Below are 57,671 nucleotides of genomic sequence, written 5' to 3' on the forward strand. Positions count from 1 at the left end.
CCACGCCGTCCGACCCCACCGTGACCGTGACCACGTCCGGCACCTCGTCCAGCGAGGACAGATCACCGACCAGCTCAACCACACTCACACCGGCCCGCGCACCCGGGGCTTCCGGCAGCGCAACCCAATCCAGACCGAACAGCGACTCCCGCTCCGCGCTACCACCGGCGAGCTGATCGAACGAGACCGGACGCAGGATCAGCGAGCGCGCCGACAACACCGGCGCTCCCTCCCGATCGACCGCCGTCAATGACACCGCATCGTCGCCCGACCGGGCCAGCCGAACCCGGAGCAGAGCAGCGCCACCCGCATGCAGGCACACGTCCTGCCAGGAGAACGGCAACCGCGTACCCGCCGCAACATCCAGCCCGACGAACGCCGACGCATGCAACGCCGCATCCAGCAACGCCGGATGCACCCCAAAGGAACCCGCACCCGCCTGCTCCGGCAGCACGACCTCAGCGAACACCTCGCCATCTCGCTGCCAGACCGCCCGCAACCCCTGAAACACCGGGCCATAGCCCAGCCCTCCGACGGCCAGCTCCTCATACAGCCCGTCCAACTCGATCGCGATCGAACCGACGGGAGGCCACACTGCCGTGTCGAACGGCGCGGCGGCCTGGCTGTCCGGGGCAAGGGTGCCGGTGGCGTGTTGCACCCACGGCACGTCGTCACCCGCCTGCGCGGGGCGCGAATAGATGCTCAAGGTTCGGCGGCCGGTCTCCTCCGGCGCGCCCACCACGACCTGCACCACAACCGACTCGCCCTCGCCCAGCACCAGCGGCGCGGCCAACGTCAACTCCTCGACAAGGGCGCAGCCGACCTGGTCGCCGGCCCGTACCGCCAGCTCAAGGAACCCGGTGCCGGGGAAGAGCACCATCCCCGCCACCGTGTGGTCGGCCAGCCATGGATGCGATCGCGACGACAGCTGACCGGTCAGCAGAGCGCCGTCCGAGTCGGCCAGGCTCACGGCGGCATCCAGCAGAGGATGCCCCGCCGCAGCCTGGCCCAGGTTGCGGACGTCGCCCATCCGCTGCGCGCTGGGCCAGTACCACTCGTGCTGGAACGCGTAGGTGGGCAGGTCGATCCGGCACCCGCGCGGGAGCACCGCCTGCCAATCCACCGGCACCCCGTGCACATGCAGCTCGGCCAGCGCCGTCATCGCCGTCAACTGCTCGTCGCGGTCCTTGCGCAACACCGGCACCAGAACGGCGTCCGAGTCTGCGAGCGTGTCGGCGACCATGGCGGTCAAGATGCCGTCGGGGCCCAGCTCCAGATACGTTCCCATGCCCCGCGCATGCAAGGCACGAACACCATCGGCGAACCGGACCGCGCCCCGAACCTGCTCCACCCAGTACTCCGGCGAGCACAACCGCTCGGTTGCCTCCCCGATCAGGGTGGACACGATCGGGATCTCCGGCGAACTGTAAGTCAGCGTCTCGGCGACCGCACGGAAGTCCTCCAGCATCGGGTCCATCAACGGCGAATGGAACGCATGCGACACCCGCAACCGCCGCGTCTTAACCCCACGCGACTCCAGCACAGCCGCCACCGCAAGAACAGCCCGCTCATTCCCGGAAATCACCGTGGATGCCGGACCATTCACCGCCGCCACCGACACCTCACCCCGACACCCGGCCGACAGACCGACGCCCCCATCGGCCAGCAGAGCGGCGACATCCTCCTCGACCGCCTGCACCGCCACCATCGCCCCACCCGCAGGCAACGCATGCATCAACCGCGCCCGCGCCGCCACCAAAACGCACGCGTCCTGAAGAGACAGCACCCCGGCCACATGCGCCGCCGTGATCTCCCCGACCGAGTGCCCGGCCAGCACGTCCGGACGCACACCCCAAGAAGACACCAGCCGGAACAGCGCCGTCTCCAACGCGAACAACGCCGGCTGCGCCCACCCCGTCTGATCCAACGCCTCCGAATCGGAGAACAACACCTCCTGCAGCGACCCCTCCAACAACGGATCCAGCTCCGCAATCACCTCGTCCAGAGCCTCGGCGAACACCGGGAACCGCTCATACAGCTCCCGGCCCATCCCCGCCCGCTGACTGCCCTGACCGGTGAACAACATGGCCAGCTTCGGCTCAGCCCCGGCCACCCCGCGCACCACACCCGGCAGATCCTCGGCCACCGCGCCCAGACCAGCGAGCGCACTCTCGCGATCCCCAGCGATGACCACCGCACGATGCTCAAACGCCGACCGCGTCGTGGCCAGCGAGAACGCAACGTCAGCCAACCCCGGCCCGTCGCTCAGGTGAGACGCCAGCCGCCCGGCCTGCGCCCGCAACGCCTCCTCCGTCCTCGCGGAAACCAGCAACGGCACCACACCACCGACCGGCTCCCGCTCCTCCACGGCGACCTGCGGCCCCTGCTCGATGATCACGTGCGCATTCGTGCCACTGATCCCGAACGACGACACACCCACCCGACGCGGCCGGCCAGCCTCCGGCCATTCGGTTGGTGCGGTCAGCAACTCGACCGCCCCCACCGACCAATCCACGTGCGACGACGGCGCATCCACGTGCAACGTCCGAGGCAGCACCCCATGCCGCATCGCCATGACCATCTTGATCAGACCCGCGACACCGGCGGCAGCCTGAGTGTGACCGAGATTCGACTTGATCGACCCCAGCAACAACGGCCAATCACGATCCTGGCCGTAGGTGGCCAGCAGCGCCTGCGCCTCGATCGGATCACCCAGCGTCGTACCGGTGCCGTGTCCCTCGACCGCATCCACGTCGGACGGCGTAAGTCCTGCCATGGCCAGGGCATGGCGGATCACCCGCTGCTGCGAAGGACCATTGGGCGCGGTCAACCCGTTCGACGCGCCGTCCTGGTTCACCGCCGAACCCCGCACCACCGCGAGCACCTGGTGACCGTTGCGCTGGGCGTCCGACAGCCGCTCCAGCACCAGCACGCCCACACCTTCGGACCAGATGACCCCATCGGCGGCATCGGCGTAAGACTTGCAGCGGCTGTCACCCGCCAAACCGCCCTGAGCGCTGAAGTCGATGAACGCCCCCGGGTTCGCCATCACCGTCACACCACCGGCCAACGCCAGCGAACAGTCACCACCACGCAGCGCCTGCGCCGCCAGATGCAACGCCACCAGCGACGACGAACACGCCGTGTCCACCGTCACCGCCGGGCCCTCCAGACCCAGCGCATAGGACAGACGACCAGTCACGACACTGCTCGCAGTGCCGGTGCCCACGAAACTCAGCGCCTCCGGCGGGAAAGACACACTGCTGGCGTAGTCGTGGTACATCACCCCGGCGAACACGCCCGTCTGACTGCCGCGCAACGACACCGGGTCGATCCCGGACCGCTCGACAGCCTCCCAGGTCACCTCAAGAAGCAGCCGCTGCTGCGGATCCATCGCCAACGCCTCACGCGGCGAAATCCCAAAGAACCCCGGATCGAACTCCCCCGCCTCATACAAGAAACCGCCCTCACGCACATAACTGGTCCCCCGGCTCTCCCGATCCGGACTGTAAAAAGCCCCCAGATCCCAGCCCCGCGTAGTCGGAAACTCCGAGATCGCATCCCCGCCCTCGGACACCAACCGCCACAGATCCTCCGGCGAGGCAACCCCACCCGGATAACGGCACGCCATACCCACGATCACGATCGGATCGTCCGCCACCGGCACAACAGGCCCGGGAATGACCACACCGGCGTCCTCACCGAGCAACTCCGCCAGCAAGAACTCCGCCAGCACCGAAGGCGTCGGATAGTCGAACACCAGCGTGGACGGCAACCGCAACCCCGTCACCGAGTTCAGCCGGTTACGCAACTCCACCGCAGTAAGCGAGTCGAAGCCCAGCTCACGAAACTCCCGCCGCACCTCCACCGTCCCCGGCGAAGCGTGTCCCAACACCATCGCCACCTCGGTGCGAACCAGATCCACCAGCACCTCGGCACGCTCGGCCGCCCCCAGCGGAGCCAACCGCTGCAACAACGTCGCCGCCACCACAGAACCCGACGCCGCCGACCGCCGACCACCCCGCACCAACCCACGCAACAACCCCGGAACCTCACCATGAGCCCGCAACACCGACAGCTCAAGCCGAACCGGAACCAGCAGCGCATCCTCCCGCGCGATAGCCGCCTCGAACAGCGCCAAACCCTGTTCCACCGTCAGTGGCGGCACCCCGGCCCGCGTCATCCGCCGCATGTCGGTGTCGTCCAGCGTGCTGGTCATCCCGGTGTCCTGAGCCCACGCCCCCCAGGCCAGCGACAGCCCGGGCAGACCGGCCGCCCGCCGCTGCTGGGCCAGCGCGTCCAGGAACGCGTTCGCCGCGGAGTAGTTGCCCTGACCGGCGTTGCCCATTACCCCGGCCAAGGAGGAGAACACCACGAACCCGGCCAGATCCAGATCGCGGGTCAGCTCATGCAGATGCCAGGCCGCGTCCACCTTCGGCCGCAGCACCGCCTCCAGCCGCTCCTCGGTCATCGCCGCGATCGTGCCGTCCGCCAGCACACCCGCCGCGTGAATCACCGCGGTCAGCCGATCGACACCGGCCAGCAGCGTCGCCACCTGATCACGATCCGCCACGTCACAGGCGACGATCTCCACCTCGGCACCATGCGCGATCAGCTCGGCCCGCAACTCCACCGCGCCCGGAGCGTCCAAACCCCTCCGGCTGGTCAGCAGCAGACGCCGCACACCCCGCTCGGTCACCACATGCCGTGCGAACACCGCGCCCAGACCGCCGGTGCCACCCGTGATCAGTACTGTGCCCTCGGGGTCCCATGCCGGGTCCAGATCTCCGCCGAGCGGAACCCGGGCCAGTCGCGGTACGCGCAACGCACCCTCACGTACCGCCACCTGCGGCTCACCCAACGCCGACGCGGTCGCCAGCACTTCCGCCGGCAACGAAGGCCCGTCCACATCGACCAGTGCGAACCGGCCCGGCTCCTCCCACTGCGCCGACCGCACCAAACCCCACACCGCAGCGGCCGCCAGGTCCGACACCGTCTCGCCCTCGCCCACCGCGACGGCACCCGAGGTCACGAACACCAGCCGGGAACGCGCGCAACGCTCATCGGCCAGCCACGCCCGCACCAGACCCAGCACCTCAGCGGTCACCCCATGCACCGAGGCGACCACCTCATCGGACCCGGCGGAGCCGATCGCGACGGTCACCACGTCCGGCACCGTCTCCAGGGCCGCCAACGCCGCCGCCGACGTCGAGGCCAGCTCCACCGAATCGAAGTCGATGGCGGACACTGCCGCTCCATCGGGCAACGCCGTCCAAGCGAGCTGAAACAGCGAGTCCCGGCGCAGGTCACGGCCGCCGCCCGCGGCCAGCTGGTCGGCCACGACGGGCCTGAGCACCAGTGACCGCGCCGACAGCACCGGCTCCCCGGCCGGGTCCACCGCGAGCACGGAGACGGAGTCACCGCCGACCCTGTCCAGCCGGACCCGCAGTACGGACGCGCCACCGGCGTGCAGGCACACCTCACCCCACGAGAACGGCATCCGGCCGCTCCCGACGTCGTCCAGCTCGGCGAAGCTCACCGCGTGCAGCACCGCATCCAGCAGAGCCGGATGCACGCCGTACGAACCCGCGCTCGACACCGCCTGTTCCGGCAGGCCAACCTCGGCGAACACCTCACCCCCCGCACCGCGCCAGGCCGCCCGCAGCCCTTGGAACACCGGCCCATAGCGGAACCCGCCCTCGGCCAGCCGGTCGTACAAACCCTCCAGCTCGATGGGCGCGACATCCCGTGGCGGCCACACCGTCGTGTCGAAGCCATCACCGACCCGCGACCCGGAAGCCAGCACACCAGAGGCATGCCGCACCCACGGCTCATCCTCGGCGGCCTCGGCAGGGCGAGCGTAAATACTCAAATTACGGCGACCCGACTCGGCCGCCGACCCCACCCACACCTGCACCGCAACGGCATCCCGCTCACCGAGCACGAGAGGCGCGGTCAGGGTCAGCTCCTCCACCAGGTCACACCCGACCTGGTCGCCGGCCCGTACCGCCAGCTCAAGGAACCCCGTACCCGGGAAGATCACCGCGCCCCCGACCGCATGATCGGCCAACCACGGATGCGACGCGAGGGACAAGCGTCCGGTCAGCAGTACGCCGTCCGAGTCGGCCAGACTCACGGCGGCGCCCAGCAGGGGGTGCCTGGTCGCGGACAGGCCCAGGACGCGGGCGTCACCGCTGTGCCTGGCGTTCGGCCAGAACCGCTGATGCTGGAAGGCGTAGGTCGGCAGGTCCACCCGGCGCCCGCCGGTGAACAGGGCCTGCCAGTCCACCGCCACCCCGTGCACGTGCAACCGGGCAAGTGCCTCGGTGACGGCGCCCGGCTCATCCCGGTTATTGCGCAACACCGGCACCACCACCGCATCGACGGTGTCGGCGGCCATGGCGGTCAGCACCCCGTCAGGGCCCAACTCCAGGTACACCCCCACGCCCTGACCTTGGAGGGTACGGATGCCATCGGCGAAGCGGACGGCCCCACGCACCTGGTCCACCCAGTAGTCCGGCGAGCACAACTGCTCGGCCGTGACCGTTTCTCCGGTCAGGGTGGAGACGATCGGGATCCGCGGCGGGGCGTAGGTCAGCCTCCCGGCCACGGCACGGAAGGCCGCCAGCATCGGGTCCATCAACGGCGAATGGAACGCATGCGACACCCGCAACCGCCGCGTCTTCACCCCCAAGGCGTCGGCCACCTCAAGAACGGCCTGCTCAACCCCGGAAATCACCACCGAGGCCGGACCGTTCACCGCCGCGATCGACACCTCACCCTCACGCCCGACCAGCAGAGCGGCGACGTCCTCCTCGGCGGCCTGCACCGCCACCATCGCCCCACCCTCAGGAAGCGCCTGCATCAACCGAGCCCGCGCCGCCACCAGCACACAGGCATCCTCAAGCGACAGCACCCCAGCGACGTGCGCCGCCGTAATCTCCCCGATCGAGTGACCCGCCAGCGCGGCCGGCCGCACACCCCACGACTCCACCAACCGGAACAGCGCCGTCTCCAACGCGAACAACGCCGGCTGCGCCCAACCGGTCTGATCCAACGCCTCCGAGTCGGAGAACAGCACCTCCCGCAGCGAACCGTTCAGCAACGGGTCGAGCGCGGCGATCACCTCGTCGAACGCCGCCGCGAACACCGGGAACCGGTCATACAGCTCCCGGCCCATCCCGGCCCGCTGACTGCCCTGGCCGCTGAACAGCATGGCCAGCTTCGGCTCCGCCTCGGCCACCCCGCACACGGCACCCGGCAGATCCTCGGCCACCGCACCCAAACCGGCCAGCGCACTCTCACGATCGCTCGCCAGCACCACCGCCCGGTGCTCGAACACCGACCGCGTCGTGGCCAGCGAGAACGCGACGTCCGCCAGCCCAGGCCCGTCACTCAGGTGAGACGCCAACCGCCCGGCCTGCGCCCGCAACGCCTCATCCGTCCTCGCGGACACCAGCAACGGAACCACGCCCAGCTCCTGCCACTGCGGAGCCTCCTCTGCCGCCGGTCCTTGTTCCAAGATCACGTGCGCATTGGTGCCACTGATCCCGAACGACGACACACCCGCCCGGCGCGGTCGGCCGACCTCCGGCCACTCCACCGCCTCGGTCAGCAGCTCCACCGCACCAGCCGACCAGTCCACGTGCGAGGATGGCTCGTCCACGTGCAGCGTCTTCGGCAACACCCCGTGCCGCATGGCCATGACCATCTTGATCACACCTGCCACACCGGCAGCCGCCTGCGTGTGACCGATGTTCGACTTGATCGAGCCCACCAGCAGCGGCCGATCGCGATCCTGACCATAGGTCGCCAGCAGCGCCTGCGCCTCGATCGGGTCGCCCAGCGTCGTACCCGTACCGTGTGCTTCTACCGCGTCCACCTCGGCAGGCGAGAACCCGGCACCGACCAGCGCCTGCCGGATCACCCGCTGCTGTGAAGGGCCGTTCGGCGCGGTCAGACCGTTGGAAGCGCCGTCCTGATTGACCGCAGAACCCCGCATCACCGCCAGAACCTGATGCCCGTTGCGGCGTGCGTCCGACAACCGCTCCAGCACCAGTACGCCGACGCCCTCGCCCCAGCTCGTGCCGTCGGCGCTGTCGGCGAACGCCTTGCACCGGCCATCAGGCGCCATTCCGCCCTGCGCGCTGAACCCGACGAACACCATCGGCGACGCCATCACCGTGATCCCGCCGGCCAGCGCCAGTGAGCACTCACCCGACCGCAGCGCCTGCGCCGCCAAGTGCAGCGCCACCAGCGACGACGAGCACGCCGTGTCCAGCGTCACCGCTGGGCCTTCCAACCCCAGCGTGTACGAAAGGCGACCCGACAACACGCTGGCCGCCAGACCCGTGACGCCGTGAGCGCCCGTGTCCGCCTGCAGGCTCGTGAGCAGGCTCATGTAGTCCTGGCCGTTGGTGCCCACGAACACACCGGTCGAGCTGCCCTTCAGCGAGACCGGATCGATCCCGGCCCGCTCAACCGCCTCCCAGGAGGTCTCCAGCAACAACCGCTGCTGCGGATCCATCGCCAGCGCCTCACGCGGCGAAATCCCGAAGAAACCCGCGTCGAACCCCACCGCGTCCGCCAGGAACCCACCCTGAACGGCCGCGATCCCGCCCTGCCCGTCGGGTGACTGCGGCACCTGGAGTTCTTCCCAGCCCCGATCGGCCGGGAATGACGAGATCGCGTCCCCACCCTCGGCCAACAACCGCCACAAGTCCTCAGGAGAGGCGACTCCACCAGGAAAGCGGCACGCCATCGACACGATCGCGATCGGATCGCGCTTGCCCGACTCGACCTCTTCGAGCCGTCGTCGGGTCTCGTGCAAATCGGTGGCGACCGACCTGAGGTAGTCAATGAACTCCTGGTCTTCTGACATGGGAGAAGCCCTCCAGAGTACGCGCTCCTGGGGCCGGGGTCAGATGTCCTTCAGGCGGCCCAGTTCGCTTTCGATGAAGCCGAGGATGTCCTTGGTACTCGCCGATTTGAGCACGTCGGTTACCGCGATTTCACTAGTTTCCGTGGCGCCCTCGCCCACCTTCGCCAGCACCTGCCGCAGCCGGGTGACGATCGCGTTCCTGGCCGGCTCGTCGAGCTCGTCGTCGGACAGAGCGGTCTCGACGCGGTTGAGATCGGCCAGCAACGACAGCTCCGTGGCCTTGGTCTTTCCGGGGGCGATCTCCGCCAGGAGGTGTTCGGCGAGGCTTGCCGGGGTGGGGTAGTCGAAGATGAGCGTGGCCGTCAGCCGCAGTCCTGTCGCGGCGTTCAGCCGGTTGCGCAGTTCGACCGTGGTGAGTGAGTCGAAGCCCAGCTCGCGGAACTCCCGGCCGGGCTGGATCGCGTCCGCCGAGTCGTGTCCCAGGACCGCCGCCGCCTGGGCGCGTACCAGCTCCAGTACCAGCTGGACCTGTTCGGCCTGCTCCAGCCCCGCCAGCCGGTCGGTCAGGTGAGCGCCCGTCGGGGCGGCGGCCGCCGACCGGCGGCCCGCCCGCACCAGGCCCCGCAGCAGATGCGGCACCTCGGGAAGACCGCGCAGCGGCGCCACGTCCAGCGGTACCGCCACCATCATCGGCCGGTCCGACGCGGAGGCCGCCTCGAACGCGGCCAGTCCCAGCTCGGCCGACAGCGGGGGCATCCCCGTCCGGGCGATCCGGCGCATTTCGATCTCGCCCAAGGTGCCGGTCATGCCGTGGTCCTGTGACCAGGCTCCCCAGGCCATGGACAATGCCGGCAGCCCCTGTGCCCGCCGGTGCTCGGCCAGCGCGTCCAGGAACGTGTTCGCCGCCGCGTAGTTGCCCTGACCGGGAGCACCCACAACACCGGCCATCGATGAGAACATCACGAACCCGGCCAGGTCCAGGTCCTGGGTCAGTTCGTGCAGATGCCAGGCGGCGTCCACCTTCGGCCGCAACACCGACCCCAACCCTTCGGCCGTCAGCGATGGGATCGTGCCGTCGGCCAGCACGCCGGCGGTGTGGATCACCGCCGTCAACGGGTGGTCCGGGTCTATCCCGGCCAGCAGAGACGCCACCTGATCCCGATCGGACATGTCACAGGCGACGATCTCGACCTCCGCGCCGTGCGCGATCAGCTCGGCCTGCAACTCCACCGCGCCCGGAGCCTCCGGGCCCCGCCGGCTGGTCAGCAGCAGACGGCGTACCCCACGCTCGGCCGGCACATGCCGCGCGAACAACGCGCCCAGACCACCGGTACCCCCGGTGATCAGCACCGTTCCTTCCGGATCCCACGCCTCGGCGGGCTCGGCATCCGGCCGCACCCGCACCAACCGAGGAACCCTCACCTCGTCGCCCCGCACCGCCACCTGTGGCTCGCCGGAGGCCAGCACCCCGCCCAGCAGCTCAGCTGAGATCAAACCCTCATCGAGGTCCACCAGCACGAACCGGCCCGGATTCTCCGACTGCGCCGACCGCACCAGACCCCACACCGCCGCACCCGCGAGATCACCCGACCCCACCGCGCCTCGGGTGGCCACCACCAGGCGCGAATCGGCGTACTGGTCATCGGCCAGCCACCCCTGCAACACGGCGAGCACGCGAGCGGTCAACGCATGCGCCGACTCCACCGGCTCATCCACCGGATCCGAGACGACCTCCACCAACGCCACGGAGACATGCTTTCTGCCATTCCTCGGAGCGGACTCCATGCCCAGCGCGTCCGCACCAAGCACCGCGAACGGCACCGGGTCGGCCACCGGCAGGCCAGCCGCCACCCACTCCACCCCGAACAACGCATCCCAACCCGCACCGCGACCGCCGGACACCGCCGGCTCATCAGCCGAGACCGGCCGCAACGTCACCGAGCGAGCCGAGACCACCGGCGTACCAGAGCCATCCACTGCCGTCAGCGACACCGAGTCGCCACTCGTCCGCACCAACCGCACCCGCAGCGCCGAAGCGCCGGACGCGTGCAGACACACCCCGCCCCACGACAACGGCACCTTCGCATCGCCGACCCCGGCGAAGATCACCGCCTGCAACGCCGCGTCCAGCAACGCCGGATGCAGCCCGAAACCGGCCGCCGACACCTGCTCGGGCAGCGCAACCTCAGCGAAGATCTCACCATCACGCTGCCAGGCAGCCCGCAACCCCTGGAACGCGGGACCGTATGCGAGGCTTTCCGCCGCCAGGTCCTCATACAGCCCGTCCAGCTCGATCGCGGTCGCGTCGGCCGGCGGCCACACCGCCGCATCGAACGAGGCCGCGTCCACACCACCGGACGCCAGTACACCGGTCGCATGCCGCACCCACGGCCGGTCGTCATCGCCCTTGGCCGGACGCGCGTACACGCTCACCGTCCGCCGACCCGACTCCTGCGCCTCTCCCACCGACACCTGCACCGCGACCGCATCCCACTCACCCAGCACCAGCGGCGCCTCCACGGCGAGCTCCTCCACCAGGTCGCAGCCGACCTGGTCACCGGCCCGGATCGCCAGTTCCACGAACACGCTGCCCGGCACCACCACCGAACCCGACACCACATGATCAGCCAGCCACGAATGCGAGGCGAGCGACAACCGACCCGTCAGCAGCACCCCATCCGAACCGGCCAGCCCCACAGCCGCACCCAGCAGCGGATGATCCGTGGAAGCGAGCCCTGCCGCCGCCACATTCCCCGCACCAGACCCGGCCCGCTCCGGCCAGTACCGCCGATGCTCGAACGGATACGTCGGCAACTCCACCCGCCGACCACCCGGCACCACCGCTGCCCAGTTCACCGGCACCCCACGCACATGCAGGGCAGCCAGCGCCGCGAGCATCGCCGTCGGCTCGTCGCGATCCTTACGCAACGCCGGCACCACATCCACGGTGTCGGCGGCCATCGCGGTCAACACCCCATCAGGACCCAGCTCCAGGTACGCCCCCACGCCCTGACCTTGGAGAGTACGGATGGCATCGGCGAACCGCACCGCGCCCCGCACCTGCTCCACCCAGTAGTCCGGCGAGCACAACCGCTCGGCTGTCTCCCCGGTCAACGTGGACACGATCGGGATGCGCGGTGGGTTGTAGGTGAGCGTCGCGGCCACGGCGCGGAAGTCTTCCAGCATCGGGTCCATCAACGGCGAATGGAACGCATGCGACACCCGCAACCGCCGTGTCTTCACGCCGCGCTGCTCAAGGACGGCGGTCAGCTTGAGCACCGCCTGCTCTTCCCCGGAGATCACGGTGGAGGCCGGACCGTTCACCGCCGCGATCGCCACCGCACCCTGACGCCCGGCCGACAGGCCGACACCCTCCTCGGCCAGCAGAGCGGCGACATCCTTCTCGGCTAGCAGGGCGGTTACGTCCTCCTCGGCGGCCTGCACCGCCACCATCGCGCCACCCTCAGGAAGCGCCTGCATCAACCGCGCCCGAGCGGCCACCAACGCACACGCGTCAGCCAGCGACAACACCCCTGCCACATGCGCCGCCGTAATCTCCCCGATCGAATGACCGACCAGCACCTCAGGCCGCACACCCCACGACTCCACCAACCGGAACAGCGCCGTCTCCAACGCGAACAACGCCGGCTGCGCCCACCCCGTCAGATCCAACGCCTCCGAATCGGAGAACAACACCTCCCGCAACGAACCACCCAGCTCCGCGACCACCTCATCCAAAGCCGCCGCGAACACCGGGAACCGGGCATACAACTCCCGCCCCATCCCCGCCCGCTGACTCCCCTGACCAGCGAACAACACCGCCAGCCTCGGCTCCGACCCGGCCACTCCGCACACGGCACCCGGCAGATCCTCGGCCACCGCGCCCAGACCAACGAGAGCACCCTCACGATCACTCGCCAGCACCACCGCGCGATGCTCAAACACCGATCGCGTCGTGGCCAACGAGAACGCGAGATCGGCTACGGCCGTTTCACTCGCTTCCTCCACCTGCTCCAGAAGGCGCGTCGCCTGTGCCCGCAACGCCTCTTCCGTCCTCGCGGACACCAGCAACGGCACCACACCCGGCTCCTGGCCCTGCGAAGCTAGCTCTGCTGCCGGCCCTTGCTCCAAGATCACGTGCGCGTTGGTGCCACTGATCCCGAACGACGACACCCCCGCCCGACGCGGATGACCGGCCTCCGGCCACTCCACCGGCTCGGTCAGCAACTCCACCGCACCCGCCGACCAGTCCACGTGCGAGGACGGCTCGTCCACGTGCAGGGTCTTGGGCAGCAGGCCGTGCCGCATCGCCTGCACCATCTTGATAACACCCGCCACACCCGCAGCCGCCTGCGTGTGCCCGATGTTCGACTTGACGGCCCCAAGCAGAAGCGGACGATCCCGTTCCTTGCCATAGGTGGCAAGCAGCGCCTGCGCCTCGATCGGGTCACCCAACGTCGTACCGGTACCGTGCGCCTCCACTGCGTCCACCTCGACTGGCGACAGACCCGCGCTGGCCAGCGCTTGGCGGATCACTCGCTGCTGCGAAGGACCATTCGGCGCGGTCAGGCCATTGGAAGCACCGTCCTGGTTCACCGCCGACCCGCGCACGACCGCCAGCACCTGGTGACCGTTGCGGCGCGCATCCGACAGCCGCTCCAACACCAACACGCCCACGCCCTCGCCCCAACTGGTGCCGTCGGCGGCATCGGAGAATGCCTTGCACCGGCCATCAGGGGACAACCCACCCTGCGCGCTGAACCCGATGAACCCCAACGAGGTGGTCATCACCGTGACACCACCGACCAGCGCCAGCGAGCATTCACCCGACCGCAGCGCCTGCGCCGCCATGTGCAGCGCCACCAGCGACGACGAGCACGCCGTGTCCACCGTCACCGCCGGACCCTCCAAGCCCAGCGTGTACGACAGCCGCCCCGACAACACACTGGCCGCCAGACCCGTGACGCCATGACCCCGCACATCTGCCTGAGCACTCACGACGAGACTCGCGTAGTCCTGGCCGCTGGTCCCCACGAACACCCCGGTCGGGCTGCCCTTCAGCGAGACCGGATCGATCCCGGCCCGCTCGACCGCCTCCCAGGAGGTCTCCAGCAACAACCGCTGCTGCGGATCCATCGCCAGCGCCTCACGCGGCGAAATTCGGAAGAACCCGGCGTCGAACCCCACTCCATCCGCCAGGAACCCGCCCTGGACGTCCACGCCCATCCCGGACAACATCTCCAGATCCCAGCCCCGGTCGGCCGGGACCGGCGAGATCGCGTCGCCGCCCTCGACCAGCAGCCGCCACAGATCCTCCGGCGAATCCACCCCACCCGGGAATCGGCAACTCATCCCCACGATCACCACCGGATCGTCCGCCACCACAGCTCTCGGCCCGGCCACCACACCCGACACCGCGTCCAGGTCCTGACGACCCAGCAGCTCCGACAACACGAACTCCGCCAACACCACCGGCGTCGGATAGTCGAACACCAACGTCGCCGGCAACCTCAGCCCTGTCGCGACGTTGAGCCGGTTACGCAGTTCGATCGCGGTGAGCGAGTCGAAGCCCAGCTCGCGGAACTCCCGCCCCGCCTGAACCGCATCCGCCGACGCGTGCCCCAGCACCACCGCCGCCTGCGCCCGCACCAACTCCAGCACCAGCCGAACCTGCCCGGCCCTCTCCAACCCCGCCAGCTGCCGCACCAGCTCAGCGTCCCCGCCCGCCGACGCGGAAACCGCCACCCGGCGACCGGCACGCACCAGCCCCCGCAGCAGATGCGGCACCTCGGGAACCGCCCGCAACACCGACAGATCCATCCGCGCCACCGCCACCACCGCACGATCCATCGCCAGGCACGTCTCGAACGCGGCCAGCCCCTGCTCCGCCGACAATGCAGGCATCCCGGCCCGCGCCATCCGCCGCAGATCAACCTCCCCCAACCCGCTGCTCATCCCGGTTTCCTGCGCCCACAACGCCCAAGCCAGCGACAGGCCCGGCAGACCCGCAGCACGACGCGACTGAACGAGCGCGTCCAGGAACGTGTTCGCCGCCGCGTAGTTGCCCTGACCCGCGTTGCCGATCACTCCGGCGAAGGAAGAGAACACCACGAACCCGGCCAGGTCCAGGTCCCGGGTCAGCTCATGCAGATGCCACGCGGCGTCCACCTTCGGCCGCAACACCGACCCCAGCCCCTCCGCCGTCAGCGACGGGATCGTGCCGTCGGCCAGCACACCAGCCGTGTGAATCACCGCCGTCAACGGATGATCCGAATCCACTCCAGCCAGCAGAGACACCACCTGATCACGATCGGAGACGTCACAGGCGACAATCTCCACCTCAGCGCCGTGCGCGATCAGCTCGGCCCGCAACTCCACCGCACCCGGAGCCTCCAGACCCCGCCGACTGGTCAACAGCAGATGCCTGATGCCGCGCTCGGCCACCACATGCCGCGCGAACAACGCACCCAGACCACCGGTACCCCCGGTGATCAACACCGTCCCCTCCGGATCCCACACCCCAACGGCCTCGGAATCCGGCCGCACCCGCATCAGCCGAGGAACACTCACCTCACTCCTGCGCACCGCCACCTGCGGCTCACCAGAGGCCAGCACCTCAGCCGGCACCGAACCCTCATCGACATCCACCAGCACAAACCGGCCCGGATTCTCCGACTGCGCCGACCGCACCAAACCCCACACCGCCGCACCCGCCAGATCGGCGACCGCCTCACCATCACCCACCGCGACCGCGCCCCGAGTCACCACCACCAGCCGCGAATCAGCCAACCGGTCGTCGGCCAGCCACTCTTGCAACAGGGCGAGCACGCGAGCGGTCAACACATGCGCCGACTCTGCCGCCCCGACCGCCGGATCCGACACCACCTGTGCCACCACCACGCCCGGCACCCGATCGGCCCCGGCCAACGACAGCAGATCCTCATATACCGGCGCAGATTCCCCAGCGGTCTCGATGCCCAGCACGGCGACCGGCACCGGCTCGGCCACCGGCAGACTCGCCGGAACCCACTCCACCCCGAACAACGCATCCCGACCAGAAGACCCCGCCGCAGCCCACTCGGCCGGAACCGGCCGCAGCGTCACCGACCCAGCCGACACCACCGACGCACCAGACGCGTCCACCGCCACCAGCGACACCGACTCGCCACCCGTCCGCACCAACCGCACCCGCAGCACCGACGCACCGGACGCGTGCAAGCACACTTCACCCCATGACAGCGGAATCCGGCTGCGATCAGTCGCATTCAGCCCGGCAAAGCTCACCGCATGCAGCGCCGCATCCAGCAACGCCGGGTGCAGCCCGAATCCGGCCCCCGACACCTGCTCCGGCAGCTCAACCTCAGCGAACACCACACCGTCCGCCCCCCGCCAAGCAGCCCTCAGCCCCTGGAACGCAGGCCCGTATTCCGCCAGGTCCTCATACAGCCCGTCCAGCTCGATCGCGGACGCCCCGGCCGGCGGCCACACCGCCGCATCGAACGACCCCGCGTCCACACCACCGGCCGACAGCACACCCGTGGCATGCCGCACCCACGGCACGTCATCGGTGGAACGCGCGTAGACGTTCACCGTCCGGCGACCCGACTCCTGCGCCTCTTCGACCGACACCTGCACCGCGACCGCCTCATGCTCGCCCAGCACCAGCGGCGCATCCAAGGTGAGCTCTTCCACCAGGTCACAGCCGACCTGGTCACCCGCCCGGATCGCCAGCTCCACGAACAGGCTGCCCGGCACCACGACCGAACCCGCCACCACATGATCAGCCAGCCACGGCTGCGAGGCGAGCGACAAGCGCCCCGTCAGCAGCACCCCATCCGAACCGGCCAACCCCACAGCCGCACCCAGCAGCGGATGCCCCGTCGCCGCCTGACCAAGGGCACCAGCATCGCCGCCCCGTCGCGGCCCCGGCCAGAACCTCTGACGCTGGAACGCGTACGTCGGCAGTGCGACCCGGCAACCGCCTTCCAGCACGTTCTGCCAGTCCACCCGCACACCGCGGACGAACAACTCAGCCGCCGACGTCAGCACCCGGTGCAGCCCACCCTCACCGGAACGCAACGTCCCGGCCACCACCGCGGTGACATCCGCCGCGTCCACCGCCTGCTCAATCCCCAGCATCAACAGCGGATGCGGACCCACCTCAACGAACGCCCGATACCGCTCCTCCAGCAACCGCTCAATCGCAGGCCCGAACTCCACCGTGCCGCGCACGTTCTCGTACCAGTAGCCCGCATCCAACTCCGTACCGTCCAACCACTGCCCGGTCGCCGTCGACAACATCGGCACCTGAGCGGTGCGCGGCGCCACAGGCGCCAAAGCCGCCAGCAACTCCTCTCGCAACACCTCAACCTGCGGCGAATGCGCAGCGAAGTCCGCTCCGGCCAGCTGAAGGCGCATCACCCCATCGGCCGACAGACGCCGCTCCAGCAGCCGCATCGCGTCAGGGTCACCGGCCACCGTCACCACCCGGGGCCCGTTCACCGCCGCGACCGCCAACCGATCCAGCAACCCTTCCTCGGCCAATACTTGGCGGACCTGCTCCGCCCCGGCCATCACCGACAACATCACGCCACGACCGGACAGCCGCTCACCGATCAGACGGCTCCGCAGGGCCACCACCCGCGCGCCATCGGACAACGACAATCCACCCGCCACCACCGCTGCCGCGATCTCACCTTGAGAGTGGCCGACCACGGCGTCCGGGCGAAGGCCCAGCGACTCCCACACCGCAGCCAGCGACACCATCACCGCGAACGACACCGGCTGGACGACATCCACCCGATCCAGCCCTTGCGCGCCCCGGACCACGTCCAGCAATGACCAGTCCACGAACGGCTCCAAAGCCGCCGCGCACTCCGCCATCCGCGCCGCGAACACCCCCGACTCCTCCAACAGCGCCGCGCCCATGCCCACCCACTGCGCGCCCTGGCCGGGGAACACCCACACCATCCGGCCCTCGACGTCGGCCACACCCCGGACCACTCCCGGCCCTCCGGCCTGGACCGCTTCCAGGCCCGCCAGCAGTCCTTCGCGGTCTCCGCCGACCACCACCGCACGATGCTCGAACAGAGACCGCGTCGTCACCAGCGAGAAACCCACATCCAGATCACTCAGCGCGTCAACATGCGAAGCCAACCGACCCGCCTGACCCCGCAGCGCCTCCTCCGACTTGCCCGACACCACCCACGGCACCACAGCCGTGGCCGGCACGAACGACTCGGTCTGCGCTGTCCCCGGCCCCTGCTCCAGGATCAGGTGCGCGTTGGTGCCACTGACCCCGAACGACGAAACACCCACCCGGCGCGAACGCCCGACCTCCGGCCACTCCACCGGCTCCCTCAGCAGCTCCACCGCACCAGAGGCCCACTCCACGTGCGACGACGGCTCGTCCACATGCAGCGTCCGAGGCAGCACACCATGCCGCATCGCCATGACCATCTTGATCACACCCGCGACACCCGCAGCCGCCTGCGTATGACCGATGTTCGACTTGATCGACCCCAGCAACAACGGCCGATCACGATCCTGACCATACGTCGCCAGCAACGCCTGAGCCTCGATCGGGTCACCCAGCGTCGTACCCGTACCGTGCGCCTCGACCGCATCCACCCCATCAGGGGTGGAACCCGCAGCCGCCAGCGCCTGCCGGATCACCCGCTGCTGTGAAGGACCGTTCGGCGCGGTCAGACCGTTCGACGCACCGTCCTGGTTGACCGCAGAACCACGCATGACCGCCAGAACCTGATGCCCGTTGCGCTGCGCGTCCGACAGCCGCTCCAGCACCACCAAGCCCACACCCTCGGACCAGGTCGTACCGTCCGCCGCATCGGAGAACGCCTTGCAACGACCGTCAGCAGCCAGCCCGCCCTGACCGCTGAAATCGACGAACACCAGCGGCGACGCCATCACCGTCACGCCACCCGCCAGCGCCAGCGAGCACTCACCCGACCGCAGGGCCTGCGCCGCCATGTGCATCGCCACCAGCGACGACGAGCACGCGGTGTCCACCGTCACCGCCGGCCCTTCCAGGCCCAACGCGTAAGCGACACGACCGGTGACGACGCTCCCCGCGCTGCCGTTGCTGACGAAGGTCATCGCGTCCGGCGGGAACTCGGCGCTCGTCCCGTAGTCGTGGTAGATCACCCCGGCGAACACGCCGGTACGGCTGCCGCGCAGCGACACCGGGTCGATCCCGGCCCGCTCGAACGCCTCCCACGACACCTCAAGCAACAACCGCTGCTGCGGGTCCATCGCCAGCGCCTCACGCGGCGAGATCCCGAAGAACGCGGGGTCGAACTCGGCCGCGTCGGAGAGGAATCCGCCCTGGAAGTCCAGTTCGCCGCGCGCCTGCCAGCCCCGGTCCCGTGGCAGCGGGGAGATGGCGTCCTGGCCGTCGGCGACCAGCCGCCACAGGTCCTCGGGAGAGCTCACCCCGCCCGGATAGCGGCAGGCCATCGACACGATCACGATCGGGTCGTCCGCCACCGGCGCCACCACCGCCGGCCCCCCGGCCGGTGCCTGCTCGCCCAGCAGCTCGGCCAGCAGGTGGTCGGCCAGGACGGCCGGCGTCGGATAGTCGAAGACCATCGTCGCCGACAGGTTCAGGCCGGTCGCGGACTGGAGCGCGTTGCGGAGTTCGACGGCGGTCAGCGAGTCGAACCCGAGGTCCTTGAAGGCCCGCTCGGTCCCGATCGTTTCCGTGCCGGGATGCCGCAGCACCATGGCCACCTGCTCGCGGACCAGGTCACGCAGGTTCTGCGTCCGTTCGTCCGCCGTCAGTTCCGTTAGCCGTTCCCGCAGCTCGGTGGCGGCCGACCGCTCTCCTTCCCGTACGGCACGGCGCGCCTCGGCCAGGCTCAGCACCTCCGGCAGGTCGCCGAGCAGCGCGCTCTGCCGTACGGCCGTGAACGTCGGGGCGAACCGCTCCCAGGCGATGTCCGCGACCGCCACGCTCGCATCGCGCTGCACGACCGCCCGCCACAGCGCGGTGACGGCCGTCTCCGCCGCCATCGCCCGTACGCCACGCCGGGACAGGTAGTCCTGTGCCCCGTCGGCGGCGGCCATGCCGTCCCCGGCCCACGGGCCCCACGCCACCGAAGTCGCCGCGGCTCCGCGGGCCCGCCGCCGTTCGGCGAGGGCGTCGAGGCAGGCGTTGGCGGCGGCGTAGGCGGCCTGGCCGCCGCTGCCCCACACGGCGGCGATCGAGGAGAACAGGACGAAGAAGTCGAGTTCGCGGTCGCCCAGCAGCGCGTCGAGGTTCAGCGCGCCGACGACCTTGGCCCGCATGACCTCGGCGAGCTCGGCGGCGTCCAGCCCGTCCAGGCTGCTGGCCGGGCTGATGCCGGCGGCGTGCACGACCCCGGTCAGCGGGTGCTCGGCCGGGATGCCGGCCAGTACGGCGGCGAGCGCGTCCGCGTCGGCCGCGTCGCACGCGGCGACGGTGACCTGGGCGCCCAGCGTGGTGAGCTCGTCGCGCAGCTCGGCCGCTCCGGCGGCGTCCATTCCCCGCCTGCTGGTGAGTACGAGACGTTCGACGCCCTGGGCGGCCAGCCACCGGGCCACGTGAGCGCCGAGCGCGCCCGTGCCACCGGTGATCAGGACCGTGCCGCGCGGGCTCGGCGTGGCCTCGGTGCCGCGGTGCGGGGCATGGGCGAGCCTGCGGCCGTAGACGCCGGTCGGGCGGATCGCCACCTGGTCCTCCGCGCCGGGCACGGTGAGCACCCCCGCCAGCCAGGTCACCACCCGCTGGTCCAGCACCTGGGGAAGGTCGATCAGGCCGCCCCACCGGTGGGGGTGCTCCAGCGCGGCCACTCTGCCAAGTCCCCATACTCCGGCCTGGGCGGGGCTCGGCGCCGTGTCGGACCGGCCGGTCGAGACCGCGCCCTTCGTGACGCACCACAACGGCGCCTCGACACCGGCGTCGCCGAGCGCCTGCAACAGGGTCGTCGTCAGCGTCGGCCCGTCCGAGACCTCCGCCTCACGCAGCGCCAGCAACGACACCACTCCGGCCGGTTCCGCTCCGGTGCCAAGGCGCTCACGTACCTGCTCGGCGAGCGCGGCCCGGTCCTGCGCGAACACCTCCAGCCGTACGGCCGACGGCCCGAAGACCTCCGCCACGGACTCCACCCAGGCGTCGCCCGCCAGCTCGGCGGGCACGACCAGCAACCAGGAGCCGGGCACGACGGCGGCCGAGACGCTGGTCAGCGGCTTCCAGATGACGCGGTATCGCCAGGAGTCGGCGACGGAGGTCTCCCGTCGGGTCCGCCGCCACGAGGTCAGCGCCGGCAGCACCGCGCCGAGCGTCTCCTGCTCCACGTCCAGGCGTGCCGCGAGGGACCGGATGTCCTCGCGCTCGATGGTGGCCCAGAACTCCGCGTCCACCGGATCGGCCCCGGCTGCGCTCCTGGCGGGTACGCCGGGCTCCGGCCAGTATCGCTCGTGCTGGAAGGCGTAGGTGGGCAGCTCGACCCGGCGCCCGCGCGGCAGCACGGTCTCCCAGTTCACCGGCACGCCATGCACGTGCAGGCGGGCCAGCGCCTCGGTGACGGCCTCGTGCTCGTCCCGATCCCTGCGCAGCGCCGATACCAGCGCCACCTCCGGGTCCACGATGTCGGCGGCCATCGCGGTCAGCACCCCATCAGGACCCAACTCCAGACAAGCCCGTACGCCTTGCGCACGCAGCGCTCGAACGGCGTCGGCGAAGCGAACCGCGCCGCGCACCTGGTCCACCCAGTAGTCCGGGGAGCACAACTGCTCGGCCGTGGCCGGCTCACCGGTAAGAGTGGACACGATCGGGATCTGCGGCGGGTTGTAGGTGAGCCTGCTCGCCAGGGTGCGGAAGTCTTCCAGCATCGGGTCCATCAGCGGCGAGTGGAACGCGTGCGAGACTCGCAACCGCCGCGACTTCACCCCCAGCGCATCGGCCACCTCAAGGACAGCCTGCTCGACGCCGGAGATCACGGTGGAGGCCGGGCCGTTCACCGCCGCAATCGAGACCTCGTGCTCCCGCCCGACCAGTAGCCCGGCGACCTGCTCTTCCGCGGCCTGCACGACCACCATCGCCCCACCCGCAGGAAGCGCCTGCATCAACCGCGCCCGCGCCGCCACCAGAACGCACGCATCGGCCAGCGACAGCACCCCGGCCACATGCGCCGCGGTGATCTCCCCGATCGAGTGACCGGCCAGCACCTCCGGCCGAACGCCGATCAGCCGGAACAGGGCCGTCTCCAGCGCGAACAACGCCGGCTGCGCCCACCCCGTCTGATCCAACGCCTCCGAATCGGAGAACAAAACCTCCCGCAGCGACCCCTCCAACAACGGATCCAGCTCCGCGATCACCTCATCCAGAGCCTCGACGAACACCGGGAACCGGTCATACAACTCCCGGCCCATCCCCGCCAGCTGGCTCCCCTGACCGGTGAACAACACCGCCAGCCTCGGCTCCGTCCCAGCGATACCCCGCACGACACCGGCACCCGGACGGTTCTCCGCCACCGCACCCAGACCGGCGAGCGCACCCTCACGATCGCCCGCCAGCACCACCGCACGATGCTCGAACGCCGACCGCGTCGTGGCCAGTGAGAACGCGACGTCGGCCAACCCCAGATCGGTGCTCAGGTGAGACGCCAGCCGCCCGGCCTGCGCCCGCAACGCCTCCTCCGTCCTCGCGGACACCAGCAACGGCACCACACCACCGACCGGTTCCCGCTCCTCCACGGCGACCTGCGGCCCCTGCTCCAAGATCACGTGCGCGTTGGTGCCGCTGATCCCGAACGACGACACCCCCGCCCGACGCGGATGACCATTCTTCGGCCACTCCACCGGCTCGGTCAGCAGCTCGACCGCGCCAGAGGCCCAATCCACGTGCGAGGACGGCTCGTCCACATGCAGCGTCCTGGGCAGCACTCCGTTCTCCAGCGCCAGCACCATCTTGATCACACCGGCCACACCCGCAGCCGCCTGTGTGTGACCGAGGTTCGACTTGACGGCCCCAAGCAGAAGCGGACGATCCCGGTCCTTGCCATAGGTGGCAAGCAGCGCCTGCGCCTCGATCGGGTCACCCAACGTCGTACCGGTACCGTGCGCCTCCACCGCGTCCACCCCGTCCGGGGACAGACCGGCACTGGCCAGGGCCTGCCGGATCACTCGCTGCTGCGAAGGACCATTCGGCGCGGTCAGACCATTCGACGCACCATCCTGATTAACCGCAGAACCCCGCACGACCGCCAGCACCTGGTGGCCGTGGCGCTGGGCGTCCGACAGCCGCTCCAGCACCAGCACGCCCACACCCTCAGACCAGGTCGTGCCGTCGGCGGCGTCGGCGAACGCCTTGCACCGGCCGTCAGGGGCCAATCCCCCTTGCGCGGCGAACCCGATGAAGCCGAGCGGGGTGGTCATCACCGTCACACCACCCGCCAGCGCCAGCGAGCATTCACCCGACCGCAGCGCCTGCGCCGCCATGTGCAGCGCCACCAGCGACGACGAACACGCCGTGTCCACCGTCACCGCCGGACCCTCCAAGCCCAGCGTGTACGACAGCCGACCGGACAACACACTGGCCGCCATACCGGTGATGGCATGCCCCTGCACATCGGCCTCGGCGTTCATGACCAGGCTCGCGTAGTCCTGGCCGTTCGTACCCACGAAGACCCCGGTCGGGCTGCCCTTCAGCGAAACGGGGTCGATCCCGGCCCGCTCGACCGCCTGCCACACCCCCTCCAGCAGCAACCGCTGCTGCGGATCCATCGCCAGCGCCTCGCGCGGCGAGATCCCGAAGAACCCGGCGTCGAACCCGGCCACGTCCGCCAGGAACCCGCCCTGCACGTCGAGCCCGTTACCGGACAACATCTCCAGATCCCAGCCCCGATCAGCCGGAACCGGCGAGATCGCATCCTCACCCTCGACCAGCAATCGCCACAGATCCTCCGGCGAATCCACCCCACCCGGGAACCGGCAGCTCATCCCCACGATCACCACGGGATCATCCGCAACCACAACCCCCGGTCCGGCCACCACACTGGACGCCTCCTGCCGGCCCAGCAGCTCCGACACCAGGAACTGCGCCAGCACCACCGGCGTCGGGTAGTCGAACGCCAGCGTCGCCGGCAACCTCAACCCCGTCGCCGCGTTCAGCCGGTTGCGCAGCTCCACCGCAGTGAGCGAGTCGAAGCCCAGCTCACGGAACTCCCGCCGCACCTCCACCGCCGCGGAGTCGGCGTGCCCGAGTACGGCGGCGGCCTGTGCGCGTACCAGCTCCGCCACCACCCGGACCTGTTCACCCTCACCCAGCCCGGCCAGGCGCCGCGCCAGCTCCGAATCCCCGCCCGCCGAGACGGAAACCGCCGCCCGGCGGCCCACCCGCACCAGGCCCCGCATCAGGTGCGGCACGTGACCGGCCATGCGCAGGGCCGCGAGCTCCAGCCGCGCGGCCACCACCGACGCGCGGCCAGAAACGGCAGCCGCCTCGAAGGCGGCCAGGCCCTGCGCGGCCGACAGGGCCGGCATGCCCGCCCGCGTCATCCGCCGCAGCTCGATCGCCCCCAGGCCACCGGTCATCCCGGTCTCCTGCTCCCAAAGCCCCCAGGCCAGCGACAGCCCGGCCAGCCCCTGCGCCCGCCGGGACTCGGCCAGCGCGTCCAGGAACGCGTTCGCCGCCGCGTAGTTGCCCTGACCGGCGTTGCCCATCACGCCCGCCATCGAGGAGAAGAGCACGAACGCCGCCAGGTCCAGATCCTTGGTCAGCTCGTGCAGATGCCAGACGGCGTCCACCTTCGGCCGCAGCACGGACTCCAGCCGTTCCGGGGTCAGCGAGGGAATCGTGCCGTCGGCCAGCACGCCGGCGGTGTGAATGACCGCCGTCAGCGGGTGGGCGGCCGGGATCCCGGCCAGCAGGGCCATGACCTGGTCACGGTCGGCCATGTCACAGGCGGCGATCTCCACCTCGGCGCCGTGCGCGATCAGCTCGGCCCGCAGCTCCAGCGCCCCGGGAGCGTCCGGTCCCCGGCGGCCGGCGAGCAGCAGCCGCCGTACCCCACGCTCGGCGACCACATGCCGCGCGAACAGCGCGCCCAGACCACCGGTGCCACCAGTGATCAGTACCGTCCCGTCCGGGTTCCACGGCCGTTCCGCTTCCTGCGCCGGCGCCATGCGAGCCAGGCGCGGGACCCTAATCGCACCCTCGCGCACTGCCAGCTGCGGTTCGCCCGATGCCAGGAGCCCAGGCAACATGCCGGGCAGAGCCTGCGACGACTGACCGTCCACATCGATCAGGACGAACCGGCCCGGATTCTCCGACTGGGCGCTGCGGACAAGCCCCCGTGCCGCCGCCGCGACCGGGTCGGGCGCGGCTTCGCCCCGCACCCCGGTCACGACCGCGTTCCGGGTGACAACCACCATCGTCGAGTCGCCGCAACGTTCGTCGCTCAGCCACTGTCGCAGCAGATCCAGTACGCGGGCGGTCAGCGCATGCGCCGACTCCACCACCCCGGCCACCGGATCCGGCACGATCTCCGTCAGCACCACCTCCGGGACGGGATCCGCCTCCACCAGCGGAGACAGATCCCCCTGCACGGCGCCACCCGGGCTCATGACGAGCCGCGCCATCGGAGCCTGGTCGGCCTCCGGCAGATCGCCTATCGCAACCCACTCCACCCGGAAGAGCTCATCCCTGGAGACGACGAGCCCATCGGCGGGTACCGGCCGCAGCGCGACCGACCGTGCCGAGATCACCGGCGCACCCGTCGCGTCCACCGCGACCAGCGACACCGCATCGCCGTCGGTCCTGACCACCCGTACCCGCAGCACCGACGCCCCGCCCGCGTGCAGGCACACCTCACCCCACGAGTACGGCAGGCGCCCGGCGTCGTCCGGCCCGGCGAACGGCGCCACGTGCGACACCGCGTCCAGCAACGCCGGGTGCAACCCGAACGCACCCGCCTCGCCGACCTGCTCCGGCAACCGCACCTCGGCGAAGACCTCACCGCCGGAACCGCGCCAGGCGGCGCGCAGCCCCCGGAACGCCGGACCGTAGGCGAGACCCTCCTCCGTCAGGTCCTCATACAGCCCGCCCAGCTCGATCGCGGTCGCGCCGGCCGGCGGCCAGACCGCCGTGTCGAACGGTTCGGCGGTACGGCCTCCGGTGGCGAGCGTGCCGGTGGCGTGCCGCACCCACGGCGTGTCATCGGACGCCTCCGCCGAACGCGCGTAGACGTTGAGGCTGCGGTGGCCCGATTCCCGCGCCCCGCCCACCGACACCTGCACCGCGACCGCGTCCCGCTCGTCCAGCACCAGCGGCGCGTCCACGGTCAGCTCTTCCACCAGGTCGCAGCCGACCTGGTCGCCCGCCCGGATCGCCAGCTCCACGAACACGCTGCCCGGCACCAGCACCGAACCCGCCACGACGTGATCGGCCAGCCACGGGTGCGAGGAGAGCGACAGCCGGCCCGTCAGCAGCACCCCCTCGGAGTCGGCCAGGCCCACGGCCGCGCCGAGCAGCGGATGCTTCGCCGATGTCAGACCGAGCACGCGGGCATCGCCGCTCTGGCGGGCATTCGGCCAGTACCGCTGGTGTTGGAAGGCGTAGGTGGGCAGGTCGATCCGGCGTCCGCCCGGCAGCACCTGCCGCCAGTCCACGTTCACACCACGGACGAACAGCTCAGCCGCCGACAACAGCACCCGATCCAGGCCGCCCTCATCGCGACGCAACGTCCCACCCACCACCGCGACGACATCGGCCTTGTCCACGCATTCGCTGACGCCGACTGTGAGCACCGGATGCGGACTCACCTCGACGAACGCCCGATGCCGCTGCTCCAGCAACTGCTCGATCGCCGGAGCGAAAGACACCGTGCGACGCAGATTCTCACACCAGTAACTGCCGTCCAGCTCCGGCCCTTGCACCCACTCGCCGGTCACCGTGGACAACATCGGCACCCCGACCGGCTGCGCCCGCACCCCGGCCAGCGCCTCGGCCAGCTCATCTCGGATCTCGTCCACCTGAGCCGAGTGCGAGGCGTAGTCCACCGCGATCCGGCGAACCCGCACTCCCTCCCCGCTCAGCCGCTCGACCAGCTCCTCAACCGCCGTGGCCTCACCCGAGACCACCACCGACCCCGGCCCGTTCACCGCCGCCACCGACACCCGGCCGTCCAACCGTTCGCGCACCTGCTCCACCGGCAACGCCACCGACGCCATCGCCCCACCGCCAGCCAGCCGCTCACCGATCAGGCGGCTCCGCAGGGCCACAACCCGCGCACCATCGGTCAACGACAATCCGCCCGCCACCACCGCCGCCGCGATCTCGCCTTGAGAGTGCCCGATCACGGCGTCCGGCCGCAGACCGAGGGACTCCCATACCGCCGCCAGCGACACCATCACCGCAAACGACACCGGCTGAACCACATCTACCCGATCCAGCCCCTGCGCGCCCCGGACCACGTCCAGCAACGACCAGTCCACGAACGGCTCCAACGCCGCCGCACACTCCGCCATCCGCGACGCGAACACCGCCGACTCCTCCAGCAGCGCCGCACCCATCCCCACCCACTGCGCCCCCTGACCAGGGAACACCCACACCATCCGACCCTCAACATCGGCCACACCCCGGACCGCCCCTGAAGCCAGCCCGGCCAGCAATTCCTCCCGATCCCCGCCGACCACCACCGCACGGTGCTCAAACAAAGACCGCGTCGTCGCCAGCGAGAAACCCACATCCAGATCGCTATAAGCATCGACATGCGACACCAGCCGACCCACCTGAGCCTGCAGCGCCTCCTCGGTCTTCGCCGACACCACCCACGGCACCACACCCGTGGCCGGCTCCCGCTCCTCCACCCCTGCCAGCGGACCCTGCTCGATGATCACATGCGCGTTCGTGCCACTGATCCCGAACGACGACACACCCACCCGACGCGGCCGGCCGACCTCCGGCCACTCCACCGACTCGGTCAGCAGCTCCACCGCGCCAGAGGTCCAGTCCACGTGCGAGGACGGCGTGTCCACGTGCAACGTCTTGGGCAGCACGCCGTGCCGCATAGCCATGACCATCTTGATCACACCGGCCACACCCGCAGCCGCCTGCGTATGACCAATATTCGACTTGACCGAGCCCAGCAGCAGCGGGCGATCCCGGTCCTGACCATAGGTCGCAAGCAACGCCTGCGCCTCGATCGGGTCACCCAGCGTCGTACCCGTACCGTGCGCCTCCACCGCGTCCACCTCGGACCCAGAAAGCCCAGCCCCGGCCAGCGCCTGGCGAATCACCCGCTGCTGCGAAGGACCATTCGGCGCGGTCAGACCATTCGACGCACCATCCTGATTAACCGCCGAGCCGCGCACGATCGCGAGCACCTGGTGACCATTACGCTGGGCGTCCGACAGCCGCTCCAGCACCAGCATGCCGACGCCTTCGGAGTAGCTGGTGCCGTCCGCCGCGTCGGCGAACGACTTGGCCCGCCCATCAGGCGAGAGCCCGCCTTGAGCGCTGAAGTCGACGAACGCCGCCGGGGTGGCCATCACGGTCGCGCCGCCGGCCAGCGCCAGGCCGCACTCACCGGACCGCAGTGCCTGCGCCGCGAGGTGTAGCGCCACCAGCGACGACGAGCACGCCGTGTCCACCGTAACCGCCGGGCCCTCCAGACCCAGTGCGTACGAGATCCGGCCGGTCGCGACGCTGCCCGCAGTACCGGTGCCTACGAAGCCCATCGCCTCCGGCGGGAACTGGGCGCTCATCGCGTAGTCGTGGTAGAAGATCCCGGCGAACACGCCCGTGTGGCTGCCGCGCAGGGAGGCCGGGTCGATCTGGGCGCGCTCGATCGCCTCCCATGACGCCTCCAGCAACAACCGCTGCTGCGGATCCATCGCCAGCGCCTCACGCGGCGAAATCCCGAAGAACCCGGGGTCGAACTGTGTGGCGCTCCCCAAGAAGCCGCCCTCGCGTACGTAGCTGGTGCCCCGGCTCTCCGGGTCCGGGTTGTACAGCGCCCCGAGGTCCCAGCCCCGCGTGGTCGGGAACTCCGAGATCCCGTCCCCGCCCTCGGACACCAGTCGCCACAGATCCTCCGGCGAGTTGACCTCACCCGGGAAGCGGCACGCCATGCCCACGATCACGATCGGATCGTCCGCCACCGGCACAATCGACGTCGGGATGACCACACCGGCGTCCTCGCCGAGCAGCTCCGCCAGCAAGAACTCCGCCAGCACCGAAGGCGTCGGGTAGTCGAACACCAGCGTGGACGGCAACCGCAACCCCGTCACACCGTTCAGCCGGTTACGCAACTCCACCGCGGTAAGCGAGTCGAAGCCCAGCTCACGAAACTCCCGCCGCACCTCAACGGTCCCCGGCGAAGCATGCCCGAGCACCATCGCGACCTCGGTGCGTACCAGATCCACCAGTACCTCAGTACGCTCGGCCGCCCCCAGCGGAGCCAGCCGCTGCAACAACGTCGCGGCCACCACCGAACCGGACGCCGCCGACCGCCGACCCGCCCGCACCAGCCCGCGCAACAATGCCGGGACTTCGCCGTGGGCGCGCAGCACGGCGAGCTCCACCCGGAGCGGGATCACCACCGACCGGTCCACCCGCCCGGCGGCGTCGAACAGCGCCAGGCCCTGCTCCACCGACAACGGCGGCATTCCCGTACGAGTGATCCGCAACATGTCAGCGTCGCTCAACTGTCCGGTCATTCCGGCGTCCTGAGTCCACGCACCCCAGGCCAGCGACTGCGCGGGCAATCCCTGGGAGCGGCGCGACTCGGCCAACGCGTTGAGGAAGGTGTTCGCCGCCGCGTAGTTGCCCTGCCCGGCGGAACCCATCACACCCGACAAGGACGAATACATGACGAACGCCGCCAGATCGAGGTCCTTGGTCAGCTCATGCAGATACCAGGCCGCGTCCACCTTCGGCCGCAACACCGCCTCCAGCCGCTCCGGCGTCAACGACGGGATCGTCGCATCCTCCAGCACACCCGCCGTGTGAACCACCGCAGTCAGCCGATCAACACCGGCCAGCAACGCCGCCACCTGACCCCGATCCGCCACATCACACGCCGCAACCTCAACCTCGACGCCATGCGCGATCAGCTCGGCCTGCAACTCCACCGCGCCCGGAGCATCCAAACCCCGCCGGCTGGTCAACAGCAGACGCCGCACACCACGCTCAGCCACCAAATGCCGAACCAGATGGGCACCCAAACCACCCGTGCCGCCAGTGATCAGAACCGTGCCTTCCGGATCCCACTCCTGAACCTCTTCAGACGGTGTCACCCGGGCCAGACGCGGCACCCATACCGCGCCCTCACGAACCGCCACCTGCGACTCACCAGAAGCCAGCACCGACGACGGCACATCCCCATCAACATCGACCAGCACAAACCGGCCCGGATCCTCCCACTGCGCCGACCGCACCAAACCCCACACCGCAGCAGCCCCAAGATCAGTGACCACATCACCATCCCGAGCCGCCATCGCACCCCGCGTGACAAACACCAACCGGGAGGCAGCGAACCGCTCATCGGCCAACCACCGCTGGAGCAGGCCGAGAACGGAGGTGACCAGCTCATGAGCCGACTCCACCACGCTCTCGGCGTCGGCCGACCCGACGGTGACCATGACCACGTCCGGCACCGGGTCCAGCAAGGCGAGGTCCGTGCTCAGCTCGATCATGCTCACAGCGGTCTCCGCGCCCGGGGTTTCCGGCAGCGCGATCCAGTCCAGGCCGAACAGCGAGTCCCGCTCGACACCGCGGCCACCGCTCGCGCCGGCGAGCTGGTCGGTGTACGGGCGCACGGTCAACGAGCGCGCCGACAGCACCGACTGCCCTTCCCGATCAACCGCCGTCAGCGACACCGCGTCCTCAGCCGACTTGGCCAGGCGGACCCGCAAGAGTCCCGCTCCGCCCGCGTACAGGCACACTTCCTGCCAGGAGAACGGCAACCAAGCGCCCTCGGCCACCTCTAGCCCGGCGAACATGACCGCGTGCAGCGCCGCGTCCAGCAGGGCCGGATGCACACCGAACGAAGCCGCGTCACCGACCTGTTCGGGCAGCGCGACCTCGGCGAACACCTCACTGTCTCGCTGCCAGACCGCCCGTAGCCCCTGGAACGCCGGACCATATCCCAGCCCGCGAGTAGCCAGCTCGTCGTACACACCGGCCAGCTCGACCGGGGTCGCACCGGCCGGCGGCCACACAGCCGTGTCGAACGGTTCGGCGGCCTGGCTGTCCGTGGCCAGGGTGCCGGTGGCGTGTTGCACCCACGGCACATCGTCACCGGCCTCGGCCGGACGCGAATAGACGCTCAAGGCTCGGCGGCCGGTCTCCTCGGGCGCACCCACCGCGACCTGGACCGCCACCGCGTCGTCCTCGCCCAGCACCAGCGGCGCGGTCAGCGTCAGCTCCTCGACCCGATCGCAGCCGACCTGATCGCCCGCCCGGATCGCCAGCTCCAGGAAACCGGTACCGGGGAAGAACACCATCCCCGCCACCGAATGATCAGCCAGCCACGGATGCGACGCGAGCGACAACCGCCCAGTCAGCAACATCCCGTCCGAGTCGGCCAGGCCCACCGCCGCACCCAGCAGCGGATGACCCGCCACCGCCAGCCCGGCCGCTGCCACGTTGCCCACTTGGGAACCCGCCCGAGCGGGCCAGTACCACTGGTGCTGGAAGGCGTAAGTGGGCAGGTCGATCCGCCGCCCGCCTTGCAGCGCCTGCCGCCAGTCCACGTTCACACCACGGACGAACAGCTCGGCTGCCGACAGCAGCACCCGGTCCAGGCCGCCCTCATCGCGGCGCAACGTCCCGCCCACCACCGCGACGACATCGGCCTTGTCCACGCATTCGCTGACGCCAACCGTCAGCACCGGATGCGGACTCACTTCCACGAACACGCGATGCCGTTGCTCCAGCAACTGCTCGATCGCCGGGCCGAAAGACACCGTGCGCCGCAGGTTGTCGCACCAGTAGCCGCCATCCAGCTCCGGCCCCTGCACCCACTCGCCGGTCACCGTGGACAACATCGGCACCCGCACGCCGGTCGGTGCCACTTCCGCCAGTGTCTCGGCCAGTTCGTCACGGATCTCGTCCACCTGGGCTGAGTGCGAGGCGTAGTCCACCGCGATCCTGCGAACCCGCACCCCCTCCCCGCTCAGTCGCTCGACCAGGTCCTCAGCCGCCGTGGCCTCACCCGAGACCACCACCGACCCCGGCCCGTTCACCGCCGCCACCGACACCCGGCCGTCCAACCGTTCCCGCACCTGCTCCACCGGCAACGCCACCGACGCCATCGCCCCACGACCAGCCAACCGCTCACCGATCAGGCGACTGCGCAACGCCACCACCCGCGCGCCATCCTGCAGAGAGAGCGCCCCGGCCACCACCGCAGCGGCAATCTCACCCTGGGAATGTCCGACCACCGCGTCCGGCCGCAGACCGAGGGACTCCCACACCGCCGCCAGCGACACCATCACCGCAAACGACACCGGCTGAACCACATCCACCCGATCCAGCCCCTGCGCGCCCCGAACCACATCCAGCAGCGACCAGTCCACGAAGGGCTCCAAAGCCGCCGCACACTCCGCCATCCGCGCCGCGAACACCGCCGACTCCTCCAGCAGCGCCGCACCCATCCCCACCCACTGAGCGCCCTGGCCAGGGAACACCCACACCATCCGACCCTCAACATCGGCCACACCCCGGACCGCCCCTGAAGCCAGCCCGGCAAGCAGTTCCTCCCGATCCCCGCCGACCACCACCGCACGGTGCTCAAACAAAGACCGCGTCGTCGCCAGCGAGAAACCCACATCCAGATCGCTATAGGCATCAACATGCGACACCAGCCGACCCACCTGGGCCTGCAGCGCCTCCTCGGATTTCGCCGACACCACCCACGGCACCACGCCACCGACAGGCTCCCGCTCCTCCACAACCGCCTGCGGCCCCTGCTCGATGATCACATGCGCATTCGTGCCGCTGATCCCGAACGACGACACACCCACCCGACGCGGCCGCCCAACCTCCGGCCACTCCACCGACTCCGTCAGCAACTCCACCGCGCCAGAGGCCCAGTCCACGTGCGAGGACGGCTCGTCCACGTGCAACGTCCGAGGCAGCACGCCATGCCGCATAGCCATGACCATCTTGATCACACCCGCGACACCCGCCGCCGCCTGCGTGTGACCGATGTTCGACTTGATCGACCCCAGCAACAACGGCTGCTCCCGATCCTGACCATAGGTCGCCAGCAACGCCTGAGCCTCGATCGGGTCACCCAGCGTCGTACCGGTCCCGTGCCCCTCCACCGCGTCCACCTCGGACCCAGAAAGCCGGGCCCCGGCCAGCGCCTGGCGGATCACCCGCTGCTGAGACGGACCGTTCGGCGCGGTCAGACCGTTGGAAGCGCCGTCCTGATTGACCGCAGAACCTCGCACTACCGCCAGGACCTGATGCCCGTTGCGGCGCGCGTCCGAGAGCCGCTCCAGCACCAGCATGCCCACGCCCTCGGCCCAGCCCGCGCCGTCGGCCGCGTCGGAGTAGGACTTGCACCGGCCGTCACCGGCCAGCCCGCCCTGCCCCGTGAAGTCGATGAACGGCCCCGGGGTGGCCATCACGGTGACCCCGCCGGCCAGCGCCAGCGAACAGTCACCGCCGCGCAGCGCCTGCGCGGCCAGGTGCAATGCCACCAGGGAGGACGAACACGCGGTGTCCACCGTCACCGCAGGGCCTTCCAACCCCAGCGTGTACGACAGGCGGCCGGTCGCGACGCTTCCGGCCGTGCCGGTTCCCATGAAGCCCAGCACGTCCGCCGGGAAGGGCATGCTGTTGGCGTAGTCGTGGTACATGACCCCGGCGAACACACCCGTGTGGCTGCCGCGCAACGAGACCGGGTCGATCCCGGAGCGCTCGACGGCCTCCCAGGTCACCTCGAGAAGCAGCCGCTGCTGCGGGTCCATCGCCAGCGCCTCGCGCGGCGAGATCCCGAAGAACCCGGGGTCGAATTCGCCGGCCTCGTGCAGGAAGCCGCCCGCCTGGACGTAGTTGACGGCTTGGCCCTCGGTGCCCGGATAGAACGTGTCACGGCTCCAGCCGCGCGTCGTCGGGAAGGGGGTGATCGCGTCCGCGCCCTCGGTGACCAGCCGCCACAGGTCCTCCGGCGAGGCGACCCCACCGGGGTAGCGGCACGCCATGCCCACGATCACGATGGGGTCGTCCGCCACCGGCAGGACGGCTGTGGGGATGATCGCGTCGGCGTGCTCGCCGAGCAGCTCGGCCAGCAGGAACTCCGCCAGCACCGAAGGCGTCGGATAGTCGAACACCAGCGTGGACGGCAACCGCAGCCCGGTCACCGAGTTCAGCCGGTTACGCAGTTCCACTGCGGTGAGCGAGTCGAAGCCCAGCTCACGAAACTCCCGCCGCACCTCCACCGTCTCCGGGGAAGCGTGGCCGAGCACCATCGCCACCTCGGTACGTACCACGTCCACCAAAACCTCGGCACGTTCAACGGCCTCCAGCGGGGCCAGCCGCTGCAACAACGTCGCGGCCACCACAGACCCGGACGCCGCCGACCGCCGACCGCCCCGCACCAGCCCGCGCAACAATGCCGGCACCTCGCCCTGCGCCCGCAGGGCCGGCAGCTCAAGGCGGACCGGGATCAGCAGCGCATGCTCCAGCGCGGTAGCGGCCTCGAACAGGGCGAGACCCTGCTCCAACAGCAGCGGCGGCATGCCCGCGCGCGCCATCCGGCGCATGTCGGTGTCGTCCAGCGTGCTGGTCATTCCGGCGTCCTGGTTCCAGGCTCCCCAGGCCAGCGAGAGTGCGGGCAGTCCGGCGGCCCGCCGCTGCTGGGCCAGCGCGTCGAGGAACGCGTTGGCCGCCGCGTAGTTGCCCTGGCCGGCGTTGCCCATCACCCCGGCGAGGGAGGAGAAGAGCACGAACGCCGCGAGGTCCAGGTCCTGGGTGAGTTCGTGCAGGTGCCAGGCGGCGTCCGCCTTGGGGTGCAGCACCGTGTCCAGGCCGTCCGCGGTCATTGACGAGATCGTGCCGTCGGCCAGCACGCCGGCGGTGTGGATCACCGCGGTCAGCGGGTGCGCCGGATCCACCCCGGCCAGCAGGGACGCCACCTGATCCCGGTCGGCCACGTCGCAGGCGACGATCTCGACCTCGGAGCCGTGCGCGAGCAGTTCGGCGCGCAGCTCCAGAGCCCCGGGAGCCTCCTGGCCTCGGCGACTGGCCAGGAGCAGACGCCGCGCGCCACGCTCGGTCACCACATGCCGTGCGAACAACGCGCCCAGACCACCGGTCCCGCCAGTGATGAGTACCGTGCCCTCGGGGTCCCATGCCCGGTCCTGGTCTCCGCCGAGCGGAACCCGGGCCAGGCGGGGTACGCGCACGCCACCCTCGCGTATCGCCACCTGCGGCTCGCCCAATGCCAACGCGAGCATCCCCGGCAGCGGCGGCTCGTCCACATCGACGAGCGCGAACCGGCCGGGCTCCTCCCACTGCGCCGACCGCACCAAACCCCACACCGCGGCGGCCGCCAGGTCCGACACGGTTTCGCCCTCGCCCGCCGCGACGGCACCCGTGGTCACGAACACCAGCCGGGAACGCCGGCAACGCTCATCGGCCAGCCAGGATTGAAGCAGGCCCAGCACCTCGGCGGTCAGGTCGTGGACCGAGGTGATCACGTCGCCGGATCCGGCGGAGCCGACCGCGACGGTCACGACCTCCGGCACGGTTTCCAATGCCGCCAACGCCGCCGCCGAGGTCGAGGCCAGCTCGACGGAATCTGCGGGCGCTGCCGACGTCTCGGGCAGCGCCGTCCAGGTCAGCCGGAACAGCGGGTCGCGACCGGTGCCCAGGGCGGCCTGGCCGGTCGCGATCGGCCGCAGCACCAGTGAGCGCGCCGACAGCACCGGCTCCCCGGCGACGTCCACCGCGAGCACCGAGATCGTGTCGCCGCCGGTTCTCGCCAGCCGGACCCGCAGCGCCGACGCGCCGCCGGCGTGCAGGCACACCTCGCCCCAGGAGAACGGCATCCGGCCGCCTTCGGCGTCGTCCAGCCCGGCGAAGCTCACCGCGTGCAGCGCCGCGTCCAGCAGAGCCGGATGCATCCCGTACGAGCCCGCGCTCGACGCCGCCTGTTCGGGCAGGACGACCTCGGCGAACACCTCGCCATCTCGCTGCCAGACCGCGCGCAGCCCCTGGAACACCGGCCCGTAGCGGAACCCGCCCTCGGCCAGCCGGTCGTACAGGCCGTCCAGTTCGATGGGTGTGGCGTCCCTTGGCGGCCACACCGTCGTGTCGAAGCCGTCATCGGCGCGCGACCCGGAAGCCAGCACACCAGTGGCGTGCCGCACCCACGGCTCGTCCTCGGCGGCCTCGGCAGGGCGGGCGTAGATGCTCAAATTACGGCGGCCCGACTCCGCTGCCGACCCCACCCACACCTGCACCGCGACGGCATCCCGCTCACCGAGCGCGAGGGGCGCGGTCAGGGTGAGCTCCTCGACCAGGTCACACCCGACCTGGTCACCGGCCCGTACCGCCAGCTCAAGGAAACCGGTGCCGGGGAACAGCACCATCCCGCCCACGGCGTGGTCGGCCAGCCACGGATGCGACGCGAGGGACAACCGCCCGGTCAGCAGCACGCCGTCCGAGTCGGCCAGCCCGACGGCGACTCGCAGCAGAGGGTGCCCGGCGGCGGCCAACCCCGTGGCCGCCAGGTTCCCCGACTGGGAGCCGCCGCCGTCGGGCCAGTAGCGCTGCCGCTGGAACGCGTACGTCGGCACGTCGATCCGGCGTCCGCCCGAGAGCACCGCCTGCCAGTCCACCGTCAGCCCGCGCACGTGCAGTTGCGCGAGCGCGCTCATGATCGAGTTCTGCTCGTCCCTGTCCTTGCGCAGCACCGGCACCAGCACCGGGCCGGCGTCCGAGGCGTCGGCCAAGGTGTCCTGGGCCATGGCGGTCAGCACGCCGTCCGGCCCGAGTTCGAGGTAGGCCGTCACTCCCTGGCGGTGCAGCGTTCGCACGGCGTCGGAGAAGCGCACCGCGCCACGCACCTGCGCCACCCAATAGTCCGGCGAGCACATTGTCTCTCCGGTCAACGTGGACACGATCGGGATCTCCGGCGGACTGTAGGTCAGCGTCTCGGCGACCGCACGGAACTCCTCCAGCATCGGCTCCATCAACGGCGAATGGAACGCATGCGACACCCGCAACCGCCGCGACTTCACCCCCAGCGCCTCGGCCACCTCAAGAACGGCCTGCTCAACACCGGAGATCACAGTGGAGGCCGGGCCGTTCACCGCCGCGATCGACACCTCGGCCTCGCGCCCGACCAGCAGAGCGGCGACGTCCTCCTCGGCGGCCTGAACCGCCACCATCGCCCCACCCGCAGGAAGCGCCTGCATCAACCGCGCCCGCGCCGCGACCAGAGTGCACGCGTCCTTAAGCGACAACACCCCGGCCACATGCGCGGCGGTGATCTCCCCGACCGAATGGCCGACCAGCACCTCAGGTCGCACACCCCACGACTCGACGAGCCGGTACAGCGCCGTCTCCAGCGCGAACAACGCCGGCTGCGCCCAACCGGTCTGATCCAACGCCTCCGAGTCGGAGAACAACACCTCCCGCAACGAACCACCCAGCTCGGCCATCACCTCATCCAGAGCGCGCGCGAACACCGGGAACCGGTCATACAGCTCCCGGCCCATCCCGGCCCGCTGGCTCCCCTGACCGGTGAACAACACCGCCGGCTTCGGCTCGGCGGTGGCAGGCCCGCGCAGTACGTTCGCGCCCGGCCGGTCCTCTGCCAGTGCCCGCAGGCCGGAGGCCGCTTCCGCGAGGTCGGTGGCCACGACGGCCGCCCTGTATTCGAACGACGAGCGCGCGGTGGCCATGGAGAACGCCACGTCGGCCAGGCGCAGGCCGGGCCTGCTCTCGACGTACGACGCGAGCTGCTCGGCCTGCGCCCGCAACGCCTCGGCCGACCTGCCGGAAACCAGGACCGGCACGGCATTATCCGAGTCCGGCGCGGGCGGAAGTGCCTCGGGCTCCGGTGTTTCGACCCGTTCGATGATCAGGTGGGCGTTGGTGCCGCTGATCCCGAACGAGGACACACCCGCGCGGCGCGGATGCCCGTTCTGTGGCCACTCGGCCGGCTCGGCCAGCAGTTCCACCGCGCCAGAGGCCCAGTCCACGTGCGAGGACGGCTCGTCCACGTGCAGCGTTCTGGGCAGCATCCCGTGCCGCATGGCCATGACCATCTTGATCACGCCCGCGACACCCGCCGCCGCCTGGGTGTGGCCGATGTTCGACTTGATCGAGCCGAGCAGCAGCGGCCGATCGCGATCCTGACCGTAGGTGGCGAGCAGCGCCTGTGCCTCGATCGGGTCGCCCAGCGCCGTGCCCGTGCCGTGGCCCTCCACGACGTCCACCTCGGACGCGGAGAGCCCGGCTCCGGCCAGCGCCTGGCGGATCACCCGCTGCTGCGAAGGGCCGTTCGGGGCGGTCAGGCCGTTCGACGCGCCGTCCTGGTTGACGGCGGAGCCGCGCACGACAGCCAGCACCTGGTGGCCGTTGCGGCGCGCGTCCGACAGGCGTTCCAGCACCACCATGCCCACGCCCTCGGACCAGCTGGTGCCGTCGGCGGCGTCCGAGTAGGACTTGCAGCGGCCGTCGGCGGCCAGCCCGCCCTGGGCGTTGAACTCCATGATGCCCATCGGGTTGGCCACCACGGTCACCCCGCTCGCCAGCGCCAGCGAACACTCACCCGAGCGCAGCGCCTGCGCGGCCAGGTGCATCGCCACCAGCGAGGAGGAGCACGCGGTGTCCACGGTCACCGCCGGGCCCTCCAGCCCCAGGGTGTAGGACAGCCGGCCGGAGATCACGCTCCCGGCCTGGCCCGTCACCATGAAGCCGCGGGCCTCTTCCGAGGGGACGTAGCCGGAGGCGCTGGCGCCGACGTAGACGCCCGTGTGACTGCCGCGCAGGGACAGCGGGTCGATGCCGGCCCGCTCGACGGCCTCCCAGGCGGTCTCCAGCAGCAGGCGCTGCTGCGGGTCCATCGCCAATGCCTCACGCGGCGAGATCCCGAAGAAGCCGGCGTCGAACTCCGCGGCGTCGGGCATGAACCCGCCCTCGAAGTCGAGCGCCCCGTTCACCTGCCAGCCCCGGTCGAGCGGCAGCGGGGAGACGGCGTCCCGGCCTTCGACGACGAGCTGCCACAGGTCCTCGGGAGAGCGCACGCCGCCGGGGTAGCGGCAGGCCATCGACACGATCACGATCGGGTCGTCGGCCACCGAGGCGATCGCCGTCGGGACGATGACGTCGCCGTGCTCGCCCAGCAGCTCGGCCAGCAGGTATTCCGCCAGCAGCACGGGGGTCGGGTAGTCGAAGACCAGGGTGGCGGGCAGCCGCAGCCCGGTCGCGGCGTTGAGCCGGTTGCGCAGTTCGACGGCGGTGAGTGAGTCGAAGCCCAGCTCGCGGAACTCCCGGCGTACCTCGACCGTCTGGGGTGAGGTGTGTCCCAGCACGGTGGCCGCCTGGGCTCTGACCAGCTCGGTCACCAGGCGGGCGCGGTCGGCCCGGGCCAGTCCGGCCAGTTGCCGCAGCAGCGCCTTGTCGGCGTTCGAGACCGGGGCCGCCGCCGTACGGCGGGTGCCGCGTATCAGGGAGCGGAGCAGCGGCGGAACTTCACCGAACGCGCGCAACGCGGGCAGGTTCAGCCGGACCGGCGCGACCATCGGCGTGTCGCCGCCCAGGGCCGCGTCGAACAGCGCCAGGCCCTCGTCGAAGGAGAGCAGGTGGAACCCGGCGGCCGTCAGCCGCCGCAGCTCGGCGTCGGTGAGCTCGCCGGACATGCCGGCGTCGGCCGCCCACGGCCCCCAGGCCAGGGACAGTCCGGGCAGGCCCTGGGCCCGGCGGTGCTGGGCCAGTGCGTCCAGGTAGGCGTTGGCCGCGGCATAGGCGCCCAGGCCCGCACTGCCGAACAACCCGGCCACCGAGGAGTAGGTGACGAAGGCGGCCAGGTCGAGGTCCCGGGTCAGCTCGTGCAGGTGCCAGGCGCCCTCGGCCTTGGGCCCGAACACGGTCGCCAGCCGCTGCGCGTCCAGCGACGGGATCATGCCGTCGTCGCGTACGCCCGCGGCGTGCACGACCGCGGTGAGCGGGTGCTCGGCGGGCACGCCGGCGATCAGCCGCGCCACCTGGTCCCGGTCGTCGAGGTCGCATACGGCGACGGTGACCTCGGCTCCGTGGGCGGTCAGTTCCGCGTGCAGCTCACGCGCGCCCGGGGCGTCAAGGCCCCTCCGGCCGGCGAGCAGCAGGTGCCGGATCCCGTGTTCGGTCACCAGGTGCCTGGCCAGGTTGCTGCCCAGGCCGCCCGTGCCGCCCGTGATCAGGACGGTGCCATCGGCGTCCAGCGGCGGCGCAGCGTCCCGGCCGGGCGTCAGGCGTACCAGGCGGGGAACGCGTGCCACGTGGTCACGGATCGCGACCTGCGGCTCGCCGCAGGCCAGCGCCTCGGGCAGGGCCGACAGGGCGGTCTGCCGTTCGTCCAGGTCGACCAGGACGAAGCGGTCCGGGTTCTCGGCCTGCGCGACGCGTACGAGGCCCCAGACGGCGGCCGCCGCCGGATCCGCCGCCTGCTCCTCTCCTGCGACCGCGCCCCGGGTGACCAGCACCAGCCTTGATTCGGCGAACCGGTCGTCGGACAGCCACTGGCCGAGCAGTTCCAGCACCCGGCCGGTGAGCTCCCGCGCCGCCGCGCCGCCCGCCTTCGCGGGGGAGCCGATCTCGACGGCCACGACGTCCGGCCGCCGGTCCAGCGAGGCCGGCTCGTCCTGGTGCGGCTGCGCCCAGCGCAGGCCGCCCAGCCCGGACGAACCGAGTGCGGCCCAGTCCAGCTCGACGCAGTCCAGCCCGGCCACCGCGTCCACGGGTGAGACGACCGTCGGCGCGGCCACCCACTCCAGCGTGAAGAGCGCGTCCCGCTCCGGGCCCTGACCGGCCGAGCCGAGCAGCTGGTCCGCCGGCATCGGACGGAACACCAGCGACTCGGCCGTCAGCACCGGCGCGCCCTCGGCGTCCACCGCCGCCAGCGACACCGAACCGCTCCCGGTCCTGACCATCCGCACCCGCAGCGCCCTGGCTCCGTTGGCGTGCAGGCAGACGCCACCCCACGAGAACAGCAGCCGGCCCTGACCCGGCTCCACCAAATCCATGAACGCGGCCGGCTGCAACGCCGCGTCCAGCAGAGCGGGGTGCAGGCCGAACGAGCCGGCGTCGCCGACCTCCTCGGGCACCTCGACCTCGGCGTAGAACTCCTCGCCGAGCCGCCAGGCGGCGCGCAGCCCCTTGAAGGTGGGGCCGTAGACGACGCCGCCGTCGGCCAGCCGGTCGTAGAGGCCGTCCAGGGCGATGGGCGTCGCGTCGGCGGGCGGCCACACGGCCGTGTCGAAGCGTGCGGTACGTGCGCCGACGCCGAGCACGCCGGCCGCGTGCCGCACCCAGGGCCGGTCCGGCGCGTCGGCGAGCCGCGCGTAGATCGCCAGGTTCCTGCGGCCCGTCTCGTCGGACGCGCTCACCACCACCTGGACGGTGACGGCGGCTTCGGGGGTGAGTACCAGGGGGGCGGCCAGGGTGAGTTCCTCCACCCGATCGCAGCCGACCTGGTCGGCCGCCCGGATCGCCAGTTCGAGGAATCCGGTGCCGGCGAACAGCGCCGTGTCGGCCACCGCGTGGTCGGCGAGCCAGGGGTGTGTGCGTACCGACATCAGGCCGGTGAGCACCGCGCCGTCGGAGTCGGCGAGGCCGACGGCGGCACCCAGCAGCGGGTGCCGGGCCGCGGTGAGGCCGAGGCCGCGGGCGTCGGCGATCCGGACTCCGCTCGGCCAGTAGCGGCGGTGCTGGAACGCGTACGTCGGCAGTGCGACCCGGCGACCGCCTTCCAGCACGTTCTGCCAGTCCACCCGCACACCGCGGACGAACAACTCGGCCGCCGACGTCAGCACCCGGTGCAGGCCGCCCTCACCGGAACGCAGTGTCCCGGCCACCACCGCGGTGACTTCCGCCGCGTCCATCGCCTGCTCGATCCCCAGCATCAGCAACGGATGCGGACCCACCTCGACGAACGCCCGATACCGCTCCCCCAGCAACCGCTCCACCGCCGGTGCGAACTCCACCGTGCCACGCACGTTCTCGTACCAGTAGCCCGCATCCAGCTCCGTGCCGTCCAGCCACTCCCCGGTCGCCGTCGACAACATCGGCACCTGCGCCGTACACGGCACCACAGGCGCAAGCGCGGCCAGCAACTCCTCCCGCAACCCTTCGACCTGCGGCGAATGCGCGGCGAAATCCGCTCCGGCAAGCGGAAGCCGCATCACCCCATCGGCCGACAGACGCCGCTCCAGCAGCCTCATCGCGTCAGGGTCACCGGCGACCGTCACCACCCGGGGCCCGTTGACCGCCGCGATCGAGATCCGGTCCTGCAGCCCTTCCTCGGCCACGACCGCGCGGACCTCGTCCGCCCCGGCCATCACCGACAACATCACGCCACGCCCGGACAGCCGCTCACCGATCAGACGGCTGCGCACCGCCACCACTCGCGCGCCATCCTGCAGAGAGAGGCCCCCGGCCACCACCGCAGCGGCGATCTCACCCTGGGAATGTCCGATTACGGCGTCCGGGCGCACCCCGAGGGACTCCCATACCGCCGCCAGCGACACCATCACCGCGAACGACACCGGTTGAACGACATCCACCCGGTCCAGCCCCTGCGCGCCTCGGACCACGTCCAGCAGTGACCAGTCCACGAACGGCTCCAAAGCCGCCGCGCACTCGGCCATCCGGGCCGCGAACACCGCCGACTCCTCCAGCAGCGCCGCGCCCATGCCCACCCACTGCGCGCCCTGGCCGGGGAACACCCACACCATGCGACCCTCGACGTCGGCCACACCCCGGACCGCTCCGGAGGCCAGCCCGGCCAGGAGTTCCTCGCGATCCCTGCCGATGGCCACCGCACGGTGCTCGAACGCCGACCGCGTCGTGACCAGCGAGAACGCCGCGTCCACCGGGTCGAGATCGCCGAGGTGCGCGGCCAGACGGCGGACCTGCGCCTCCAGTGCTTCTTCCGTGCGGCCCGAGATCACCCAGGGCACGGTTCCGCCTGCGGGGCTCGCGGGCTCGGCTTCCTCTTCCGGTCCCTGCTCCAGGATCATGTGCGCGTTGGTGCCGCTGATCCCGAACGACGACACCCCGGCCCGGCGGGGACGACCGGCCTGCGGCCACTCCACCGGCTCCCTCAGCAGCTCCACCGCGCCCGAGGCCCACTCCACATGCGACGACGGCTCGTCCACGTGCAACGTCTTGGGCAGCGCACCATGCCGGAGTGCCATCACCATCTTGATCACACCTGCGACGCCCGCCGCCGCCTGGGTGTGGCCGATGTTCGACTTGATCGAGCCGAGCAGTAGCGGCTGGTCCCGGTCTTGTCCGTAGGTGGCCAGCAGGGCCTGTGCCTCGATCGGGTCGCCCAGGACCGTACCGGTGCCGTGCGCCTCCACCGCGTCCACGTCGGCGGGACTCAGGCCGGCGACGGCCAGCGCCTTGCGGATCACCCGGCGCTGCGAGGGGCCGTTCGGCGCGGTCAGGCCGTTGGACGCGCCGTCCTGGTTGATCGCCGAGCCGCGCACGATCGCGAGCACCTGGTGACCGTTGCGGCGGGCGTCCGACAGCCGCTCCAGCATCACCAGGCCGATGCCCTCGGACCACCCGATGCCGTCGGCCGAGTTGGAGAAGGCCTTGCAGCGGGCGTCCGGGGCCAGGCCGCCCTGCTCGCCGAGTTCGCCGAAGGCCGCGAGGGTCGAGATGACGGTGACGCCGCCGGCCACGGCGAGCGAGCACTCCCCGTTGCGCAGGGCCTGTGCCGCCATGTGGATGGTCACCAGCGACGACGAGCACGCGGTGTCCACCGTGACCGCCGGGCCCTCCAGCCCGAAGGTGTAGGAGATCCGGCCGGAGGCGACGCTGGCGAGCTGGCCCGTCATGATGTGGCCGCGCGACTCCTCGCCCGGCATGTAGCCCGAGCCGACGGAGCCGATGAAGACGCCGGTGTCGCTGCCCCGCAACGAGTCCGGGTCGATGCCCGCGCGTTCGAGCACCTCCCAGCCGACCTCCAGCAGCAGCCGCTGCTGCGGGTCCATCGCGACCGCCTCGCGGGGCGAGATCCGGAAGAACTCCGCGTCGAACTCGGGCGCGTCGAGGACGAATCCGCCCTTCAGGTCGCCGTGGTTCTGCCAGCCGCGGTCGGTCGGGAGGGGCGTGATGGCGTCCTGCCCCTGGAAGACCAGCCGCCACAGGTCCTCGGGGGAGTTGACCCCGCCCGGGTAGCGGCAGGCCATGGAGACGATGGCGATCGGATCGTCCGCGACCGGGGTGGCGGTCATCGGCGACATGGTGTCGCCGTGCGCGCCGAGCACCTCGTTCAGCAGGTGCTCGGCGAGGATGGCCGGGGTGGGGTAGTCGAAGGCCAGGGTGGAGGGCAGGCGCAGCCCGGTGGCGGTGTTGAGGCGGTTGCGCAGTTCGATCGCGGTGAGGGAGTCGAAGCCCAGCTCGCGGAACTCGCGGCGCGCCTGGACCGCTTCCAGCGAGGGATGTCCCAGTACGGCGGCGGCCTGGGCGCGTACCAGGTCGGCGACGAACCGGACCCGCTCGGCCTGCGCCAGGCCGGCCAGTTGCCGCAGCAGCGCGCCCTCGCCGGCGGCCGGAGCCGACGCGGCCGTGCGGCGGGTGCTCCGCACCAGGCCGCGCAGCAGCGGCGGGATCTGGTCCTGGGGCAGGGGCGGCGGGTTGAGCCGTACGGGGATGACGAGCGGCGCGTCGGAGCAGATGGCGGTGTCGAACAGCGACAGCCCCTGTTCGGTGGTGATCGGCGGCATTCCGGCGGCGGTCATCCGCTTCACGTCGGCCGGTGACAGTCCTCCGGTCATGCCGGTGGCCTGCTCCCACAGGCCCCACGCGAGGGACAGTCCCGGCAGTCCGTGCGCCCGGCGCTGCGCCATCAGGGCGTCCAGCCAGGCATTGGCCGCCGCGTAGTTGCCCTGGCCTGCGGTTCCCATCACTCCGGCGAGGGAGGAGAACACCACGAACCCGGCCAGGTCCATGCCCCGGGTCAGCTCGTGCAGGTGCCAGGCGGCGTCCACCTTCGGCCGCAGCACCGACGCCAGCCGTTCCGGTGTCAGCGTCGGGATCGTCCCGTCGTCCAGGATTCCCGCCGTGTGGACCACGGCCGTCAGTCGAGGGATGCCGGCCAGCAGGCCGGCCACCTGGTCCCGGTCCGCCATGTCGCAGGCGGTGATCTCGATCTCCGCGCCGTGCGCGGTCAGTTCGTCCCGCAGCTCGACCGCGCCCGGGGCCTCCAGGCCCCTTCGGCTGGTGAGCAGCAGGCGTCGCATTCCGTGCTCTGTCACCAGATGTCTGGCGACCTCCGCGCCGAGACCGCCGGTGCCGCCCGTGATGAGCACTGTGCCGTCCGGGTCCCATTGGCGGGGCATGGTCAGGACGATCTTGCCGGTGTGGCGGGCCTGGCTCATGAACCGGAACGCTTCCCTGGCCCGGCGCACGTCCCAGGCGGTGACCGGCAGCGGGTGCAGCTCGCCCGAGGCGAACAGCTCCATCAGCTCGGCCAGGATCTCACGCAACCGTTCAGGTCCGGCGTCCAGGACGTCGAACCAGTGGTAGGTCAGACCGGGGAACTGGTCCTGGTCGCGGATGTCCAGTTTGCCCATCTCGATGAATCGGCCGCCGGGTCGTAGCAGGCGTGCCGAGGCGTCGATGAACTCGCCCGTCAGCGAGTTCAGCACCACGTCGATGTCGCGGCCGCGGAAGCGCTCCTCGAAGTCCAGGTCCCGGGAGGAGGCGATGTGATCGTCCGGGATGCCCAGTGAGCGCAGCACGTCCCATTTGGCCGGGCTCGCCGTGGCGAACACCTCGACGCCGAGGCGCTGCGCAAGCTGGATCGCGGCCATGCCGGTCCCGCCCGTGCCCGCGTGGACCAGCAGCGATTCGCCCGGCCGCAATCCGGCCAGGTCCATCAGTCCGTAGTAGGTCGTCAGGAACGACACCGGGATCGTCGCCGCCTGCTCGAACGAGCAGCCATCGGGGATCTTGGTCAGCGCGCCGGCTCCTGTCACCACGACCGGGCCGAAACCACCTTCGACCAGGCCGACCACGCGGTCTCCCGGGTGCAGGTCCGCCACGCCGGGGCCGACTTCCAGCACTTCGCCGGCGGCCTCGCCGCCCATCAGCCCGACCTTGTCCTGGAACCAGCCCAGCGCGTTCAAGCCGTCCAGCAGGTCGCGGAAGTTGACGCCCGCCGCGCGCACCGCGAGCCGTACTTGACCGGCCTCCAACGGCTCGGACGGGAACGGAAGCAACTCCAGCGCGTCCAGGCTGCCCTTGGCCCGGCTGCCCAGCCGCCATGCCCCAGTGGCGGGAGGCACCAATCCCGCTCCTGAGGCCAGCGAGGCCAACCGTGGCACCCACACTTCGCCGCGCCGGACCGCCACCTGCGGTTCGGCCGAGGCCGTGAGCGCGGCCCGCACCGCCGGCAGTGCCGACTCCTGATCATCCACGTCCACCAGCACGAACCGGCCCGGGTTCTCCGACTGTGCCGACCGCACCAGGCCCCACACCGCCGCGGCGGCCAGATCGCCGACCTGCTCCCCTTCGTCCACGGCGACCGCGCCCCGCGTGACGACGACCAGCCGTGAATCCGCCAGCCGCTCATCGGCCAGCCATCCCTGGAGCAGTTCCAGCACCGAGGCGGTCGCCTCGTGCGTGCCGGCCACCGCGTCCGGGGACGGCACGGTCGCGGCCAGAACGACGCCCGGCACCGGTCCCGCCGCCAGCAACTCCGACAGGTCCCGGTACACCTCGACCGGCCCGGCGGCATCCGGCTCCGCGAGACAGATCACCGCCATCGGCACCGGCTCGACGGCGGGAAGGTCGGAGAGTGTGGTCCACTCCAGCCGGAACAGCCCGTCCCCCATCGTCGCCTGACCGCCACCCGCGAGCTGGTCTGCCGAGAATGGGCGCAACACGAGGGAGCGCGCCGACAACACCGGATCCCCGGCCGCGTCCACCGCCGTCAGCGACACGGAATCGTCGCCCGTCCTGGCCAGCCGCACGCGCAGCACCGACGCGCCGCCCGCGTGCAGGCACACCTCTCCCCACGAGAACGGCAACCGGCCGCCCCCGGCGTCGTCCAGCCCGGCGAAGCTCACCGCGTGCAGCGCCGCGTCCAGCAGAGCCGGATGCACGCCGTACGAAGCCGCGTCACCGACCTGTTCGGGCAGCGCGACCTCGGCGAACACCTCGCCGCCCGCGCCGAGCCAGGCCGCGCGCAGCCCCTGGAACACCGGGCCGTACTCGAACCCGCCCGCGGACAGCCTCTCGTACAGCCCGTCCAGCCCGATCGCGGTCGCGCCCTGCGGGGGCCACACCTGCGCATCGAACGGGAGAGCGGCGGGCGTGCCGGTCGTGGGCGTGCCGGTGGCCAGGGTGCCGGTGGCGTGCCGGAGCCACGGCACATCGGCGGCGGCCTCCGCCGGACGGGCGTAGACGTTCACGCTACGGTGGCCGGTCTCCTGCGCGGCGCCCACCCACACCTGCACGGCCACCGCGTCGTCCTCGCCCAGTACGAGCGGGGCGGTCAGCGTCAGCTCCTCGACCCGATCGCAGCCGACCTGGTCGCCCGCCCGGATCGCCAGCTCCAGCAGCCCGGTACCCGGGAAGATCACCGTGCCGGCCACCGCATGGTCGGCCAGCCAGGGGTGAGACGACAGGGACAACCGCCCGGTCAGCAACACCCCGTCGGAGTCGGCCAGGCCGACCGCCGCGCCCAGCAGCGGATGGCCCGCCGCCGCCAGCCCGGCCGCTGCCACGTTGCCCAGTTGGGGGCCTGTTCTTGCGGGCCAGTACCACTGGTGCTGGAAGGCGTAGGTGGGCAGGTCGATCCGGCGTCCGCCCGGCAGCACCTGCCGCCAGTCCACGTTCACACCACGGACGAACAGCTCAGCCGCCGACAACAGCACCCGATCCAGGCCGCCCTCATCGCGACGCAACGTCCCACCCACCACCGCGACGACATCGGCCTTGTCCACGCATTCGCTGACGCCGACCGTGAGCACCGGATGCGGACTCACCTCGACGAACGCCCGATGCCGCTGCTCCAGCAACTGCTCGATCGCCGGAGCGAAAGACACCGTGCGACGCAGATTCTCACACCAGTAACTGCCGTCCAGCTCCGGCCCTTGCACCCACTCGCCGGTCACCGTGGACAACATCGGCACCCCGACCGGCTGCGCCCGCACCCCGGCCAGCGCCTCGGCCAACTCATCTCGGATCTCGTCCACCTGAGCCGAGTGCGAGGCGTAGTCCACCGCGATCCGGCGAACCCGCACCCCGTCCCCGGCCAGCGCCTCGACCAGTTCCTCGACGGCCGCGACCGCACCGGCCACCACGACCGATCCCGGGCCGTTCACCGCCGCCACCGACACCTGGCCGTTCAGCCGTTCGCGCACCTGCTCCACCGGCAACGCCACCGACGCCATCGCGCCACCACCGGCCAGCCGCTCACCGATCAGACGGCTGCGCAATGCCACCACTCGCACGCCATCCTGCAGAGAGAGCGCCCCGGCCACCACCGCCGCCGCGATCTCACCCTGCGAGTGGCCCACCACGGCATCCGGGCGCACACCAAGCGACTCCCACACCGCAGCCAGCGACACCATCACCGCAAACGACACCGGCTGGACGACATCCACCCGATCCAGCCCCTGCGCGCCTCGGACCACGTCCAGCAGCGACCAGTCCACGAACGGCTCCAACGCCGCAGCGCACTCGGCCATCCGCGACGCGAACACCGCCGACTCCTCCAACAGCGCCGCACCCATGCCCACCCATTGCGCGCCCTGGCCGGGGAACACCCACACCATCCGGCCTTCGACGTCGGCCACACCCCGGACCGCCCCTGAAGCCAGCCCGGCCAGCAGTTCCTCCCGATCCCTGCCGACCGCCACCGCACGGTGCTCGAACAAAGACCGTGTCGTCGCGAGCGAGAAACCCACATCCAGATCGCTATAAGCATCGACATGCGACGCCAGCCGACCCACCTGGGCCTGCAGCGCCTCCTCGGATTTCGCCGACACCACCCACGGCACCACGCCGCCGACCGGCTCCCGCTCCTCCACGACCGCCTGCGGACCCTGCTCGATGATCACATGCGCGTTCGTGCCGCTGATCCCGAACGACGACACACCCACCCGACGCGGCCGGCCGACCTCCGGCCACTCCACCGGCTCGGTCAGCAGTTCCACCGCGCCTGTGTCCCACTCCACATGGGACGACGGTGCATCAACGTGCAACGTCTTCGGCAACACCCCATGCCGCATCGCCATGACCATCTTGATCAGACCTGCGACACCCGCCGCCGCCTGCGTGTGACCGATGTTCGACTTGATCGACCCCAGCAACAACGGCTGGTCCCGGTCCTGGCCGTAGGTGGTCAGCAGGGCCTGTGCCTCGATCGGGTCACCCAGCGTCGTACCGGTGCCGTGTCCTTCGACCGCGTCCACCTCCAGAGGGGACAACCCCGCCACGGCCAGCGCCTGGCGGATCACCCGCTGCTGGGACGGGCCATTGGGCGCGGTCAGACCGTTGGAGGCACCGTCCTGGTTGACGGCGGAGCCACGCACGATCGCGAGCACCTGGTGACCGTTACGCTGGGCGTCCGACAGCCGCTCCAGCACCAGCACGCCCACACCCTCGGACCAGATGACCCCATCGGCGGCATCGGCGTAAGACTTGCAGCGACTGTCACCCGCCAAACCGCCCTGAGCGCTGAAGTCGATGAACGCCCCCGGGTTCGCCATCACCGTCACGCCACCGGCCAACGCCAGCGAACAGTCACCACCACGCAACGCCTGCGCCGCCAGATGCAACGCCACCAGCGACGACGAACACGCGGTGTCCACCGTCACCGCAGGGCCCTCCAGCCCCAGCGTGTAGGACAGACGGCCGGTCGCGACGCTTCCGGCCGTGCCGGTGCCCACGAAGCCCATCACTTCCGGCGGGAACGACACACTGCTGGCGTAGTCGTGGTACATCATCCCGGCGAACACCCCGGTACGGCTGCCGCGCAACGACACCGGGTCGATCCCGGACCGCTCGATCGCCTCCCACGACGCCTCCAGCAACAACCGCTGCTGCGGATCCATCGCCAGCGCCTCACGCGGCGAGATCCCGAAGAACCCGGGATCGAACTCCCCCGCTTCGTGCAGGAAGCCGCCCTCACGCACATAGCTGGTGCCCCGGCGTTCCCGGTCCGGGTTGTAGAAGGACCCCAGGTCCCAGCCCCGCGTGGTCGGGAACGGGGTGATCGCGTCCGCGCCCTCGGTCACCAGCCGCCACAGATCCTCCGGCGAGGTGACCCCGCCCGGATAGCGGCACGCCATGCCCACGATCACGATCGGGTCGTCGGCCACCGGCCGGGCCTCGGTGGGGACCACCACGTCGGCGTGCTCGCCGAGCAGTTCGGCCAGCAGGTATTCCGCCAGCAGCGCCGGTGTCGGGTAGTCGAACACCAGCGTGGACGGCAGCCGAAGGCCGGTCGTGCCGTTCAGCCGGTTACGCAGTTCGACGGCGGTGAGCGAGTCGAAGCCCAGCTCGCGGAACTCCCGCCGCACCTCCACCGTCTCCGGCGAGACGTGCCCGAGCACCATCGCCACCTCGGTGCGTACCACGTCCAGGAGGAGCTCGGCGCGCTCGGCCGCGGCGAGGGGAGCCAGCCGCTGCAGCAGGGTGGTGGCCACCGCCGACCGGCCCGCCGCGGAGCGGCGCCGCACGCGTACCAGTCTGCGCAGCAGCGGCGGAATCTCGGCCTGGCCGCGCAGCACCGGCAGGTCCAGGCGGACGGGGGCCACGACCGCCGCGTCGGAACAAATGGCCGACTCGAACAGCGCGAGGCCCTGTTCCGGGGTGAGGGGCGGTGTGCCGGCGCGGGCCAGCCGCTCCATGTCGCCGGCGCTCAGGGTGCCGGTCATGCCGCTGTCCTGAGCCCACGCGCCCCAGGCGAGCGACAGCGCGGGCAGTCCGGCGGTACGGCGCCGCTGGGCCAGCGCGTCGAGGAAGGAGTTGGCGGCGGCGTAGTTGCCCTGGCCCGGAGCGCCGATCGTGCCCGCCACCGAGGAGAACACGATGAAATCGGCCAGTTCATGGTTCGCGGTGAGTTCGTGCAGGTGCCAGGCGGCGTCGACCTTGGGCCGCAGCACGGCGGCGATCCGTTCCGGAGTCAGGGAGGCGATGGTCCCGTCGGCCAGCACGCCCGCCGCGTGGATCACCGCGACCAGCCGGGGGATGCCGGCCAGCAGCGCCGCCACCTGATCCCGATCCGCCACATCACACGCGGCAACCTCGACCTCGGCGCCGTGCGCGATCAGCTCTGCCCGCAGTTCCATCGCGCCCGGGGCCTCCAGGCCCCTCCGGCCGGCCAGCACCAGATGCCGCACCCCGTGCTCGGCCACCACGTGCCGGGCGAACAACGCCCCGAGGCCACCGGTTCCCCCGGTGATCAGCACCGTCCCTTCCGGGTCCCACCGGCCCGGAGTCAGCGCCGCCGTCCCCGCCGGGACCAGCCGCGGCACCCGTACGCCTCCCGCGCGCAGCGCCACCTGTGGCTCACCGCAAGCCAGCACGGCGGGCAGCGTCTCCGGCCATGACTGCTGCTGTTCCTCCAGGTCCACCAGCACGAACCGGCCCGAATTCTCCGACTGGGCACTGCGCACCAGACCGCAGGCCGCGGCGGCCGGCAGGTCCGACAGGACCTCATCGTCCCCGACCGCGACCGCGCCCCGCGTCACGAACACCAGCCGTGAATCCCGGCAACGATCGTCGGCCAGCCACTGCCGCAACACGGCCAGGACGCGGGCGTTCAGCTCGTGCGTCACCTCCACCACCGCGTCGCACGGGTCGGAGGTCAGTTCCGTCACCACGACCTCCGGCACCTGGCCGGTGGGACCGAACATCGATGGGTCCGCGAGGTCGAAGTCGTGCAGGCCGACCACCGCCGCCGTTGGCGCGGGGCCGGTCGCCTGCGCCGGCGGCGCGGCCGTCCACGCCACCCTGAACAGGTCCCGGTCGCCTCTGCGTCCGCCTTCGCCGGTCGCCGCCGTGAGCGGGCGCAGCACGAGTGATCGCGCTGTCAGCACGGGTTCGCCCGCCGCGTCGGCCACCGCCAGCGAGACGGTGTCGCCCTCGGTCCTGGCGAGTCGTACGCGCAGTGCCGAGGCGCCGCCGGCGTGCAGGCACACCTCTCCCCACGAGAACGGCAACCAGCCGCTCTCGGAATCGTCCAGCCCCGCGAACGCCACCGCGTGCAGCGCCGCGTCCAGCAGGGCCGGATGCAGGCCGAACGCGCCGGCGTCCGATTCGAGCCGACTCGGGAGGGTGACCTCCGCGAAGATCTCGTCACCACGCTGCCAGGCCGCCCGCAGGCCCTGGAACAGCGGTCCATAGTCCAGCCCGCTGCCGGTGAGTTGCTCGTACAGTCCGTCGAGCTCGATCGCGGACGCGTCCTGCGGCGGCCAGATCTCGGTGCCGAGCCGCTCGGGGGCCTGACCGCCGGCGGCGAGGACGCCGACCGCGTGCCGTACCCAGGGCTCGTCGTCCTCGGCGTCGGCGGGCCGGGTGTAGATGCCCAGCTCCCGTCTGCCCGATTCCTCCTCCCCCACCCACACCTGCACCGTTACGGCGTCGGTGTCGGTGAGGACGAGCGGCACCGCCAGGGTGAGTTCCTCGACCCGGTCGCAGCCGACCTGATCGCCCGCCCGTACGGCCAGTTCCAGGAACGCGGTGCCGGGGAACAGCACCCTTCCGCCCACGACGTGATCGGCCAGCCAGGGGTGTGATCGCAACGAGAGTTGGCCGGTCAGCAGTGCGCCGTCCGAGGCGGCCAGTGCCACCGCGGCACCCAGCAGAGGATGCCCGGCCGCGGCCTGTCCCAGGTTGCGGACGTCGCCCGTCCGCTGCGCGCTGGGCCAGTACCACTCGTGCTGGAACGGATAGGTGGGCAGGTCGATCCGGCGGCCGCGCGGGAGCACCGCCTGCCAGTCCACGGGCACTCCCCGCACGTGCAGTTCGGCCAGCGCGGACATGATCGCGGATTCCTCGTCGCGGTCCTTACGCAGCGCCGGCACCACATCCACGGTGTCGGCGGCCATCGCGGTCAGCACCCCATCAGGACCCAACTCCAGGTACGCCCCCACGCCCTGATCTTGGAGAGTGTGGATGGCGTCGGCGAACCGGACCGCGCCGCGTACCTGCTTCACCCAGTACTCCGGCGAGCACATTGTCTCTCCGGTCAACGTGGACACGATCGGGATCTCCGGCGGACTGTAGGTCAGCGTCTCGGCGACCGCACGGAACTCCGCCAGCATCGGCTCCATCAACGGCGAATGGAACGCATGCGACACCCGCAACCGCCGCGACTTCACCCCCAACGCATCGACCACCTCAAGAACCGCCCGCTCAACCCCCGAGATCACGGTGGAAGCCGGGCCATTCACCGCCGCGATCGACACCTCACCCTCACGCCCGACCAGCAGAGCGGCGACATCCTCCTCGGAAGCCTGAACCGCCACCATCGCCCCACCCTCAGGAAGCGCCTGCATCAACCGCGCCCGCGCCGCCACCAGAGCACACGCGTCCTTAAGCGACAACACCCCGGCCACATGCGCAGCGGTGATCTCCCCGACCGAGTGGCCAACCAGCACCTCAGGCCGCACACCCCACGACTCGACAAGCCGGAACAGGGCCGTCTCCAGCGCGAACAACGCCGGCTGCGCCCACCCCGTCTGATCCAACGCCTCCGAATCGGAGAACAACACCTCCCGCAACGAACCACCCAGCTCGGCGACCACTTCGTCCAGAGCCTGCGCGAACACCGGGAACCGGTCATACAACTCGCGGCCCATCCCGGCCCGCTGACTCCCCTGACCGGTGAACAGCATGGCCAGCTGCGGCTCCACCGCGGCCACCCCGCGCACCACACCCGGCAGGTCCTCGGCCACCGCGCCCAGTCCGGCCAGCAGACCGTCACGGTCGCCCGCCAGCACCACGGCCCGGTACTCGAACGCCGACCGGGTCGTGGCCAGTGAGAACGCGACATCGGCCAACTCCGGCTCGGTGCTCAGGTGAGACGCCAGCCGCTCGGCCTGCACCCGCAGAGCCTGCTCGGTCCGGCCCGAGACCAGCACCGGAACCACACCCGTGATCGGCGGAGTCTCCGGCGCTTGCGCAGCCTCCTCGGCTTGCTCGATGATCACGTGCGCGTTGGTGCCGCTGAAACCGAACGACGAGATCCCGGCCCGCCACGGCCGATCGTTTCGCGGCCAGGGCTTGGCCTCGGTCAGCAGTTCCACCGCGCCCGCCGACCAGTCCACGTGCGAGGACGGCGCGTCCACGTGCAGGGTCTTGGGCAGCAGGCCGTGCCGCATGGCCATGACCATCTTGATCACACCGGCCACACCGGCGGCGCCCTGGGTGTGGCCGATGTTCGACTTGATCGAGCCCAGCAGCAGCGGCTGGTCCCGGTCCTGACCGTAGGTGGCCAGCAGGGCCTGCGCCTCGATCGGGTCGCCCAGCGTCGTACCGGTGCCATGTGCCTCCACCGCGTCGACGTTGGCGGGGGTGAGCCCCGCGCCGGCCAGCGCCTGCCGGATCACCCGCTGCTGCGACGGGCCGTTCGGCGCGGTCAGGCCGTTCGACGCGCCGTCCTGGTTGACCGCAGAGCCGCGCACGATCGCGAGCACCTGGTGGCCGTTGCGGCGGGCGTCCGACAGCCGCTCCAGCACGATCATGCCGATGCCCTCGGACCAGTTCGTGCCGTCGGCCGCGTCGGCGAACGCCTTGGAGCGTCCGTCGGCCGCGAGCCCGCCCTGGGCGCTGAAGTCGATGAACATGCCGGGCGTGGCCATCACGGTCACGCCGCCCGCCAGCGCCAGCGAGCATTCCCCGGAGCGCAGCGCCTGAGCCGCCAGGTGCAGCGCCACCAGCGACGACGAACAGGCCGTGTCCACTGTCACGGCCGGGCCCTCCAGGCCCAGCGTGTAGGCGATCCGCCCGGTGGCGATGCTTCCCGCGGTCCCGGTGCTGACGAAGCTCCGCACGTCCAGCGGGAAGTCGACGCTCGGGCCGTAGTCGTGGTAGATCACCCCGGCGAACACGCCGGTACGGCTGCCGCGCAGCGACACCGGGTCGATCCCGGCCCGCTCGAACGCCTCCCACGACACCTCAAGCAACAACCGCTGCTGCGGGTCCATCGCCAGCGCCTCACGCGGCGAGATCCCGAAGAAGCCGGGGTCGAACTCCCCCGCCTCGTGCAGGAACCCGCCCACGCGTACGTAGCTGGTCCCCCGGCGTTCCCGATCCGGGTTGTAGACGGCCCCGAGGTCCCAGCCACGCGACGTCGGGAACTCCCCGATCGCGTCGCCGCCCTCGGCGACCAGCCGCCACAGGTCCTCAGGGGAGTTCACATCACCAGGAAAGCGGCACGCCATCGACACGATCGCGATCGGGTCATGCCTGCCGGACTCGACCTCTTGGAGCCGTCGACGGGTCTCGCGCAGATCGGCGGCGACCGACTTGAGGTAATCGACCAGCTTCCGGTCTTCCGTCATCGGGGCGTACCTCCGAAGTGCTCCGAGGCGAGCCGGGGATCACAGGTCTTTCAGGTGACCCAGTTCGCTCTTGATAAGCCCGAGGATGTCCTCGGTACTCGCCGATTCGAGCATGTCGTCGACCGCGATTTCACTAGTTTCTGGGCCGGTCGGGCTCACCTTGGCCAGCAGCTGCCGGAGCCGGGTGGCGATGCCGTTCCTGGTGATCTCGTCGAAGGTGTCCTCGGCGAGCACGGTCTCGAACCGGTCGAGGTCGGCCAGCAACGACGGCTTCGCGGCTTCGGCGTCCCCGGGGGCGATCTCCGCGAGGAGGTGTTCGGCGAGGACGCTGGGGGTGGGGTAGTCGAAGACCAGGGTGGAGGGCAGGCGCAGCCCGGTGGCGGTGTTGAGGCGGTTGCGCAGTTCGATCGCGGTGAGGGAGTCGAAGCCCAGCTCGCGGAACTCCCGCCGTACCTCCACGGCCGTGGAGTCGGAGTGGCCGAGTACGGCGGCGGCCTGCGCGCGTACCACGTCGACCAGCATGCGGATGCGCTTGGCGTCGGGCAGGCCGGCCAGCCGCTGCGAGAGCGCCTCGCCGTCGCCGCCGGCGGCCTGCGAGGTGGCGGCCGTGCGGCGGCTGCCGCGCACCAGCCCGCGGAACAGCGGCGGGATCTGGTCCTGGGGCAGGGGCGGCGGATTCAGCCGTACGGGGATGACGAGCGGCGCGTCGGAGCCGATGGCGGCGTCGAACAGCGCCAGCCCCTGCTCGGTCGTGATCGGCGGCAGCCCGCTGGCCCTCATCCGCTGCAGGTCGGCCTGCGACATGCCCGCGCTCATGCCGGTGGCCTGCTCCCACAGGCCCCATGCCAGCGACAGCCCCGCCAGGCCCTGCGCCCGGCGGTGCGCCATCAGCGCGTCCAGCCAGGCGTTGGCCGCCGCGTAGTTGCCCTGGCCCCCGCCGCCCATCACTCCGGCCAGCGAGGAGAACACCACGAACCCGGCCAGATCCATGCCCCGGGTCAGCTCGTGCAGGTGCCAGGCGGCGTCCACCTTCGGCCGCAGCACCGACGCCAGCCGCTCCGGCGTCAACGACTGGATCGTCCCGTCGTCCAGCACACCCGCCGTGTGAATCACGGCTGTCAGCCCATGGACGCCTGCCAGCAGGCCGGCCACCTGATCCCGATCCGCCACATCACAGGCGGCGATCTCGACCTCCGCGCCGTGCGCGATCAGCTCGTCCCGCAACTCCACCGCGCCCGGGGCCTCCAGGCCCCTTCGGCTGGTGAGCAGCAGATGTCGCATTCCGTGCTCTGTCACCAGATGTCTGGCGACCTCCGCGCCCAGGCCACCGGTGCCACCCGTGATCAGTACCGTGCCGTCCGGGTCCCACTGGCGGGGCATGGTCAGTACGATCTTGCCCGTATGGCGGGCCCGGCTCATGAACCGGAACGCCTCCCGCGCACGGCGCACGTCCCACGCCGTAACCGGCAGCGGCCGCAACTCACCGGAGGCGAACAACTCCATCAACTCGGCCAGGATCTCGCGCAACCGCTCAGGCCCGGCATCCAGGACGTCGAACCAGCGATAGGTCAAGCCAGGGAACTGGTCCTGGTCACGAATGTCCAGCTTGCCCATCTCGATGAACCGGCCCCCCGGGCGCAACAGCCGCGCCGAGGCGTCGATGAACTCGCCCGTCAGCGAGTTCAGCACCACATCAATGCGCCGGCCGCGGAAACGCTCCTCAAAGTCCAGGTCCCGGGAGGAGGAGATGTGATCGTCCGGAATGCCCAGCGAACGCAACACCTCCCACTTGGCCGGGCTCGCCGTCGCGAACACCTCCACCCCGAGCCGCTGCGCAAGCTGGATCGCCGCCATGCCGGTCCCGCCCGTACCGGCATGGACCAGCAACGACTCGCCCGGCCGCAACCCGGCCAGGTCCATCAACCCGTAGTAGGTCGTCAGGAACGACACCGGGATCGTCGCCGCCTGCTCGAACGAGCAGCCCTCGGGGATCTTGGTCAGCGCACCCGCGCCCGTCACGACCACCGGACCGAAAGCACCATCGACG

At 70.9% G+C, this 57,671-nt stretch carries 3 protein-coding genes (1 of these 3 running past the window's edge); all 3 read right to left on the bottom strand.

The window, feature by feature from the left end:
* Positions 1 to 8,881 (bottom strand): type I polyketide synthase (locus tag AB0I81_RS34535; RefSeq protein WP_360665417.1); only part of this gene is annotated, 8,881 nt, incomplete at its 3' end.
* Positions 8,882 to 8,920: 39 nt separating this feature from the next.
* The gene (locus AB0I81_RS34540; RefSeq protein ID WP_360665420.1) at positions 8,921 to 55,624 is read right to left on the bottom strand and encodes a type I polyketide synthase; all 46,704 of its coding nucleotides are present in this window, start codon (positions 55,622 to 55,624) and stop codon (positions 8,921 to 8,923) included.
* 39 nt (positions 55,625 to 55,663) lie between these two features.
* Positions 55,664 to 57,671: the 3' end of an SDR family NAD(P)-dependent oxidoreductase gene (locus AB0I81_RS34545; protein WP_360665423.1), read on the bottom strand. The gene runs 20,066 nt beyond the window's last position; only the last 2,008 of its 22,074 coding nucleotides appear in the window; its start codon lies beyond the right edge, outside the window; the stop codon is at positions 55,664 to 55,666.

It is taken from the genome of Nonomuraea sp. NPDC050404 (assembly GCF_040655495.1).
Taxonomy (GTDB): Bacteria; Actinomycetota; Actinomycetes; order Streptosporangiales; family Streptosporangiaceae; genus Nonomuraea.

What these genes read in the sequence shown, in the direction of transcription:
- AB0I81_RS34540 (WP_360665420.1), bottom strand. Translation starts at nt 55,624, where the DNA reads ATGACGGAAGACCGGAAGCTGGTCGATTACCTCAAGTCGGTCGCCGCC.